Annotated in this window: 45 protein-coding genes, 1 tRNA gene and 1 other annotated feature (1 of these 47 cut by a window edge); of the genes, 13 read left to right on the top strand and 33 right to left on the bottom strand. The window is 47.1% G+C overall.

All coding sequences use genetic code 11. From position 1 onward, the window contains the following. Window positions 1–1,139, bottom strand: partial view of a molecular chaperone DnaK gene (gene dnaK, locus Q1A40_RS11205; protein ID WP_300000138.1) — the 5' portion only. It extends 775 nt beyond the left edge of the window; 1,139 of the gene's 1,914 nt are visible here — the first part of the coding sequence; the start codon lies at window positions 1,137–1,139; its stop codon lies off the left edge, out of view. A 296-nt stretch (window positions 1,140–1,435) separates the two neighbouring features. On the opposite strand from dnaK, the gene satP reads away from it, so the two are divergent. Continuing rightward, the gene (gene satP, locus Q1A40_RS11210) at window positions 1,436–2,002 is read left to right on the top strand and encodes an acetate uptake transporter (protein WP_300000139.1); all 567 of its coding nucleotides are present in this window, start codon (window positions 1,436–1,438) and stop codon (window positions 2,000–2,002) included. A gap of 44 nt (window positions 2,003–2,046) precedes the next feature. On the opposite strand, the gene Q1A40_RS11215 is transcribed toward satP, so the two are convergent. The 3 genes from Q1A40_RS11215 to tal all read right to left on the bottom strand — a co-directional run bounded on the left by Q1A40_RS11215 (window position 2,047) and on the right by tal (window position 5,145). Next, a complete protein-coding gene (locus Q1A40_RS11215; RefSeq protein ID WP_300000140.1) occupies window positions 2,047–3,366 on the bottom strand; it encodes an MFS transporter in 1,320 nt (439 codons plus the stop codon). 127 nt (window positions 3,367–3,493) lie between these two features. Further along, complete coding sequence (gene mog / locus Q1A40_RS11220; RefSeq protein ID WP_300000141.1) at window positions 3,494–4,078, bottom strand: molybdopterin adenylyltransferase; 585 nt, start codon at window positions 4,076–4,078, stop codon at window positions 3,494–3,496. A gap of 113 nt (window positions 4,079–4,191) precedes the next feature. Beyond that, on the bottom strand, window positions 4,192–5,145 hold the full coding sequence (tal, locus tag Q1A40_RS11225) for a transaldolase (RefSeq protein ID WP_300000142.1): 954 nt from the start codon (window positions 5,143–5,145) through the stop codon (window positions 4,192–4,194). Window positions 5,146–5,510: 365 nt separating this feature from the next. On the opposite strand from tal, the gene yaaA reads away from it, so the two are divergent. Next, window positions 5,511–6,284: a peroxide stress protein YaaA gene (yaaA, locus tag Q1A40_RS11230; RefSeq protein ID WP_300000143.1), complete on the top strand. Its 774-nt coding sequence runs from the start codon at window positions 5,511–5,513 to the stop codon at window positions 6,282–6,284. Between the two features lie 92 nt (window positions 6,285–6,376). Here yaaA and thrC read toward each other — a convergent pair whose 3' ends face one another. From thrC to Q1A40_RS11255, 5 genes are all read right to left on the bottom strand, one after another. Continuing rightward, window positions 6,377–7,660 carry a threonine synthase gene (gene thrC / locus Q1A40_RS11235; protein ID WP_300000144.1) on the bottom strand — a complete coding sequence of 428 codons (1,284 nt, stop codon included), beginning with the start codon at window positions 7,658–7,660 and terminating at the stop codon, window positions 6,377–6,379. A 3-nt stretch (window positions 7,661–7,663) separates the two neighbouring features. Further along, a complete protein-coding gene (gene thrB, locus Q1A40_RS11240) occupies window positions 7,664–8,593 on the bottom strand; it encodes a homoserine kinase (protein ID WP_300000145.1) in 930 nt (309 codons plus the stop codon). A gap of 1 nt (window position 8,594) precedes the next feature. Next, a complete protein-coding gene (thrA, locus tag Q1A40_RS11245) occupies window positions 8,595–11,060 on the bottom strand; it encodes a bifunctional aspartate kinase/homoserine dehydrogenase I (RefSeq protein ID WP_300000146.1) in 2,466 nt (821 codons plus the stop codon). Between the two features lie 25 nt (window positions 11,061–11,085). Beyond that, window positions 11,086–11,205, bottom strand: a sequence feature (Thr leader region). After that, on the bottom strand, window positions 11,142–11,210 hold the full coding sequence (gene thrL / locus Q1A40_RS11250; protein WP_259051547.1) for a thr operon leader peptide: 69 nt from the start codon (window positions 11,208–11,210) through the stop codon (window positions 11,142–11,144). (Overlaps the previous feature by 64 nt.) Before the next feature lie 205 nt (window positions 11,211–11,415). After that, entirely contained in the window at window positions 11,416–12,102 is a 687-nt protein-coding gene (locus tag Q1A40_RS11255; RefSeq protein ID WP_300000147.1) for a tRNA/rRNA methyltransferase, read from the bottom strand. A gap of 480 nt (window positions 12,103–12,582) precedes the next feature. Between Q1A40_RS11255 and arcA the strand changes: the two genes are divergently transcribed. Beyond that, on the top strand, window positions 12,583–13,299 hold the full coding sequence (arcA, locus tag Q1A40_RS11260) for a two-component system response regulator ArcA (RefSeq protein ID WP_300000148.1): 717 nt from the start codon (window positions 12,583–12,585) through the stop codon (window positions 13,297–13,299). Between the two features lie 66 nt (window positions 13,300–13,365). Here arcA and creA read toward each other — a convergent pair whose 3' ends face one another. Then, on the bottom strand, window positions 13,366–13,839 hold the full coding sequence (gene creA, locus Q1A40_RS11265) for a protein CreA (protein WP_300000149.1): 474 nt from the start codon (window positions 13,837–13,839) through the stop codon (window positions 13,366–13,368). Between the two features lie 205 nt (window positions 13,840–14,044). Between creA and robA the strand changes: the two genes are divergently transcribed. After that, window positions 14,045–14,914, top strand: a complete 870-nt coding sequence (gene robA, locus Q1A40_RS11270; protein WP_300000150.1) for an MDR efflux pump AcrAB transcriptional activator RobA — start codon at window positions 14,045–14,047, stop codon at window positions 14,912–14,914. Here the strand turns inward: robA and gpmB are convergent. Continuing rightward, on the bottom strand, window positions 14,911–15,558 hold the full coding sequence (gpmB, locus tag Q1A40_RS11275; RefSeq protein ID WP_300000151.1) for a 2,3-diphosphoglycerate-dependent phosphoglycerate mutase GpmB: 648 nt from the start codon (window positions 15,556–15,558) through the stop codon (window positions 14,911–14,913). The two genes, robA and gpmB, sit on opposite strands and share 4 nt — an antisense overlap. Before the next feature lie 51 nt (window positions 15,559–15,609). On the opposite strand from gpmB, the gene yjjX reads away from it, so the two are divergent. Then, the gene (yjjX, locus tag Q1A40_RS11280; protein WP_300000152.1) at window positions 15,610–16,146 is read left to right on the top strand and encodes an inosine/xanthosine triphosphatase; all 537 of its coding nucleotides are present in this window, start codon (window positions 15,610–15,612) and stop codon (window positions 16,144–16,146) included. A 169-nt stretch (window positions 16,147–16,315) separates the two neighbouring features. Here the strand turns inward: yjjX and Q1A40_RS11285 are convergent, their stop codons facing one another. The 3 genes from Q1A40_RS11285 to sltY form a co-directional block, all read right to left on the bottom strand. Continuing rightward, window positions 16,316–17,200: a LysR family transcriptional regulator gene (locus Q1A40_RS11285; RefSeq protein WP_300000153.1), complete on the bottom strand. Its 885-nt coding sequence runs from the start codon at window positions 17,198–17,200 to the stop codon at window positions 16,316–16,318. Window positions 17,201–17,834: 634 nt separating this feature from the next. Then, window positions 17,835–18,170, bottom strand: a complete 336-nt coding sequence (trpR, locus tag Q1A40_RS11290) for a trp operon repressor (RefSeq protein WP_300000154.1) — start codon at window positions 18,168–18,170, stop codon at window positions 17,835–17,837. A gap of 55 nt (window positions 18,171–18,225) precedes the next feature. Beyond that, window positions 18,226–20,184: a murein transglycosylase gene (gene sltY, locus Q1A40_RS11295; RefSeq protein ID WP_300000199.1), complete on the bottom strand. Its 1,959-nt coding sequence runs from the start codon at window positions 20,182–20,184 to the stop codon at window positions 18,226–18,228. Window positions 20,185–20,401: 217 nt separating this feature from the next. Here sltY and ettA point away from each other — a divergent pair, with 217 nt between their 5' ends. Then, window positions 20,402–22,069, top strand: a complete 1,668-nt coding sequence (gene ettA / locus Q1A40_RS11300; protein WP_300000155.1) for an energy-dependent translational throttle protein EttA — start codon at window positions 20,402–20,404, stop codon at window positions 22,067–22,069. Window positions 22,070–22,433: 364 nt separating this feature from the next. Here ettA and Q1A40_RS11305 read toward each other — a convergent pair whose 3' ends face one another. Together Q1A40_RS11305 and Q1A40_RS11310 are read right to left on the bottom strand one after the other, a co-directional pair. Further along, window positions 22,434–22,721, bottom strand: coding sequence for a hypothetical protein (locus Q1A40_RS11305; RefSeq protein WP_300000156.1), 288 nt, complete (start codon window positions 22,719–22,721; stop codon window positions 22,434–22,436). Window positions 22,722–23,062: 341 nt separating this feature from the next. Beyond that, the gene (locus tag Q1A40_RS11310) at window positions 23,063–23,329 is read right to left on the bottom strand and encodes a hypothetical protein (protein WP_300000157.1); all 267 of its coding nucleotides are present in this window, start codon (window positions 23,327–23,329) and stop codon (window positions 23,063–23,065) included. A gap of 734 nt (window positions 23,330–24,063) precedes the next feature. Here Q1A40_RS11310 and Q1A40_RS11315 point away from each other — a divergent pair. From Q1A40_RS11315 to Q1A40_RS11325, 3 genes are read left to right on the top strand one after another with little or no spacing between them, the layout of a single operon-like run. Beyond that, window positions 24,064–25,422 carry an MFS transporter gene (locus tag Q1A40_RS11315; protein WP_300000158.1) on the top strand — a complete coding sequence of 453 codons (1,359 nt, stop codon included), beginning with the start codon at window positions 24,064–24,066 and terminating at the stop codon, window positions 25,420–25,422. A gap of 44 nt (window positions 25,423–25,466) precedes the next feature. Continuing rightward, window positions 25,467–26,822, top strand: coding sequence for a Gfo/Idh/MocA family oxidoreductase (locus Q1A40_RS11320; RefSeq protein ID WP_300000159.1), 1,356 nt, complete (start codon window positions 25,467–25,469; stop codon window positions 26,820–26,822). A 54-nt stretch (window positions 26,823–26,876) separates the two neighbouring features. After that, window positions 26,877–27,761 carry an NAD(P)-dependent oxidoreductase gene (locus Q1A40_RS11325; RefSeq protein WP_300000160.1) on the top strand — a complete coding sequence of 295 codons (885 nt, stop codon included), beginning with the start codon at window positions 26,877–26,879 and terminating at the stop codon, window positions 27,759–27,761. Here the strand turns inward: Q1A40_RS11325 and Q1A40_RS11330 are convergent. The 4 genes from Q1A40_RS11330 to serB all read right to left on the bottom strand — a co-directional run bounded on the left by Q1A40_RS11330 (window position 27,754) and on the right by serB (window position 32,529). Continuing rightward, window positions 27,754–28,758 carry a LacI family DNA-binding transcriptional regulator gene (locus tag Q1A40_RS11330; protein WP_300000161.1) on the bottom strand — a complete coding sequence of 335 codons (1,005 nt, stop codon included), beginning with the start codon at window positions 28,756–28,758 and terminating at the stop codon, window positions 27,754–27,756. The two genes, Q1A40_RS11325 and Q1A40_RS11330, sit on opposite strands and share 8 nt — an antisense overlap. Before the next feature lie 71 nt (window positions 28,759–28,829). Next, complete coding sequence (nadR, locus tag Q1A40_RS11335) at window positions 28,830–30,059, bottom strand: multifunctional transcriptional regulator/nicotinamide-nucleotide adenylyltransferase/ribosylnicotinamide kinase NadR (RefSeq protein ID WP_300000162.1); 1,230 nt, start codon at window positions 30,057–30,059, stop codon at window positions 28,830–28,832. Window positions 30,060–30,157: 98 nt separating this feature from the next. Beyond that, the gene (radA, locus tag Q1A40_RS11340; RefSeq protein WP_300000163.1) at window positions 30,158–31,540 is read right to left on the bottom strand and encodes a DNA repair protein RadA; all 1,383 of its coding nucleotides are present in this window, start codon (window positions 31,538–31,540) and stop codon (window positions 30,158–30,160) included. 11 nt (window positions 31,541–31,551) lie between these two features. Further along, window positions 31,552–32,529, bottom strand: coding sequence for a phosphoserine phosphatase (gene serB, locus Q1A40_RS11345; RefSeq protein ID WP_300000164.1), 978 nt, complete (start codon window positions 32,527–32,529; stop codon window positions 31,552–31,554). A gap of 106 nt (window positions 32,530–32,635) precedes the next feature. Between serB and Q1A40_RS11350 the strand changes: the two genes are divergently transcribed. Continuing rightward, complete coding sequence (locus Q1A40_RS11350; protein WP_300000165.1) at window positions 32,636–33,274, top strand: YtjB family periplasmic protein; 639 nt, start codon at window positions 32,636–32,638, stop codon at window positions 33,272–33,274. Window positions 33,275–33,336: 62 nt separating this feature from the next. Then, window positions 33,337–34,353: a lipoate--protein ligase LplA gene (gene lplA, locus Q1A40_RS11355; protein WP_300000166.1), complete on the top strand. Its 1,017-nt coding sequence runs from the start codon at window positions 33,337–33,339 to the stop codon at window positions 34,351–34,353. Window positions 34,354–34,427: 74 nt separating this feature from the next. Here lplA and deoD read toward each other — a convergent pair whose 3' ends face one another. The 13 genes from deoD to Q1A40_RS11420 form a co-directional block, all read right to left on the bottom strand. After that, window positions 34,428–35,147, bottom strand: coding sequence for a purine-nucleoside phosphorylase (gene deoD, locus Q1A40_RS11360; RefSeq protein ID WP_300000167.1), 720 nt, complete (start codon window positions 35,145–35,147; stop codon window positions 34,428–34,430). A 54-nt stretch (window positions 35,148–35,201) separates the two neighbouring features. Further along, on the bottom strand, window positions 35,202–36,425 hold the full coding sequence (gene deoB, locus Q1A40_RS11365; RefSeq protein WP_300000169.1) for a phosphopentomutase: 1,224 nt from the start codon (window positions 36,423–36,425) through the stop codon (window positions 35,202–35,204). A gap of 102 nt (window positions 36,426–36,527) precedes the next feature. Beyond that, complete coding sequence (gene deoA, locus Q1A40_RS11370; RefSeq protein ID WP_300000170.1) at window positions 36,528–37,850, bottom strand: thymidine phosphorylase; 1,323 nt, start codon at window positions 37,848–37,850, stop codon at window positions 36,528–36,530. A gap of 59 nt (window positions 37,851–37,909) precedes the next feature. Beyond that, a complete protein-coding gene (gene deoC, locus Q1A40_RS11375) occupies window positions 37,910–38,689 on the bottom strand; it encodes a deoxyribose-phosphate aldolase (RefSeq protein ID WP_300000172.1) in 780 nt (259 codons plus the stop codon). A gap of 345 nt (window positions 38,690–39,034) precedes the next feature. Then, the gene (locus Q1A40_RS11380) at window positions 39,035–40,312 is read right to left on the bottom strand and encodes a NupC/NupG family nucleoside CNT transporter (protein ID WP_300000174.1); all 1,278 of its coding nucleotides are present in this window, start codon (window positions 40,310–40,312) and stop codon (window positions 39,035–39,037) included. A gap of 164 nt (window positions 40,313–40,476) precedes the next feature. Then, on the bottom strand, window positions 40,477–41,256 hold the full coding sequence (locus tag Q1A40_RS11385) for a TatD family hydrolase (protein ID WP_300000176.1): 780 nt from the start codon (window positions 41,254–41,256) through the stop codon (window positions 40,477–40,479). Continuing rightward, entirely contained in the window at window positions 41,253–42,341 is a 1,089-nt protein-coding gene (locus Q1A40_RS11390) for a patatin family protein (RefSeq protein ID WP_300000178.1), read from the bottom strand. Before Q1A40_RS11390 ends, Q1A40_RS11385 begins: the two co-directional genes overlap by 4 nt. A 150-nt stretch (window positions 42,342–42,491) precedes the next feature. Beyond that, window positions 42,492–42,653, bottom strand: a complete 162-nt coding sequence (locus Q1A40_RS11395; RefSeq protein ID WP_300000180.1) for a DUF1328 family protein — start codon at window positions 42,651–42,653, stop codon at window positions 42,492–42,494. Between the two features lie 168 nt (window positions 42,654–42,821). Then, a complete protein-coding gene (osmY, locus tag Q1A40_RS11400) occupies window positions 42,822–43,448 on the bottom strand; it encodes a molecular chaperone OsmY (protein ID WP_300000181.1) in 627 nt (208 codons plus the stop codon). Window positions 43,449–43,763: 315 nt separating this feature from the next. Continuing rightward, window positions 43,764–45,353 carry a peptide chain release factor 3 gene (prfC, locus tag Q1A40_RS11405; protein WP_300000182.1) on the bottom strand — a complete coding sequence of 530 codons (1,590 nt, stop codon included), beginning with the start codon at window positions 45,351–45,353 and terminating at the stop codon, window positions 43,764–43,766. A gap of 88 nt (window positions 45,354–45,441) precedes the next feature. Continuing rightward, complete coding sequence (gene yjjG / locus Q1A40_RS11410; protein ID WP_300000184.1) at window positions 45,442–46,125, bottom strand: pyrimidine 5'-nucleotidase; 684 nt, start codon at window positions 46,123–46,125, stop codon at window positions 45,442–45,444. Between the two features lie 18 nt (window positions 46,126–46,143). Further along, the gene (gene rimI, locus Q1A40_RS11415; RefSeq protein WP_300000186.1) at window positions 46,144–46,587 is read right to left on the bottom strand and encodes a ribosomal protein S18-alanine N-acetyltransferase; all 444 of its coding nucleotides are present in this window, start codon (window positions 46,585–46,587) and stop codon (window positions 46,144–46,146) included. Further along, window positions 46,556–46,975 (bottom strand): DNA polymerase III subunit psi, encoded by a 420-nt coding sequence (locus tag Q1A40_RS11420; RefSeq protein ID WP_300000188.1) that lies wholly within the window; start codon window positions 46,973–46,975, stop codon window positions 46,556–46,558. Before Q1A40_RS11420 ends, rimI begins: the two co-directional genes overlap by 32 nt. Window positions 46,976–47,207: 232 nt before the next feature. Here Q1A40_RS11420 and rsmC point away from each other — a divergent pair, with 232 nt between their 5' ends. Continuing rightward, the gene (gene rsmC, locus Q1A40_RS11425; protein ID WP_300000190.1) at window positions 47,208–48,239 is read left to right on the top strand and encodes a 16S rRNA (guanine(1207)-N(2))-methyltransferase RsmC; all 1,032 of its coding nucleotides are present in this window, start codon (window positions 47,208–47,210) and stop codon (window positions 48,237–48,239) included. Window positions 48,240–48,368: 129 nt separating this feature from the next. After that, window positions 48,369–48,437: transfer RNA gene (locus tag Q1A40_RS11430), tRNA-Leu, on the top strand.

The following is a 48,437-nucleotide window of genomic DNA, read 5'->3' on the forward strand; positions in this document are numbered from 1 at the left end:
CCACCCTGAACAGCAGCACCAACAGCAACAGCTTCGTCTGGGTTAACGTCTTTACGTGGCTCTTTACCAAAGAACTCAGCCACTTTCTTCTGAACCATTGGCATACGAGTCTGGCCACCGACCAGAATCACGTCGTTAATGTCAGAAACTGACAGACCCGCATCTTGCAGCGCAACTTTCAGTGGCGCAATAGAGCGGTTAACCAGATCTTCAACCAGTGATTCCAGTTTCGCACGGGTCACTTTGATGTTCATGTGCTTAGGACCGGTCGCATCCGCCGTGATATACGGCAGGTTAACGTCGGTCTGCTGAGCAGAAGACAGTTCAATCTTCGCTTTCTCAGCGGCTTCTTTCAGGCGTTGCATCGCCAGTGGGTCGTTACGCAGATCGATACCCTGATCTTTTTTGAACTCTTCCACCAGGTAATTGATCATACGGCTATCGAAGTCTTCACCACCCAGGTGGGTATCACCGTTGGTTGCCAGAACTTCAAAGGTTTTTTCGCCATCAACTTCGTCGATTTCGATAATAGAGATATCGAAAGTACCACCACCCAAGTCATAAACGGCGATAGTGCGGTTACCCACTTCTTTATCCAGGCCGTAAGCCAGAGCAGCAGCGGTTGGTTCGTTGATGATACGTTTTACTTCCAGACCTGCGATACGGCCAGCATCTTTTGTTGCCTGACGCTGTGCATCGTTAAAATACGCAGGAACTGTGATAACAGCTTCAGTTACTGGCTCACCCAGGTAATCTTCTGCTGTTTTCTTCATTTTTTTCAATACTTCAGCAGAAACCTGAGGTGGGGCCATTTTCTGACCTTTAACATCAATCCAGGCATCGCCGTTATCAGCGCCAATGATTGTGTACGGCATGATAGCTTCGTCACGCTGGACTTCTTCGTCCTGGAAACGACGGCCAATCAGACGCTTGATTGCAAAAAGTGTATTTTGCGGGTTAGTCACTGCCTGACGTTTTGCCGGTTGACCCACCAGAATTTCACCGTCCTGGGTGTAAGCAATAATAGAAGGAGTGGTGCGGTCACCCTCGGCATTCTCCAGAACGCGAGCAGTAGTCCCATCCATAATCGCGACACATGAGTTAGTTGTTCCCAGGTCGATACCAATAATTTTACCCATCTGAACGGTCTCCACTAAAATTCGTCATTATTAGGTTGTGAACCTGTTATGTGGGCAAATGTATTCATTTCAACTGCCCGAAGCGTTTTTTTTCAAGTCCGACAACACGGTTGCATAGAAGATGGGGTCACACTGCCCCTCATCAAGGGGTAAGATGAAAAAAATTTTATTCTTTCCCCTCTTTAGATCATAGACGGCAACCCTCTGCCTGCTTATTATGCCGCGCCCCGATCCCGGATAGTCGGGAAACGGCTAATCACTTATTATTGCATTTCAGATAACTTTTTAGAGGAATTATGGGTAACACTAAGTTGGCCAACCCCGCTCCCCTGGGCCTGATGGGCTTTGGGATGACCACAATTTTGCTCAATCTGCACAATGCCGGTTTTTTTGATCTTGATGTTCTGATTATGGCGATGGGTATTTTCTTTGGTGGCATCGCACAGATTTTTGCAGGTCTTCTGGAATATAAAAAAGGGAATACTTTCGGTTTAACCGCCTTTACCTCTTACGGTGCATTCTGGCTGACCTTGGTCGCCATCTGGCTGTTACCTAAAATGGGAGCGGGTGCACCAGCTGATACCTATTTCATGGGGGCCTATCTGGCCTTATGGGGTATCTTTACTCTGTTTATGTTCTTTGGCACGCTCAAAGGTCCACGCATGCTGCAATTCGTTTTCGGCAGCCTGACGGTGCTGTTCACTCTGCTCGCTATCGCTCACTTTGTCGGTAATGAAAGCATTACCCATATTGCAGGCTGGGTGGGAATCATCTGTGGCGCCAGCGCAATCTATCTGGCAATGGGAGAAGTGCTTAACGAACAGTTTGGTCGCACTGTCCTGCCAATAGGCGAAAAAAAGTAATAATGCATTAAAAAACGGGGGAAACATTTGTTTCCCCCGTTTTTTTAGGTCAAGGATGACTGCGAAGCAAGTTTATTCTGCGCAGTATTCTCGTGGTTTATATCTTTATGTAGCAAGATACCGATGACCAGCCCCACACATCCCAGAGCCAGTACATACCATGCGGGTGCCAGCGGAGAGACTTTCATCAACAGCGTCACCACTATTGGTGTCAGACCACCAAAAATAGCATAAGCGACGTTGTAGGAAAAAGAGAGCCCGGTAAAGCGGATTTCCGCAGGAAAAGCGCGCACCATAACGTAAGGCACGGCCCCAACAATTCCGACACTGAATCCCGCCATCCCGTAAAGAACAAACAGATGTTCCGGATATACAGAAACCAAGTGGTAAAACATCCAGCTACAAATACAAAGCAGTATACTGCCGACAATAAAGGTTTTACTGGCACCAAAACGATCGGCAGCCAGACCGTAGAGAATACATCCCACTGATAACAGAACAATGGCGATACTGTTCGCCTGCAGCGTAAGAGCCGGGGCTATTTTAAGTTGTGTTTGCAGCCATACCGGCGCCATCAGGATAACGACAACGATACCTGCGGATAGCAACCAAGTGAGAAACATCGATATTGCGATGGATTTTTTATGGTTAACGACAACAGATTTAAGCGGCAACTCTTCCGCCAATGCTTTTCTTTTCTGCATTTCAACAAAGACAGGTGTCTCTTCCAACCAACGACGCAGATACATAGCAAACAGCCCGAAAATCCCGCCAAGAAAGAACGGAATACGCCAACCGCCATCATGGATAGCTTCTTGGGTCATTGAGGTATTGATAATCGTCGCCACAATGGAGCCAATTAAAATACCAATGGTCAAACCCGCAGTCAGTGTGCCACACGCAATACCAATCCGCTTATAAGGTACATGCTCAGAAACAAAAACCCAGGCTCCAGGCACTTCACCGCCAATAGCTGCTCCCTGTAAGACACGCATTAAAAGCAGCAGTATTGGAGCCATAATGCCTATCGTTTCATAGGTAGGAAGCAAGCCAATCGCCAGCGTCGGCAAAGCCATTAGCAAGATACTTAAAGTAAACATTCTCTTACGGCCGAGCAGGTCACCAAAGTGTGCCATGATAATGCCACCCAGAGGACGCGCCAGATAACCAGCGGCAAAAATACCAAAGGTCTGTAGCTGGCGTAACCACTCAGGAATATCAGGCGGGAAAAAAAGCGCTCCCAGAACAGTGGTAAAAAAAACAAAAATAATAAAATCGTAAAACTCAAGCGCACCACCAAGGGCAGCAAGAGATAACGTTTTATAGTCCTGAGCGTTCAGAGACCTGGCGTGAATTTGAGACATAAGCAACCATGAATTGATGAGAGTATTAAAAAAAATACCTGATATCCGTAAAGAAAAAATTACTATATCAGCAAATCATCAACACTCCACATCAGCCATACTTTATGTTGCTTATTTATTACATTTACTATTTTATTTCACGAATCGCGCTTTTTGGGCGAAAAGAGGCGACAACTTGGTCATTTGTTTCAACATAAGGCCCATCAAGCAACTGTATACAATAAGGTACACTGGCAAAAATACCGGTCACCGTCACTTTACCCTGCTCATCTCTGACCCCTTCCAGGGTTTCTTTAATCGACTTTGGCTGGCCGGGTAAATTGAGGATCAGCGCCTGCTTGCGGATAACGCCCGTTTGTCTGGAAAGAATGGCAGTAGGCACAAAGTTTAGGCTTATCTGGCGCATCTGTTCGCCAAACCCCGGCATAATGCGGTCGGCAATCGCCAGAGTCGCCTCCGGTGTCACATCACGACGTGCAGGTCCGGTTCCTCCGGTCGTGAGCACTAAATGACAAGCCATCTCGTCGACCAGCTCACAAAGCGTTTGCTCAATAATGGATTGCTCATCGGGAATAAGGCGAGTTTCGACTTGAAACGGTGAGGTTAACGCTTGTGCCAACCATTCTTCAAGTGCCGGGATCCCTTTGTCCTGATAGGCACCGCTTGAAGCGCGATCGGAGACAGACACTAATCCAATACGGAGAGTATTCATATTATTTCCACACTATAAGAGAACAGTTAGCTGGAATAATACATCGGGAAAGGCGGGACAAACAGATTAAAACAGCAAAATCGTGACCAGCCTGAGCCGGTCACGTTAAATGATTACAGCAGATCGCCGATCATTTTTTCCAGTTTTTCCTGGTCGATAGCAAACTTACGGATACCGTCCGCCAGTTTGTCTACTGCCATAGGATCCTGGTTATGCTGCCACAGGAACTGGGCTTCAGTGATACGTGCAGGACGCGCTTTTACTTCGCCAGTGTAGCTCAGTTTACGCTCCAGAGTCCCTTCGCTTTCTGACAGCTCTTTCAGCAGTCCAGGTGCTATGGTCAGACGGTCACAGCCAGCCAGTTCGATGATTTCACCGACGTTACGGAAGCTTGCACCCATGACCACAGTCTCATAACCGTGTTCTTTGTAGTACTGGTAGATTTCGCTAACAGAAATCACGCCCGGATCTTCGTTTGCAGCGTACTCTTTCTTGTCGGTATTTGCTTTGTACCAGTCAAGAATACGGCCAACAAATGGAGAGATCAGGAATACGCCCGCTTCAGCACAAGCGCGAGCCTGAGCGAAGGAGAACAGCAGAGTCAGGTTACAGTTAATACCTTCTTTTTCCAGCTGCTCAGCAGCACGGATGCCCTGCCAGGTCGAAGCCAGTTTGATCAGGATACGGTCGTTGCTGATACCGGCATCGTTATACAGTTTGATCAGGTGTTTAGCTTTAGCAATACTGCCTTCAGTGTCATAGGACAGACGCGCGTCAACTTCAGTAGAGATACGACCCGGAACCAGTTTCAGAATTTCCAGACCAATATTCACTGCCAGCTTGTCAGTTGCGTCAATAACTTGTTGAGCACGTGAGCTGCTCTGGCTGCGAGCAAAAGCAATTGCGTCGTCAATCAGTGGGCGGTATTCAGGAATTTGTGCTGCGTTAAGGATAAGTGAAGGGTTAGTTGTTGCGTCTTGCGGTTTGTACAGTTTCATCGCCGCGATATCACCCGTGTCAGCAACCACGGTGGTGAGTTGACGCAGAGCAGTTAATTTATCCGTCATAGTCAGTATTTCTCTTTGAGTCTAGCAGTTAGGGATAGGTAACTAATTATCTATTGATAATATCATGCATTAAGCGAGGCGCAACCGCGATACACCACTCACAGGGCAAAGAGTATAATTCGCGTAGAAACCACGTGTCGCTCAGGCATAACTTCACTAAATGGCGCCGTATTCGCCACAGTCTGCTTAATAACTCTCTGCCAAAAGTCATATCGCTGAATGCTTCCAGCCAATTATCGCTTCAGAATCCCAAAATCATCAATGAAGGCACTAATAAGCAAATTCCCCCCCTGTCTTATCGCAGCGATTGGCCGCCAGAGAGCAAAAATTTGCTAAAGTAGTGGCCCACACAGCGAGGAACAAAGATGTTAATTCTGATTTCACCAGCCAAGACACTGGATTACCAAAGTGATTTAGCGACCCAGCGTTATACACAACCTGAACTGCTGGCGTATTCACAGCAATTAATTGACGTCGCTCGTACCCTCAGCGCGCCACAAATCTCATCGCTTATGGGTGTCAGTGACAAAATTGCTTCGTTAAATGCCTCCCGCTTTCATGACTGGCAGCCCGAATTTACCCCAGAAAATGCCCGTCAGGCGATCCTGGCATTTAAAGGCGATGTCTATACCGGTTTGCAAGCTGAAAGCTTCAGTGAAGCAGATTTTGACTTTGCTCAGCAGCATCTGCGCATGTTATCCGGCCTTTACGGCGTACTGCGTCCGCTGGATTTAATGCAGCCTTACCGTCTGGAAATGGGGATCCGCCTCAATAATCCTGGCGGCAAAGATCTGTATCAATTTTGGAATACGGTTATCACTGACAAGCTTAACCAGGCTCTGGCTGACCAGGGTGATAATATACTGATTAACCTTGCCTCCGATGAATACTTTAAATCCGTTAAGCCCCGCCAGCTGGATGCGGAGATAATCAAACCGGTGTTTCTTGATGAGAAGAACGGTACATTTAAGGTGATCAGTTTCTATGCGAAAAAAGCGCGAGGTCTGATGAGCCGCTATATCATTCAGAATCGCTTAACTCGCCCTGAGCAGCTTAAAGATTTTAATCTTGAAGGATACGCCTTCGATGAATCGGCTTCTCAGCAGAATGAGTGGGTGTTTAAACGCCCTGAGCAATAAAAAACGCCAGTCAGACTGGCGTTTGAGATTATGGACAGGCGGTCAGTTATCAATACTCTGACCGCCCTGTTTTATCCAGCTCTTCCTGATAATTACGCTTTACCCATCATCAGGTTACGCAATGCTGCGTAATCTGCCGGTAAATGATGTGACAGTAACGGCAGGTCGGCACGGGAAGCCAACTCTTCTGGCAGCGGCAGGGGTTGACCGAGGATCTCTTCCACACTTTCTTTAAATTTCGCCGGATGTGCGGTCCCCAGGAACAAACCGAATTCGCCTGTCTGTAACTGATCGCGCAATGCACGATAAGCGATCGCCGCATGTGGCTCAGAAATATAGCCTTTCGCTTGCAGCTCACGCATGGTTTCTTGCGTGGTTTCATCACTCACCGCTTCATAACCCAGCTCACTCAGAGGCCAGCCCTTACGACGGAACAACTCTTCAACACGCGGCCAGTTATTTGGCTGGCTGACATCCATCGCGTTAGACAGTGTTGCTACCGTGGCTTTTGGCTGCCATTGTCCTTCGGCGAGGAAACGTGGCACGGTATCATTGGCATTGGTGGCAGCAATAAAGCGCTTCACCGGCAGGCCTAATGACTTAGCCAGCAGGCCTGCGGTTAAATCACCAAAGTTGCCGCTAGGTACTGAAATCACCAGTTGGTCACGTACCTCTACAGGCAACTGAGCGACCGCTTCAAAATAGTAACTAATCTGTGCCAGTAACCGGCTGATATTGATAGAGTTAGCAGAGTTAAGGCCCAAGGCAACTTTTAACTCTTCGTCATCAAACGCCTGTTTAACCAGCGCCTGGCAGGCATCAAAGTCACCATCAATAGCCACAGTTTCAATGTTGCCACCCAAGGTGCAGAATAACTTCTCCTGCAACGGACTGATTTTTCCGTTTGGATACAAGATAACGACTTTTACGTTTGGTAACCCGTAGAAAGCATGAGCAACTGCAGCCCCGGTATCTCCTGAAGTCGCGGTTAAAATAGTAACCGGCTTATCGCTGATATGGGTCAGCATCTGTGCCATAAAACGACCACCGAAGTCTTTAAACGCCAGAGTCGGGCCATGGAACAGTTCCAGACAACCCACATCGGGTTCAACCATTTTCACCGGAGCCGGGAAAGCAAAAGCGGCAGCAACACGTGCAGCCAGAGCTTCTTGTGGGATTTCTTCGCCGATAAAAGCACCGAGTATTTTGCTACTACGACTGACAAAGTCCATTTCCAGCATGGCATCTATCTCGGAGCGAGAAAACTCGGGTAGAGCCTCCGGGAAAAACAGGCCTTGTAATCTGCCAAGCCCTTGTGTGATAGCTTGTGCGAAAGTGACCTGCTCGGTGTTATCTTTAAGGTTATACAGTTTCATTGATTATCCCAAAACTCGTGCGCCGGCCGTATCCAAACGGCAAATATGTACAAAACCTTCCTGGTTCTGCAAATAGTGTTGGCCAAGCCAGTCAGCCGTACGTTGTGCAGTCTCGATATTATCGCACAACGCAAATAAGGTCGGGCCGGAACCCGAAATGCCACTTGCCAGAGCGCCGATATCGGCGACGGCCTGACGGGCGTTATCGAAGCCGGGTAATAGTTTTGCCCGGTAAGGCTCAGCAATCACGTCCTGCATCAATTTTGCCGCCAGCAGTGGCTGGCGGGTATAGCAGGCGTGAATAAAGCCAGCCAGATGACGACCATGGCTGATACAGTCCTGACGACGGTACTGGGCCGGCAAAATCGCCCGCGCTTCAGCGGTAGAAACTTTGATCCCAGGATAAGCCAGTACCCACAACCAGTCATCAAAGCACGGTACTGACTGACTGATGATGTCATTTTCTTCAATCATCAGCTGCATGCCGCCAAGAAAACAGGGTGCAACATTGTCATAATGAACGCTGCCAGAAATGCGTCCTTCCAGCTCCCCCATTAGCGCAAGTAAGCGAGTCTCGCTGACGGGTTTACCGCAGAATTCATTCATCGCCACCAAACCAGCAACCACCGAGCAAGCACTTGATCCTAAACCGGAACCAATCGGCATATTTTTCTCAAGCGTCATGGCTACGGGTATCTCTTTACCGATTTCCCGGCAGAAAATTTCCCAGCACTGATAGACAATATTTTGATCGGGATCAGTCGGTAAGTTGCGCGCGAATTTCCCTAAATTAGTCAGGCTAAATTGATCAGCCTCTTCGACTGTTACATAGTCACCGAGATGAGAGCCATCTATCGGCGATACTGCCGCTCCCAAAACATCAAAACCAACACTCATATTGGCACTGGAAGCCGGGGCATAGACTTTAACCATTTTAGACTCCTAACTTCCATGACAAGGTGCGTAATAAATCTGCAAATACGCCCGCAGCGGTCACATCATTCCCGGCACCATAACCACGCAGAACCAGAGGGATCGGTTGATAATACTGGCTGTAGAATGCTAACGCATTCTCACCATTTTTTACTTTGAATAGCGGATCGTTACCATCAACGGCAGCAATTTTCACGGTACAGAGGCCGGTCTCTTCAATCAAACCGACGTAACGCAACACCTTACCTTGCTCACGCGCTTCAGCGGCACGTAGGGTAAAAGTGTCATCCAGCTGGCTAAGACGCTCCATAAAACTCTTAACATCACCACTACTATCAAAATCAGCAGGCAGGACGGGTTCGATAACGATATCGGAGAGTTCCAGCTCACGACCGGTTTCACGTGCCAAAATAAGCAGTTTACGCGCAACATCCACGCCAGAGAGATCATCACGCGGATCCGGTTCAGTAAATCCTATTTCACGGGCCAAACGGGTTGCCTCGGATAAAGACATGCCTTCATCGAGCTTACCAAAAATGAAAGAGAGCGAGCCGGACAAGATACCAGAGAAGTGTTGCAGCTCATCTCCGGCATTCAATAAGTTCTGTAAGTTCTCGATAACCGGCAAACCGGCACCCACGTTAGTGTCATACAGGAACTTACGACGCGATTTAGCTGCCGCATTACGCATCTGATGGTAATAATTCATACCCGAGGTGTTGGCCTTTTTATTCGGCGTCACCACGTGGAATCCTTCACTCAGGAAATCAGCATACTGATCGGCAACTGCCTGGCTGGAGGTACAGTCAACCACCACAGGGTTCAGCAAGTGGTACTCTTTCACCAGACGCGTCAGGCGTCCCAGATTCAGTGGCTCTTCTTTAGCCTGCTCCAACTGTTGCTGCCAGTTATCCAGATTCAGACCATGAACGCTGGTGAGCAACGCTTTTGAATTGGCAATACCACACACACGTAAATCAATATGTTTGCTCTTCAGACGCGCCTGCTGATGTTTAATTTGTTCTAACAGCGCGGTGCCTACGCCGCCCACGCCAATTAAGAAGACTTCAATCACTTGATCGGTGTTAAACAACATCTGGTGTACAACACGCACACCGGTGGTGGCATCATCGTTACTGACTACCACGGAAATCGAACGTTCAGAAGATCCCTGGGCAATAGCAACAATATTAATGTTTGCGCGGGCCAGGGCGGAGAAGAACTTCGCCGAGATACCGCGTACAGTACGCATGCCATCACCGACGACAGAGATAATCGCTTGACGTTCCATCACCGCAACAGGCTCCAGTAACTCTTCTTTGAGCTCCAGATAAAACTCTTCTTCCATAGCGCGGCGGGCACGAACGCAGTCACTTTGATGCACACAAAAACAGATACTGTATTCAGATGAAGACTGAGTAATCAGTACCACGGAGATATTCGCCCGTGACATGGCAGCAAAGACACGTGCCGCCATTCCTGGCATCCCTTTCATTCCAGGACCTGAGACGTTAAACATCGCCATATTATTGAGGTTGGTGATCCCTTTTACTGGCAAAGAGTCATCTTTGCTATCAGCGCCGATCAGCGTACCGGGGGCCTGCGGATTACCGGTGTTTTTGATTAAGCAAGGGATTTGGAACTGAGCGATGGGGGAGATAGTACGAGGGTGGAGAACTTTAGCGCCGAAGTAAGAAAGCTCCATTGCTTCTTGGTACGACATCGACTTCAGTAACCTGGCATCTGGCACTTGGCGTGGATCGCAGGTATAAACACCGTCAACATCAGTCCAGATCTCACAACAGTCTGCACGTAAACAAGCAGCCAGCACGGCGGCGGAGTAGTCAGACCCGTTACGGCCCAGTACCACCAGCTCACCTTTTTCATTTCCGGCAGTAAAGCCGGCCATCAAGACCATATGGTCATCAGGGATACGGCTGGCGGCAATGCGACGGGTGGACTCAGCAATATCGACTGTGGATTCAAGGTAGTGACCAACCGCAAGCAACTTCTCAACGGGATCAATAACGGTGACGCCATAACCGCGAGCACGCAGCACTGCGGCCATAATAGCAATAGAGAGTTTTTCGCCACGGCAGATAATAGCAGCATTGATACTATCTGGGCACTGACCTAACAGCTTGATCCCGTTTAATACATGCTTCAGTTGAGCAAATTCCACATCGACCAGCGCAGTTAACTCATCGACTGGAAAGCCCGGTTGCGCTTCGCCCAACCCTTTTATCAGGTCAGCGAAAATTTGCTCTGCCTCATTGATATTCGACGTGGCATCCTGACCACTGATGGTCTTTTCGATCATTGCCACCAGGTGGTTGGTAATTTTTGCCGGAGCAGACAGCACGGTCGCCACCTGCCCCTGTTTGGCATTACTTTCCAGGATATCGGCAACGCGGAGGAAACGATCCGCATTTGCCACTGAAGTACCGCCGAATTTCAACACTCGCATGCTTATTACCCCTTGATTTTTAATCGAAAAAAAAGCCCGCATCCTTTGGGTGCGGGCTTTTTTTATTTATTCTTGTACGCGTCAGCCCGCACCGTTACCTGTGGTAATAGTGATGGTAATAATCGTTGTGATCAGGCCTTGACGGTTCATAGTTACAGTACGCTCTTAAAAATTTTTATGTCTATTACCCTTACTGGTTAAAGTAATCCTGCCATTAAGTCAATTTTTTTTAGATTTTTGCGAATATTTAATTTTCGCAGCTTCTACTGACGAAACGACAAAAGAGCAGATAACGCTCTGAAAACCATTTGGGTGCTTCTACTTCTTATATCATAAAGATGATAAAAATGGCGTTTTATTCTGCAATTTTTTTTTCGATATCATGCAGCAAACGATGCAACATTGCCGTATCTCGCTGTTCAAATAAACCCAGACGCTGCTGTAGCCAGTCGATCATTTTTTGGTCATCTGTGACATTGAGTTGGGTGAGTAATGATGACACACGCTGACGCAGGGCGTTTAACTGTGAACCATCGGCTGCGGGAAGTACGGGGGCCGTTGGTATCATCAAGTCAGATAACTGATAACAGTAAACCATGACCGCCTGACCCAAATTTAACGACGGGTAGTCCGCTTTCATGGGTATACCGGTCAGTACATCTGCCAAGGCTAGCTCATCATTCGTTAACCCGGAGTCCTCTCTGCCAAAAATCAGCGCACTGTGCCCCACCCATTGCTGCTTTTCTTTCAGCAGGGGTAACAGCTGCTCCGGGGTCGCATAATAATGAAATTTGGCCCGGCTACGCGCCGTCGTCGCAACGGTAAAATTAATTCCCTCTAATGCTTCTTCAAGGGTGTCAAAATGACGAATATTATCGAGAATATCCCCGGCACCATGAGCCACCCAACGAGCGGGAGGTTCTAAATAGGCCTGGCTTGCAACAATTCTCAAGTCAGTAAAACCCATGGTTTTCATGGCGCGGGCAGCCGCCCCTATATTTTCTGCTCTGGCCGGTGAAACCAGAATAATAGACAACTGCATGTAAACTCTCTTTACTGCCTGTGACACAGGCTAATCAACAAAACCAATCGTTGCAGGGTAACAGGATCTAACACAAAAATATCCAAGTCTGAATGCAAGGTTTGCCTGATACACTTTTCTTTTCTACCATTAGTATTGTTAATTAGTTGTAATCGTTATCAGTATCACATAACAATCTCTTCATAAAAGGACTGGCGTGTTACAATTGAATTTGATATATGTCAACGATACGTAGCATTATAAAGAACCTGAAGCCGGATTTCTTGTTATGTCGCTGTTAAAATGGTTAGCATAAGCATATAACCTACTGGGTAGACAGGAATGGAGGCCAGCTACATCGCCAATATTGATGAGCAATGCATCAAAAAACAATTATCTACTTTAGTCATGTTAATTCTGGCGCATTAATTCAACACAGTTGCCAGATAGAGACTATAGTACTTCCTGTTTCGATTTAGTCAGATATTTTAGGTAGCAAACATGCAGACTCCGCACATCCTTATCGTCGAAGACGAATTAGTAACACGTAATACCTTAAAGAATATTTTTGAAGCGGAAGGATATGATGTTTCTGAGGCGACAGACGGCGCCGAGATGCATCAGATTTTAGCAGATAATGACATCAACTTGGTCATTATGGATATCAACCTTCCTGGCAAAAACGGTTTATTGCTTGCTCGCGAGCTCCGCGAACAGGCTAATGTTGCATTAATGTTTCTCACCGGGCGTGATAACGAAGTTGATAAAATTCTGGGTCTGGAAATTGGTGCTGATGACTACATTACTAAGCCATTCAACCCGCGTGAACTGACAATTCGTGCACGTAATCTGTTATCGCGCACTATGAATCTGCCGGTTATCAGTGAAGAGCGCCGTAGCGTAGAAAGCTACAGATTTAATGGCTGGGAACTGGATATTAATAGCCGTTCTCTTGTAAGCCCACAGGGCGATAACTACAAACTGCCGCGTAGTGAATTCCGCGCCATGCTGCATTTTTGTGAGAACCCAGGTAAAATTCAGTCACGTGCTGAGTTACTGAAAAAAATGACAGGGCGCGAACTTAAGCCACACGATCGTACTGTTGACGTGACTATCCGTCGTATTCGTAAACATTTCGAATCAACACCAGATACACCAGAAATTATTGCTACTATTCACGGTGAAGGTTATCGCTTCTGCGGTGATTTGCAGGATTAGCTTTCCGGATGAGAAAGGGAAAAAACAACGTTTTTTCCCTTTTTATTTATCATTCACTTCTTACAGTTAATTATTCCACGGCATGATTGGCACTGCGCTCAGCGCATTCTTCGGCGAACCATCAATGATTTTATCGGAATAACTCAGGTAAATAAGCGTGTTACGTTTAGCGTCGTAAAACCGCACCACTTGTAGTTTTTTAAAGATAAACGAAGTACGCTGCCGAAATACCACGTCGCCATCCGATTTACCCTTCTTAATTTTATCTGTTAGATCAATATGCCCTACCTGCTGGCAAGAAATAGCAGCATCTGAGGTATCTTCAGCCAGACCGAGTCCACCTTTGATCCCACCCGTTTTAGCCCGACTGATATAGCAAGTCACATTTTTGATATCAGGATCATCAAAGGCATCAATGACAATTTTATGATCGGGGCCTAATAACTTAAATGCCGTGTCCACTGAGCCAACCTGTTCGGCAAAAGCGAATGAACTGCACATCATCAAACCACCAAAAATAGCTAACACTTTAAAATTCATAGTCTTACCATAGTTTATTATTGTGCGATATGCGTTAGATATAGTAAAAAAATCTTTAATTAACAATAGTCCTTATCAGATTTTTATTGACCTAAAATAATAAGCACATCTTGTTAAACAAAAGTTGCCCCGAAAAAAGCAGAAAAAATGCTATCATCCAGCTCCCTTTAGTCGGGTCACTGTCAGGTAAGGATAAGAGGTTTTTATGGATCAAACAGGGATCATTCGTGATCTGCTCTCCTGGCTGGAAAGCCATCTGGATCAACCACTCTCGATTGATAATGTGGCAACCAGAGCCGGATACTCTAAATGGCATCTGCAGAGGATGTTTAAAGAGGTAACAGGCCAGGCGATTGGTGCTTATATTCGTGGTCGCCGTCTTTCCAAATCAGCCGTTGCTTTACGTCTAACGGCACGTCCTATTCTTGACATTGCCCTACAGTATCGCTTTGACTCACAGCAGACATTCACGCGAGCTTTTAAACGCCAGTTTGCTCAGACTCCTGCTTTCTATCGCCGTTCTGCTGACTGGAGTGCTTTTGGTATCTGTCCACCGCTACGTCTCGGTGAATTCACAGCTCCACAGGCTCAGTTTATCACTTTACCTGAACTCCATTTAACCGGTACGACTCGTAGTTACAACTGTACTCTTGAAGAAATCTCTAACTCCCGCCATGAGATGCGCCTTCAGTTCTGGACTAAGTTTCTGAGTCATTCGACCAAAATACCCAGAGCTCTCTATGGTCTGCATGAAACACGACCAAGCAGTGAAAAAGATGATGAACAGGAAATTTTTTATACCACGGCACTGAAAACCGAGAGTGTCACAACAGAGCTGCCTGACGCATATTCCGTTATCCTGGAAGGTGGGGACTATGTTCAGTTTGAATATCAAGGCCACTTCAGCGGGCTTCAAGATTTTATCCTGACACTCTATGGGACCTGTATGCCCATGCTTAACCTGACTCGCCGCCAAGGTCAGGATATCGAATGCTTCCTTCCGGATAAAGATGAGAGGGACGAGATACCACCAACGGAGATCCGCTGCCAGTACCTGATCCCTATACGCCGTTAGCGCTGAAGTTCATCCAGAGCAGGGGCATCCAGATGTGCAGTGTCGCCTGCGGTTTCAACGACCCAACCGGGCGCCAGCCATGAACTTTCCTGGTAATCTAAGCGGGAAATAGAACAGTTACGCAGACGTAGACGCCGTTCAGCCCATGCCGGCAGCCCAAGAATAGTGCTGATAAGACAGCCCAGCGCCATTCCATGACCAACCAGTAACGGACGGCTTCCGACCGGGAGCTCAAGGCAAGCATCCAGCGCACCGCGCATACGATTACCCAGCTCCAGCATACTCTCGCCTTCCGGAATTCGTCCGTCAGCAGAGCCATCAACCAGACTACGCCGCCAGCTCTCTTCTTCTGGAGTCAACGAGTCCAACAGGCGGCGTTCGAGCACCCCCATATCCAGCTCACGTAAACGAGGATCAAGAGCAACAGGCAGACCACAAGCTGCTGCAATAATTTCAGCCGTTTGCTGAGTTCTTCCTAAGTCACTGGAGATAATATGGGTAATATTAAGCTCTTTAGCTCGTCTGGCGACGAGCTGAGCCTGGTGCTCTCCATGCTCTGTCAATGCACTGTTTGACTGGCCTTGAAGACGACGCTCTGCATTCCAGAGCGTTTCACCGTGACGAACAAGGTATACCTGTGCCATGCGTTTTATCCGTTATACTACTGTGTAAAATATGTAAGGTTCCTATCTATTATGTACTATGTAGCCTGTGCGACAACCAATCCTGCCAAAATTCAGTCAGTTTTGCTGGCTTTCACTCATATTTATGGTGATGATTCTTGCCACGTAGAGTCTGTTGTGGTCGACAGTGATGTCCCGGAACAGCCTTTTGGCAGCCCGCAAACAAAAACGGGTGCACAAAATCGTGTTAATAATGCACGTAAATTAAAACCTGACGCTGATTTCTGGGTTGCTATTGAAGCCGGAATCGATGAAGGCAGTACCTTTAGCTGGGTGATTATCGAAAATGCTCACCAACACGGCGAGGCACGCTCAGCCACACTACCTCTCCCTGAAGTCATTCTGCAAAATGTCAATTCAGAGAATACTCTCGGGATGGTGATGTCTCAGTACAGTGGTATCGACAAAATTGGTCGTAAAGAAGGTGCTATCGGGATATTTACCGCAGGCCATCTCACACGCAGCAGTGTTTATTATCAGGCGGTAATGCTGGCGCTCAGCCCATTCCACAATGAGATTTACACTCAAAATAATTCGAGTTGCTTGTAGGCTCCCAGTTCAGCCCGTCGATGATCACAGATAAACTCTGTGATTCGGCGGGCTGGACGCAGGTAACACCCGGGCAACTTGAAGTATGACGGGCATATTACCGTTAACAGACTCAAAGGTATTGATATCCAGACAGGCAATGAACGCCTGTTTGAGCGCCAGTAATACATCAAGCGGCAACAAATAACTCTATGAAATTTTTCTCAATGATTGTTTTTTTCTCATTGAGAAAATACATATTAATATTTATTTTCATATCGCAATCATTTAGCTCAAAAGGAATAACCTTAATGTTATTGCGATTATTTTCAATGGGGTCTTTTACTGCGTTGCAAATAACCCCTATTGTCTCACCGCTCTCGATACTGGAACGATAATTCATGATATCATGAACAGTAATAACTTCTGTATTTTCATCAAGGTTATGCTTTTTTAATATCTCCTCGCACCAGTCTGATTTTATGTTACTTAAATAATTTGATAATAAACCAGATATGATTATTTTATTTACATTGTTATTTTTATCATGTTTTGCTTTCACGATATGGATATCCATACCTGTATAAGTGAAGCATGTCACCAGACTGTCATCAAATAACAGATAATTATTCGACAAGATAATATCAGTATGTGTCGTTAATAATTTAGCAGTAATATCACCATGGAAATAATTACACGTCAGAGTATCAATAGCATCAAGATTAAAAAAAGAGCATTCAGAAATGAAATCAACAGTGCCAAATTCAACAGCAATATTAAATATGTTTTTCTTACCGAGTTTTTTATTACTATTGCATTGAGTTAAATAAGTATTTTCCAAGGAAAGCATATCATTATAATAAGGCAGTATTGCGTTGTATATCGCCTCCCCTTCTTTCGTTAAACTGATACCATCCCTTCCTCTTATAAACAAACTACAGCCGAGCTTATCTTCGAGGATTTTGATCCTCCTGGACAAGGGGGATTCTGTAATAAAAAGCTGTCTGGCACTGTCTTTTATTGATTTATTATTTGCGGTGACGATAAATGAACGTAGCAGATTTGAAATAAACATAAGCATTCCTTTTTTGAAATACGCAATGATTCGTTATTTTCACTTCTGACGTGGATACACCATACATTTTTACATCAAGATAATAATACTTAGCTGCCGCAGATAACATCCCTATTAAATGAACATATTATTCATTATTAAAAATGTTGAATATCCGGAAAAATTATTCATCTTTTTATAAAAAAGGCAAACACATTAGTTCTTTAAGAAAAAAACAACACTGGGCAGTAAAATAAAAATACTGCTTTCACTTACACTCTAACCGTAGTTCCCGCATGTTTCTATAGCGAAAATCACAAATTATAATTTTTAACGAGAAACCAAACTCACTTATATCGGTGGTTTTTTTATATTCTCACTTGCGATTATGTCTGTATTAACCCGCAGCAATAATCGTATCACTGATACAACCAAACTCAGCCGATATAAAAAGTATTTATGTCTTGATTAATTTAGAACCTCATCTTAAATAGCATACGAAAAAAATCATGTCAAATAAATCCAAATGTTTTCTATAAGTATTGAGATAAAGGACTTGTATAAGCCAGGAATTACTCCCGGCAGAGCCAGCCATCAAGGATTGATACTGGCGCTGAGTCCATTCAGCAATGAGATTTCTCGTCGTTAATGCAACTTAAGGCGCTTTATCGTTTTTCAGTAAAACCTGCTCAAGCCAGGCACATAGCTCAGGAGGGGCGGATTTAAGGCTGTTTGAACCACGGGTAATGGTTGCGATACCCGCTCCGAGTTCATTTTTCAGTTCACGCTGGCTCAGGTTGCCCCGTAGTAATTCTTCAATAATACGGATACGCGTTCCCAGAGCAGTGCGTTCATCTGGCGTCAGGAACAAAGTCAAAAATGGCAGATGAAGCTGATTATCGAAACTTTGTTGCATCAGTTCAACGAAACGAAGCCACTCTTGGTTACTTTGTTCGGCCTGTTCCGCTGAATATTGAGAGAGCTGAGTCATATTAGGCCACCATACTATTTAACTAGTACGGTAGCATAACATAATCTTTTCACAATCAATAACGTCGTTGCCACTCATTCTCGGTCATTATCTGATAAGGCTGTCCGAGGAAGTAGCGATAGAATGCATCATAGGCGAGGACGTTTTTTACATAGCCGCGCGTCTCAGAAAACGGAATACTTTCAACGAAGGCGATAGCATCAATTTTTCCGCCGCTGTTACGCAACCAGGAATTGACTCGGCTGGGGCCGGCATTATAGGCAGCGGCGGCAAAAATACGGTTGTTTTCAAATCGCTCAAAAACATGCTGCAAATAAGAGGTACCGATATTGATATTCGTCAGCGGATCCAGTAACTGTGCCGGGTTATTATAGCCGACAATATTGAACCTTTTTACGGTTTCTTTCGCTGTTGCTGGCATCACCTGCATCAGCCCACTGGCACCAACAGGAGAACGAATTTTAGGATTCCATGCACTTTCCTGCCTCGCTATCGCCATCGCAAAACTTTGCGAAACTGTTTTGTCTTTTAGATAACCAGCGAAAAGATCTTTATAAGCCAGCGGAAAACGCTCTTCGAGATGATCCCATAACTTACCGGCGATCGTCGCCTGTACGCTGAGATCCCACCAGTCTTGATCGAAGGCATATCGTGCCAGTCCGGCTTGTTCCTGTGGAGGACGGCTGGTTATTAAATTTGCCCATTCGCTCCGGGCTGTATTGTCCAGGCCCCAGAACATTAACTCGCGTACTCTGGCCATCTCAGGGCCTTGCACTAATGCGGGTGCCGCTTGACCAGCATTATCAATCCGCAGACTGTACTTCTCGCCCAGCCGCTGGGCTGCAACCATTGGGTAAAAACCGCGTTGCTTCATCAGCGATGTTAAGATGCCTTTAGCATCCTCAGCGCGCCCGCGTTCCAGTAACAAATCGGCCTGCCAGTAACGCCACTCATCTTTCTCTTTGGCTTCCATTGGCAGGCGCGCAATCCAGGTATTAAGACCATTACGATCCCCTGAACCCAATGCCATGCGAACCCGACGTTCAATCAACGTAGTCGACGTCGATCGCATGATGACTTTATCTCGCCATTCTGCCTGCTCGGGTGTGACGTCATTTCCCATCAGTCGCCAGGCAATAATATCATTCAGTTCCTGCGCTTGTTCTTCAGTGAATTTCTGAGCCGCCTGTAGTGCCGGAACCATCAGACGTGCATTATCGACATCAAGCCGCACGAGCTGGCTGAAAGCGGTTATTACAGCCTGACGCGTAAAATCGGTAGGCGTGGTATTGCGTGCAAAATCCAGCACCGTAGTGGGCTTCTTTTGCAGATCAATGATGGCTGTCGTCAGTGAAAGATCGGTAGCAGGTAGCTGCTGTGCCAGTGTGGTAACCAGCGTACTGTTGTCAGCTTTCATTGCCAGCCGAATACGTTCCAGATAAACGTCAAGTGGCTGCTGGCCTGAAGCACGCCAGGCAGAGAAGAGTTGGTCACAACTTGCGGGCAGATTTCGGCCGGTGAGCCAGAGTGTTTTTGCCCCTTCCCAGGCGGCAACAGTATCCCCCGTATTCCACTTGGCATTGTAGTAATTACATTTTGCATTGACCGTGGTCGGTGGTTGTGGGCTGAACGCCAGGAGCCCTGACCAGTCCTGGCGGCGGGCCAGTTCATTCACAAAGCGCGGGACCAGATTACGGGCTGGCGGTAAGGTGGGATGCGTTTGAATAAACTGCGAAACCGCAATCGCCGTCTCATTCATTAAATTACCGGATAACTGGCGATATTCCAGATAAGGATACAGGGGATAGTCACGTAATGTCGGCAGTAGCTGTTCAACGACATTCAACTGTTTGTTGTCCCAGGCCTGTTTAATTTCTGCGTAGCGAATGCGTTGCTCCGCTAAAGAATCAGCACGCACAACGCCACTTAGCATAATAAAGCCGATGCCCGTAGCCAAACACTGCCATGCTATTTTTCTCGCTTTCAAGACAGATCTCCTTTTTTCTGACAACATCATGTTCGCGCATAAATAATATACCCTAAATCACTCGTATTGCCTGTAAACGCCAGGTAAAGCTTGTTAATCAAGACACTTTACCCTGTGATTTGCCATGTTTCGTGAAAGTGACCTCCATGCAAACGGGGAAGGCTGGGATTAATGCGTGAAAACAGCTACACTCCCCGATGATTATTTATCATCTTACTTCTTTATTAAGAGGCAAAGTCGCACTGTGGCTCAATTCGTTTATACCATGCATCGTGTCGGCAAAGTTGTCCCGCCGAAACGCCATATTTTAAAAAATATCTCACTCAGTTTTTTCCCGGGAGCCAAAATCGGCGTACTGGGCTTGAACGGTTCGGGTAAATCTACGCTCTTACGCATTATGGCGGGGATTGATACCGATATTGAAGGTGAAGCTCGTCCACAGCCGGGTATTAAAATTGGCTATCTTCCACAGGAACCTCAGCTGAATCATGATCATACCGTTCGTGAGTCAGTCGAAGAAGCGGTCTCTGAAGTGGTTAACGCGCTAAAGCGTTTGGATGAAGTCTATGCGCTATATGCTGCACCTGATGCTGACTTTGATAAGCTGGCTGCTGAGCAAGGCAAACTCGAAGAGATAATCCAGGCCCATGACGGCCACAATCTGAATGTTCAACTGGAACGTGCTGCTGATGCACTGCGTTTACCAGACTGGGATGCCAGCATTGCCACCTTATCAGGGGGTGAGCGTCGCCGTGTTGCACTGTGTCGCCTGCTGCTGGAAAAACCCGATATGCTGCTGCTGGACGAACCAACCAACCACCTGGATGCTGAATCCGTGGCATGGCTGGAACGCTTCCTGCATGACTTCGAAGGAACTGTGGTAGCAATTACCCACGACCGTTACTTCCTTGATAATGTCGCTGGTTGGATCCTCGAACTTGACCGCGGGGAAGGTATTCCGTGGGAAGGCAACTATTCTTCCTGGCTTGAGCAAAAAGATCAGCGCCTGGCACAGGAAGCTTCTCAGGAAGCGGCTCGTCGTAAGTCTATTGAGAAAGAGCTGGAGTGGGTACGTCAGGGGGCCAAAGGTCGCCAGTCTAAAGGTAAAGCGCGTCTTGCTCGTTTTGAAGAACTCAACAATAGCGACTACCAGAAACGTAACGAAACTAACGAACTGTTTATTCCACCGGGTCCACGCCTTGGGGATAAAGTGGTTGAAGTTAACAACCTGCGCAAATCTTATGGCGATCGTCTGCTGATTGACTCTCTGTCATTCGCCGTACCGAAAGGGGCAATTGTCGGTATCATCGGCCCGAACGGCGCCGGTAAATCTACCCTGTTCCGTATGATGTCAGGTCAGGAACAAGCAGATAGCGGCACGATCGAGCTGGGTGAAACCGTAAAACTGGCTTCAGTCGATCAGTTCCGTGATGCGATGGATAACAGCAAAACCGTCTGGGAAGAAGTTTCCGGTGGGCTGGATATCATGCGCGTCGGTAACACTGAAATGCCAAGCCGTGCCTATGTCGGACGCTTTAACTTCAAAGGTGTTGATCAGGGTAAACGTGTAGGTGAATTATCCGGTGGTGAGCGTGGTCGTCTGCATCTGGCGAAACTGCTGCAAGTTGGCGGTAATATGTTACTGCTCGATGAACCTACCAACGACCTGGATATCGAAACTTTGCGTGCGCTGGAAAACGCCTTGCTTGAGTTCCCTGGCTGCGCCATGGTTATCTCGCATGACCGTTGGTTCCTTGACCGTATCGCCACCCATATCCTCGACTACCAGGATGAAGGGAAAGTTGAATTCTTTGAAGGTAACTTTACCGAATACGAAGAATATAAGAAACGTACTTTGGGTGCCGATGCTCTGGAACCGAAGCGTATCAAATACAAACGTATTGCAAAATAAGCGTTAATATAAATCTAATGACTAAAAGCAGAAAAACACCCTCTGCTTTTAGTCATAAAAAATACGCAGCATTTAAATACAATAATAATTATTATCCCAATAAAATTCTTTCATCATTATAAAACCCCCGAACATTATCATTGGTATTCTTCAAAACATCAGCACCCGAATTTTTCTTTTCAATATACTTAACCTTTAGATTTTGAACAGGCTAATTTCACACGTACATTTTTATTCTTTGCAGAGATTTCTCCTCAGGTGAAATTAATATACTCATCACTATCAAGAACAAGCCTAAGTGCATCGTTGCCTGTCTCTGTGAAAAATTCATTTAAGAGTATTGCAACCAAACGTTTATCGCCTCTCAAAAAACACCATTATTGTCACATTCCGAAACAACTCTGTCTGAGTTTTTTATTTCAATACGATTAATCAGCAATAAATAACCACCGTATTTGTTAGCTTGCATTTGAGTGTAGTGGCAACTCATATCCTTAACTTTTAGTTTATCTAATTTATCATTTGCGCTTTTATTCTTTGCCGAAATGATTCTTTTCGCGAAATTAATATGCTCATGATTTTTAAGAGCAAGTTGGAATGCAGCGTCGCTACTATTGAATACCGATGCGCGAAAAAAACTCACTGAATCCATAATACTTCATCCTTATAACGTACGCTGTGTTTATACCCGTCATACTTCAAGTTGCCTGGGCGTTACCTTCGTCAATCCTGCCGAATCACATAGTTTATCTATGCTCATCGCCAGGATTGACTCTGCGCCTACAAGCAACTTGAATTATTTAGGGTATATAACAGAAAGAAGTGGAGGTAAATCGTAATCATTAACGGTATTTGAACTCCTTCAGCATTGGTAATACTGAAGCCAGAACGAATCAAAGTGAATTAAATGACTAAAAGCAGATGAAACATTTACTGCTTTTAGTCAGAATAGCCAATACTAAAAATTTATAATTAACATGTATCGAGTTCAGATTAACTCAAAGAGCATATATCCTTGCCAGTTTCCTGTATGTTTTTAACTCTATTTAATAAATTGTCATATTTTTGTGATTTTAACTTCATGATATCATACTCAGCACTGTCCTTTTTTAATTTACCTAATCGCTCATGTGCTCCCTTGCTTTTTACAGAAAGTATTTTATTGGCAAGGTTCAAATCATTCTGAGCGGCGCGTGCAAGTTTAAATGCAGAATAACTACTGTTAAATAGCGAGATACAAGCATTACTGATTATTTTCATATCGTATATCCTCACAACATAAAAAAGAGATAATATATTTTTAATAAAAACTCAGTTCTGTTCCTGCCATAAAAGACTAATTTATATGATAACAATAATCTATAACAAAACAGTAATACGATAACTAAGAGTGCTAATCTATGATGATTAATCAATTGCTGACTTATTATTAAGGCTTTATTGCATTATAGCCAATAAACCTCAAGGCGCAGATTTAATCATCTGAAAGCAATCGTTAATTCGGGATATAAGAGATCATGCTTTATCCGGTAGCATCTGGTTCATCATCCGATGTTTCTTTTAGTTCCTCATAATATTTAATGAAATGCTTCTTTTTCTCTTCACTGAATTTATCTTTTTAATATGTGTAAATATAACAAACCACTGTATCCTCGATTTATTTTTCAATTACAATAACTGAAAAAATATCAAGCTAAACATTTGATATTTTTTTACAGATATCTATTACGCCCCCCAATATCTGTTTCAGAACGGCATAATCCCATGAGAAACAGTAGGGACCTCTACCTACTCCCCCTAATTTAACCATCAGCATCTCTCACACGTTAACTAAGTCACATTTCATTAACATTACTCTTCCCCCCTCTTGACTAATCGTCGTTGTTTAATGAAACTCAAACAAAAGTAAAACGTTTTACTTTTAAAGCGAACGTCGCGGTATCTATGTATTTTCCGTGATATTTCAGGATGTTGTAACACTACTGGGATAGATCATGAAACACGTTGAAGAATACGATAACTCACTGGCTGGCACCAGTGTCACGCCGAAACATCCTGAGCCAGAAATTTCATCGCTGGCCAGTGGAGCAATAAAAAAAGCGCAAATGAGATTAATGCCACTGATCCTGATGATGTATCTGCTGGCATTTATCGACAGATCCAATATTGGCATGGCTGCATTAACCATGAATACCTATTTGGGCCTGACGCCGCAGCAGTTTGGTTTTGCTGTTGGGATCTTTTCTTTTGGCTATATCCTGTTTGAAATCCCCAGCAACGTCTTGCTGGAGCGCTATGGTGCTCGTTTCTGGCTAGCCCGAATAATGGTCACTTGGGGTCTGATTTCGATGGCCATGGCCTTTGCACAGGGTGTTGTCAGTTTAAGTATATTACGTTTTCTGTTAGGAGTAGCAGAAGCGGGACTCGCGCCCGGAATTGTGTTCTATCTTACCACCTGGTTCCCTAAGAAAGAGCTGGCTAAAGTCTTTTCTGTCTACTACCTGGGCGTACCTCTGGCCGCAATAATCGCCAACCCATTATCCGGTTTTATTCTCGATAACTTCCGTGATGTCGGCGGACTGCAAAGCTGGCAATGGTTATTCTTAATCGAAGGCTGTCCACCGGTTCTCTTAGCCATAGTTGTCTATCGCCATCTAACTGATAAACCAGCTAAAGCCTCCTGGCTTACGCCAGAAGAACGTCAGGCTTATCAGGATCTGATGGAAAAAGAGCAAAAAAATACCAAGTCTCTCGGACACTCTGGCCTTAAAGAGATGTTTAAAGACCGCCGCGTCTGGATTTTGGGTATGGCCTATTGCTTTACGGTGATTGGATTAACCGGCCTCGGTTTCTGGATGCCACAGTTCATCAAACGCTTTGAGTATTCAGATACCGTAGTCGGGTTGCTGGGTACGATCCCCTATATTTTCGGTGCCTTCGTCATGTGCTGGTGGTCCAAACACTCTGACAAAACGAATGAGCGAACCTGGCACTTTATTCTGCCTTCAATCGTCTTCTCCGCTGGATTCGTAATAGCCGCTATCAGCGATTCACCGATGATCTCGATGCTGGGATTAACTATCTCAACAGCCGGAATGCTGTCATGTGTTCCCGTGTTTTATACCTTACCAGCCTCCTTCCTGACCAATCAGGGTGCAGCAGGTGGCCTTGCACTGATTAATTCAATTGGCAACATTGGCGGATTTTTTGGTCCCTTCCTTGTGGGGATCACCATCTCTCTTACCGGTAAATCGCAGAACGGTCTTTACCTGTTATCGATTCTGGTACTGGTTTCACCTCTGATGATTTATCTGCTGAGCAGAAGCCGTAGCCAAGTGGCTGGCTGGCGTTAAATTCGACACATTAATCACACATTACATATAGTTAGGAGTTGTACATGAACTTAGCAGCATTGTTAGCTGAACGTGCCTGTGCCGTAAAATCAGGATCTGCCCAACCTGTTCGGGTTGGTATTATCGGCGCAGGAAAGTTTGGATCGATGGTTCTGGCACAATTGCGTCATCTTGATGGTGTTCAGGTCGTTGCCGTTGCTGACCTTGATAGCAGCAAAGCGCGTGCCGCACTTGCACGTGTCGGTTGGCCGGAGCATCAGTATCAGGCACAAAATATTGAAGCCGCTTTACGCAATGGCACTACCTGTGTGGTAGAAGATCCAGAGCTACTGTTCAAGGCAGATCAGATAGACTGTATTGTTGAAGCAACAGGTCATCCACTGGCGGGTACCCGCCATGCCCTCAGTGCCGTTGAGCACGGTAAACATGTCGTGATGGTAAACGTTGAAGCAGATGTATTGTGTGGCCCGTTAATTGCTGAGCGAGCACGGCAAAATGGTGTGATTTACAGTATGGCCTACGGCGATCAGCCCGCAATCATTTGTGAGCTTGTCGACTGGGCCCGCGCCTGTGGCTTTGAAATTACTGCTGCCGGTAAGGGGATGAATTTTGAACCACGCTATCGCTATTCAACACCGGATACCGTCTGGGGCTTTTTTGGCTGGAGCGATGAAGAGGTCAAAGCAGGCGACTTCAACCCGAAAATGTATAACTCCTTCACTGATGGGACCAAAGCAGCGATTGAAATGGCTGCCGTAGCGAATGCTACTGGGCTGGACTGCCCTGATAATGGTCTGGCCTTCCCACCAGCCGGCGTGCATGATCTGGCACGCGTTTTCTCACCACAGGCCGATGGCGGACGTCTAAGCCGAAGTGGTCTGGTCGATATTGCCGCCAGCCAAGAGCCTGATGGCCGCGAAGTGCTCAATAATATTCGTTACGGCGTCTTCGTGACCTTTAAAGCACGTGATGAGTACAGTCGCGCCTGTTTTAAACAGTATGGATTACTGACCGATCCAACTGGCTGGTATGCCTCTATGTGGAGACCTTTCCATCTTATCGGGCTGGAAACCAGTATCAGTATTCTCTCAGCAGTATTGCGCGGTGAAGCGACCGGCTCACCACTAAGTTTCCGCGGTGATGCGGTGGCTATCGCCAAGCGCGATCTTAAAGCGGGCGAGATGCTTGATGGTGAAGGCGGATTCACCGTCTGGGCTGATGCGCTCCCCGCCAGCATCAGTGTCGCCCAGGATCTGCTGCCGATGGGCCTCGCACATCATGTACGACTGGTTAAAGATGTCGCCAAAGATAAGCCCGTACGCTTCTCAGACGTACACTTTGATAATAATCTTGATATCGTTGAATTACGTAAGCAAATGGTTAGCCTGGCCGGCATCTAACCCCTTATCCCTCATTCGCTCTGAAATGCGGATGAGGGATATCAGGAGACTAAAATGATATCAAAACAACGTATTGGATTAGTGGGTACCGGGCTGATGGGTCAGCCTGTCGCTCGTCGTCTGGCCGCTGCGGGTTATGCGGTTGCCGTATGGAATCGCTCTGAGCATAAAGCCCGTGAGTTAGAAAAATATGGGGTTACTATCGCCACTTCTCCCGCCCGGCTGGTTGCGGAGACTGAGGTGATTATTTGCCTGTTGAGCGATGCAGAAGCCTGTAATGAGGTTCTGTTTAATGAATCAACCCTCAAGGCTGCTACACAGAACAGCATCATTATTATGATGAGTACCCTGTCGCCTGAAATTGTTATCGAACAACAGGAAAAAGCGTCCAGAAAACAATTAACTTATATTGATATGCCGGTATCAGGCGGGACTCACGGTGCTGAAAATGGCACGCTATCGTTGATGGCCGGAGGTAAAATTGAGCATATTGACGCGCTGCGACCTTTGTTATCACATCTTGGTAAAGTCACTCGTGTCGGAGAGGTTGGTGCCGGTCAGCTCACTAAACTTGCCAACCAGATCATTGTTGCCGGCACGCTGAGTCTGTTGTCAGAAGCCTTTACTTTAGCGCAAAAAGGAGGCGCCGACCCGGTACAGGTACGCGAAGCTCTGCTCGGTGGGCTTGCTGACTCAACCCTGCTACAACAGCAAGGCGAACGTATGGTTGAACAAGATTTTACCGCACGAGGACCGGCAAAGTGGCAGCTAAAAGATACACGTAGCACTGTAGCACTGGCGCAACAATTGGGCCTGAACTTACCTGTCACTGAAACCGTCAATACTCTGTTCAGTCAGATGATTGAAGCAGGCGATGGCGAACTCGATCACTGCGCCATTATCAGGCAAATCAAGCGTCTGAATAAGCTGGCTATTTGATACGGGCAACGCTCTCCCGCTTAATCAAAATACTGTTAAGTTCGCAGGGCGTTGAGCTTTCAGCAGAGAGACATTCCAGAGCTTTATCCGCCAGCTCAGCCAGAGGGTGTTTAATCACGCTAACAGACGGATTTAACAATCGGCTCCAGTGGCTGTCGTGATAAACAATCAGTGACAGATCCGCTGGAATGCTGAGTTTAAGTTCCCGAATTCGCGACACAATCATGGGAGCAATCGACGTATTGCCAATAATGATTGCTGTGGGAGGTTCTGGCAACGCGAGGAGCTCATCAAGTGCCTGGCTCGCCAGCGGATCGCGAAAGTTTTTTACCACCGCATATTGCGGATCCCAGTCGATACCTCGATCGTTTTGCCCTTGCTGGAATCCTTTTAGTCTCTGAGCCGAGGTTGAAGTATTTAGCGGACCGCTTATCCAGCCAATACGCTGATGCCCCTGTTCAATAAGATAAGTGGTGGCTTCACAGGCAGAAGCCTGATTATTAAAACCCACCACTCTGGCCTGCTTCACTTCTTCCAGATAGCGGTCAATAAAGACCACGGTAATACCCATGTCACCTATCGATTGCCACATATCGCTGTTTTTGCTGGTGGGCGTGGCGATAATAGCCTGCACCCGTTTCTGCATCAGCATTTCCAGACTTTCACGTTCCAGCAGAGGATCTTCCTGAGTGGTGACCAGAATCACGTTCATCGCCATTTCACTGGCTCGTCGGACGATAAGATCGGCAATTTCCGAAAAGAATTCATTGGCAATATCAGCAACAACCAAGCCAATGGTGTTATTCAGACGGCTTTTGAGCTCACGAGCTGCGCTCTGGGGACTGTAATTCAGAGTTTGAATCGCGTTCAGAATACGCTGGCGAGTCTGTTCAGATACCGAGCCGGTCCCCGGATTAAGCACGCGAGAAACAACGCCGATAGAGACTTCAGCCAAAGCTGCAACATCTTTAATCGTACTCTTCTTTTTAACAGTCAATCTGGCTCCCAGTATCATGAATAGATAACGCACTCAAAAATCGCGCACCTCTGCAAATGTCTCCTGCCCTCCTATTCAGCATTGAGCATCTTTTTTACCAGCTCAACACAACGCAGAAAACGGGAGTCATAATCAGGCTCTTCAACGTGAATATAATCGATATTGTTCTCTTTCAGCATTTCGATCAGCAAGCTCTGAAACTCTTTTCTGTCAATATCACTGCCCAGACTACGCAAACCGTCCGCTACCCAAGGCGTATTGTTTTCCAGTAAGATAACCAGATCAAAAGGATATTCGTCTATCATCGCCTGAACAAAGGGATGCTCACGACCTTCATATTTTTTGCAGAAAGCCTGGGTGGTGACAAAATCGGTATCGATAAAAGTCACTTTACTGGCATGCTTTACCGCAAAGTCGATATACTGCGCCTGACCAATAGCTATCTTGTCATAGTCAGAATACTGCAAGGCCATTTCATCACCACCCAAGTGAGAAAAAACATAGTCACGTCCATATTCCCAGGCACTGGTGGTATTAAATATATTGGCAAGTTTATTCACCATCCACGACTTCCCGCTCGACTCTCCGCCGAGAATAGCCACGGTGCGGACAAAGAAAGGTTTGACCTCAGTAGGAATATATTCCCAGTAGCGGAAAGGATCTTCACGGATCTGCGCACCGCTGATATTCATAAAGGTGCGTTTAGGATCAATCACAACCGTTTCAATACCCAGTTGTCTGGTGAACTGCGCGGCATCGCTTTCTTCCGAAGTATAGATACAATCGGGTACGATGCCTTTACTTTCCATAAAGGCTTTCACCCCATGACTCCAGACATCCCAGCCATAAGGATAAGGCTCCATCCCTTCTTCATTAAATGAGTGGATGCGAATGTTTTTTTGATATTTAAAAGTCTGGAGTAACCATCGCAAGCGATCGCCGGTAGTGGGTTGCTGTGACATCGCGCTGTCCTCAAACAACGCACGGTCACGCGTTTCGTCATAGCCCATGATGATATGGAGTTCGTCTACCTGGCTGCAGGCGCGCTGGATAAGATAAATATGCCCGGTATGCAGCGGATAAAACTTACCAAACACCACGCCAATTTTTTTATCACGGCGTGGAAACTCCAGTCCCAGAAAGCGGTGTAAAGCTTCAAGCTTTTGCGCACTCGGGCTTTTAATTTTCGCATTCAACAATTGGCTGAGGTAGCCTTTCGTCATCCCGCTAGCATCAGCCACCTGCTGTAGTGTACTGCCCTGTTGACGAATAGCTGTTTTGATATAGTCGAATGACGACATACGCTGCCTCCCAATGGCCCGGGTCCGGACAAACCTTTTCCGGATTTGCAAAATTCACAGAAATCAGAGCATTGATTTCATGAGCAGAGAAAATTTAATTATAAATCGTCAAACACCGAAAGTGCATCAGCCAGTTTTTTGACCGGGAATATTTGCATACCTTCAGGTGTTTTCTTTGGTACGTTGGCCTGAGGCACTATCGCCCGTTTAAAACCATGCTTCGCGGCTTCGGCTATCCGCTCCTGACCGCTCGGTACCGGGCGAATCTCCCCCGCCAATCCGACTTCACCAAATACCACTAAGTCATGTGGCAGCGCGCGGTTACGTAAACTGGAGACCATAGCCAGCAACAGGGCCAGGTCCGCACTGGTTTCCGAAACTTTTACCCCTCCCACCACATTCACAAAGACGTCCTGATCGGCCATCTGTAAACCACCGTGGCGGTGTAATACCGCGAGCAAAATAGCCAGACGGTTCTGCTCAAGCCCCACAGCCACACGCCGTGGATTGGACATCATCGACTGATCCACTAAGGCTTGAATCTCCACCAGCAAAGGGCGTGTACCTTCCCAGACCACCATGACGGAGCTACCAGGAGTCACTTCGTCTCCACGGCTGAGAAAAATAGCGGAGGGGTTGCTGACTTCCCGTAATCCCTGCTCTGTCATTGCAAAGACACCGAGTTCATTCACTGCACCGAAGCGATTTTTATGGCTGCGCAAGGTACGAAAACGTGAATCAGCATCACCGTCGAGCATCACGGAACAGTCAATACAGTGTTCCAGCACTTTCGGTCCGGCCAGCGAGCCGTCTTTGGTGACATGGCCGACCATAATAATCGCCACACCTTTGGTTTTCGCAAAACGTGTCAAATACGCTGCGGTTTCACGTACCTGTGCCACACTTCCGGGGGATGACTGAACATCGGCCATATGCATAACCTGAATGGAGTCAATCACCATCAGTTTCGGCTGCTCTTCTTCTGCAATCATGCAGATTTGTTCAATGCTGGTTTCTGACAGCATGTTCAGATGCCCGGTAGGCAAGCCAAGTCGATGGGCACGCATTGCCACCTGCTGCAATGACTCTTCGCCCGTGACATACAGCGTTTTCATCTGTTCACTGAGCTTACAGAGAGTCTGTAACAGCAAGGTCGATTTACCCGCTCCAGGACTGCCACCAATCAGAATTGCACTGCCGGGTACCACGCCACCGCCCAGTACCCGGTCAAACTCTTTAAATCCACTGCTAAAACGCGGCAGTTCTTCGAGACTTATCTCTGAAAGCTTTTGTACCCGGCTGATACCGGCATTGCCCGCATAGCCCGATAACCGCTCATTACGGGCGACTTGAGGAGAGGCAGCAATGCGCACTTCGGTAATGGTATTCCATGCCTGACAGGCGCTACACTGCCCCTGCCAGCGTGGATAGTCAGCACCACACTCGTTACAGACAAATGCGCGTTTTGGAGCTTTTGCCACCTGAATACCTCTTAACCTTCTTCCTGAATAAGACTACCTGTGAGAATGCAGAATACGCCGATAAGAGAAGCATGGCGAATAGTCACTTCCGTTTTCTCATTCACTTTAGGTTTCGCATGATAAGCAATACCCAGACCCGCCGCTTTAATCATCGGCAAGTCATTGGCTCCATCACCGACCGCAACGGTCTGAGTAACAGGAATACCGTATTCTTCGGCCAGTCGTTGCAAAGTTTCGGCTTTAAAATTGGCGTCGACAATTTGTCCCAGCACTTCACCAGTCAGCTTACCGTCACTGATCTCCAACTCATTTGCCACGACGGCATTTAACTGAAGCTCATCACGTAAATATTCAGCAAAGTAGGTGAAACCGCCGGAAGCAATAGCCACTTTCCAGCCTAGCTCCTGTAGTTTTGGCACTAAAGAGGTGAGGCCTGGCATCAATGGCAACTGATCCCGTACCTGACGTAAGATATCCGCATCTGCATCTTTGAGAGTACCGACGCGTTCGCGTAGACTGGCGGAAAAATCAAGTTCACCACGCATCGCACGCTCAGTAATATCAGAAACTTTTTCTCCGGTTCCGGCCAGTTTAGCGATTTCATCAATACACTCGATTTGAATCGCCGTGGAGTCCATATCCATTACCAGCAGACCCGGAGTACGTAAATGAGGAATTTTACCCAGCGGAGCAACATCCAGACCCATTTGATGTGCTAGCTTAGTCGAGCGAGGCGTTAAGGTTCCGGCCAGACGAATGACCTGGTAGTCTTCTACACGCCAGGCACTGACAATCACCATCGCAGCTCCTAACTTACTTTGGTATTTGGTCAGGCATTGCTTATCCAGGTTGTGTCCATAAAGCAACCAGCCAGTACGTCCGGCACGGTAGTCCAGTGGCATAACTTCATCACCACTCAGTGAAAGCGGCAATCCTGGCCACAGAGAAACATCGTCAGGTAGGTCGCACCAGGTCAAACTATTTAGCATTACGGCTCCAGTATCAGACAAGGGAGGGGTAAAAACACCGCATGAGGCTACCTTGTCCGCCCGGCTTCTGGCAACATTAATGTCAGCAATTTTCTAAAGGTGCATCATGTCACGATTGAAAGTTAAATTTCGCATACATAAAGCAGTGATTGTTTTATTCTGTCTGGCACTTTTAGTTGCGCTGATGCAAGGTGCCTCCTGGTTCAGTCGCGGGAGCCAACAAGCACGCACCATTCAGCTCGAAGAACTGGCCCGGACATTGGCTCGTCAAGTTTCTTTTAACCTTATTCCGGCCATGAAAACCGAGAGCCCGGATGAAAAACGCATCGAACAGGCGCTCAATACCCTGACTAAAGACAGTCGAATACTTGATGCCGCCGTTTATGATATCTCTGGCAATCAAATCGCCAGGGCGGGAGAGCCCATTAATGTGCGCGACAGACTGGCCTTGGACGGACCGAAAGCGGGCAGTTACTTCAATAAACAGATTGTCTCACCAATTGAAGATAGCAGCGGCCCGCTGGGCTATCTGCGTCTTACGCTTGATACCCATACGCTCGCCACAGAAGCCAAACAGGTTGATAACACCACCAATATTTTACGTCTGATGCTACTACTGGCGGTCGCTATCGGCATTATTCTGGCCCGTACCCTGCTCGGCGGCAAACGGACGCGCTGGCAGCAATCCCCCTTTTTGCTTACAGCCAATAACAAGGTGAAAGAAGAAGACGACGAAAAGCACTAATATGTCACCTGACATTCAAGCACTTCACCCAGTTCACTCTTTTTGAGAAAAGGATCTCTGTTATGCCCAGCTTGCGTTTACTGATTTCTGATTCATACGACCCTTGGTTTAATCTCGCCGTTGAAGAGACTATCTTTCGTCAGATGCCGACGACACAGCGGGTATTATTTTTGTGGCGTAACGCAGATACGGTGGTAATTGGTCGCGCGCAGAATCCGTGGAAAGAGTGTAATACCGCGCGAATGGAGCAAGATAATGTTCGTCTGGCACGACGCAGCAGCGGTGGAGGGGCCGTATTTCATGATTTGGGAAATACCTGCTTTACCTTTATGGCAGGCAAGCCGGAATACGATAAGAGCGTTTCGACAGCCTTAGTACTCAACGCTCTGCATCATCTGGGTATTCACGCGAAGGCTTCCGGGCGCAATGATTTAGAAGTCGAAACCGCTGATGGTATACGTAAAATTTCCGGTTCCGCTTATAAAGAAACCTCGGACCGCGGTTTTCATCATGGAACCCTGCTACTGAATGCTGACCTGAGCCGACTTGCGAACTACCTTAATCCGGATCCGAAAAAACTTCAGGCTAAAGGCATTACCTCAGTCAGAGCACGGGTAGCCAATCTCACCGATATATCCCCAGGGATCACCCACCAGCAAATATGCGATAGCATCAGTGAAGCTTTTTTTGCACTCTACGGTGAACGGGTTGAGGCGGAACATATCTCTCCCCAGGCATTGCCTGACTTACCCGGTTTTGTGGAAAATTTTGCACGTCAAAGTAGCTGGGAATGGAACTTCGGTCAGGCGCCGGCCTTTAGCCATCTGCTGGACAACCGCTTTAGCTGGGGTGGCATTGAGCTGCACTTTGATGTCGAAAAAGGGCATATCACGCGCACACAACTGTTCACTGACAGTCTGAACCCGGTGCCTCTGGAAGCGCTGGCAGAACGTCTACAAGGGATGCTTTATCGCAGCGATATCCTGCAGCAAGCATGCGAAGCGCTGCTCGTGGAGTATCCGGAGCAAGAGACAGAGTTAAGGGAAGTGGCAAGCTGGATTGCCGGAGCCGTTCGCTGATCTTTGAAGCTGACAAAAAAGGCGCTGAAAACCACGTTTTCGGCGCCTTTTTAGTTATTGCGAAGACAACAAAATTACGCTTTGTCGCCTAACAACACTGATTCCAGTGCTATCACAATCATATCATTGAAGGTGGTCTGACGTTCAGCCGCAGTGGTCTGCTCATGGGTACGGATATGGTCAGATACGGTACAGATAGTCAGGGCTTTCGCTCCAAATTCAGCAGCGACACCGTAGATACCTGCCGCTTCCATTTCCACTCCCAGGATGCCGTATTTTTCCATCACGTCAAACATGGTTGGATCGGGACTATAGAACAGGTCTGCTGAGAAGATGTTACCTACGCGGGCATCAACACCCAGTGTTTTCGCTGCGTCAACGGCATTACGTACCATATCGAAATCAGCGATCGCTGCAAAATCCTGGTCTTTAAAGCGCAGACGGTTAACTTTAGAGTCAGTACATGCCCCCATTCCGATAACCACGTCACGCAGTTTGACATCTGCACGTACTGCACCGCAGGAGCCGACACGGATAATCTTTTTCACGCCAAAATCAGTGATTAACTCTTTCGCATAGATAGAGCAGGATGGGATCCCCATACCATGACCCATCACAGAGATTTTGCGGCCTTTATAAGTACCGGTGAAACCCAGCATACCGCGAACATTGTTCACTTCACGAACATCTTCCAGGAAAGTTTCAGCGATATGTTTAGCACGCAGCGGGTCGCCAGGCATCAGTACGACGTCAGCAAAATCACCCATTTCAGCGTTAATATGTGGAGTAGCCATTATTCATTCCTTTTATAATCAGTTAGCTATCGGGTATCTTATAACCCAACCAAATCACAGTATGCTTTTGCCGTAATCCATATCGGAAAGGCCGAAGTATTGCGCAATTGTCTGGCCGATATCCGCGAAGGTTTCACGGTGTCCGCGTGAACCTGGCTTAACGTTTTTACCATAAATCAATACCGGGATATGTTCGCGAGTATGATCAGTACCGTGCCAGGTTGGATCACAACCATGGTCAGCAGTCAGAATGATAATGTCATCTTCTTTCAGCAATGCCAGCAGCTCAGGTAAGCGACGGTCAAACAGCTCAAGCCCCCCGGCATAACCCGCAACATCACGACGATGGCCCCAGGATGAGTCGAAATCAACAAAGTTGGTGAAGACAATAGTTTCATCACCCGCCACTTTCATTTCTTGAATAGTGGCGTCAAACAGCGCATCCAGACCGGTAGCTTTTACTTTTTTGGTGATACCACAATTCGCATAGATATCCGCAATTTTACCCACGGAAACCACTTGTCCGTGTTTTTCTTCTACCAGTTTTTGCAACACAGTTGGTGCAGGTGGTTCAACTGCCAAGTCATGGCGGTTACCTGTACGAGCAAAATTACCTGCTTTATCGCCGACAAACGGACGGGCAATAACACGGCCGATGTTGTAGCCGCCATTGGTCAGCTCTTCACGGGCGATTTCGCACAGCTCGTAGAGTTTATCCAGACCAAAGGTTTCTTCATGACAGGCAATCTGGAATACCGAGTCAGCAGAGGTATAGAAAATCGGTTTTCCGGTTTTCATATGCTCTTCACCAAGCTGATCCAAAATCACAGTACCTGAAGAGTGACAGTTGCCCAGATAACCCGGCAGATTAGCGCGTTTTACCAGCGTATCTAACAGTTCTTGTGGAAAACTATTTTCGTGATCAGCAAAGTAGCCCCAGTCAAATAACACAGGAACACCGGCAATTTCCCAGTGGCCTGACGGGGTATCTTTACCTGAGGATAGTTCATGAGCCCAGGCATAAGCGCCGGTCACTTCGGCGTTACCATCCATACCTGCAGCAATATGACCGGTAGAGCCTTCATGCGCCTTGACCAGACCCAGACGTGTCAGGTTAGGTAAATGTAGTGGTCCTTTACGACCAATATCCGCTTCGCCTTTGGCACAGGCCTCTGCAATATGACCTAGTGTATCCGCACCGACGTCACCAAATTTTACTGCATCTTCAGTCGCGCCAATACCAAAGGAGTCCAGCACCATAATAAATGCACGTTTCATAGTCTTCTCCGCATCTTGTGCTCGAAAAAATTCGATCAGAGTAGTATATCCTAAATCACTCAAGTTGCTTGTATGTTACTTGAAGTATAATGGATATACAGATTACTGACTGATCCTACGATATACCGTCGGTGTTGCTTCTGGCGCTTTATCGTCAAGTTTAATGGCCGCTTTCACCGCTTTGGCTGCTTCCTGCCAGCTGCTTTCATCTTTAGCATGAATCACCGCCAGTGGATGCGAAGTATCAACTTTATCGCCCAGCCGCGCCATATCAGTCAGACCTACACTATAGTCGATAATATCGGAAGCCTGACGACGACCACCGCCCATTGATACCACTGCAAGGCCCAAATCACGGGTATCCATCGCAGAAACAAATCCTGCTTTATCAGCATATACAGGTTTCTGGATCGCTGCTGTCGGCAAGTACTTCGCGTAGTTTTCGACGAAATCAGTTGGGCCGTCCTGAGCGGCAACCATACGACCAAAGACTTCAGCCGCTTTACCATTATCCAGTACCGCCTGCAATTTAGCGCGGGCTTCGGCATCGTTCGCTGCAAGATTACCGGAAAGGAGCATTTCGCTACATAACGCCATGGTGACATCAAACAGACGCGGATTGCGATACTCACCTGTCAGGAATTGTACTGACTCACGTACTTCAACGGCATTACCGGCGCTGGAAGCCAGAACCTGGTTCATATCTGTCAGTAGCGCTGTGGTACGGACACCCGCCCCATTTGCGACACCGACAATGGCTTCGGCCAGCAAACCAGACAACTCATAGGTTGGCATAAATGCGCCATTACCCACTTTGACATCCATCACCAGGGCATCCAGTCCTTCTGCCAGTTTTTTAGCCAGAATAGAACCAGTAATCAGTGGGATAGAGTCAACGGTCGCGGTAATATCGCGGGTCGCATAAAAACGTTTATCCGCAGGGGCCAGGGAGCTGGTTTGACCGATAATTGCCACCCCAACTTCTTTAATGATTTTCCGGAAACGGTTATCGTCCGGGAAAATATTAAAACCTGGAATAGCTTCAAGTTTATCCAGCGTACCACCGGTATGACCCAGCCCTCGCCCGGAAATCATTGGCACATAACCTCCACATGCAACGACCATTGGGCCAAGCATCAATGAAGTCACATCGCCTACCCCACCGGTTGAATGTTTATCAACAACGGGGCCATTGAGGTTCAGACTTTTCCAATCAAGCACAGTGCCTGAGTCACGCATCGCCATGGTCAGCGAGACTCTTTCCGGCATGCTCATATCGTTGAAAAAGATGGTCATTGCAAGTGCGGCAATCTGTCCTTCAGAGATAGTATTGTCGCGGATTCCATTGATAAAAAAGCGAATTTCCTCATCGCTTAAAACTTTGCCATCACGTTTTTTACGAATGATTTCTTGTGCGAGAAACATCTGAACCTCCTGCAAAAATTCGAGGTAAAAGACGGTGCCTGTGGCACCGTCTGATAAGATTAGTAGCTGCTGGCGCTTTTACCGTCGCCATGACCAAGTGTTTTTAGCAAACTGGCCAGTAAGCTGGATGCACCGAAGCGGTAGTGACGCGAGTCTGCCCAGTCAGCACCAAACAGGTTATCGGCAATAGCAAGGAATTGAGCTGCGTCTTCTGCGCTGCGAACGCCGCCCGCAGGTTTAAAGCCCACTGTTTTTTCTACGCCAAGGTCACGAATAACTTCGAGCATAATGCGCGCACTTTCTGGTGTCGCATTGACGGGAACTTTACCTGTAGAGGTTTTAATGAAATCAGCGCCTGCTTTAATAGAAATGGTCGATGCTTTACGAATAAGCTCTTCGGTTTTTAGCTCGCCGGTTTCAATAATCACTTTCAGCAGAACATTTGCGCTGGCACAAGCATCTTTACAGGCTTTAACCAAGTCAAAACCAACCTGTTCATTACCTGCTATCAAAGCACGATACGGAAATACAACATCCACTTCATCCGCACCGTAAGCAATTGCAGCGCGCGTTTCTGCCAGCGCGATATCAATATCATCATTACCATGAGGGAAGTTGGTGACAGTCGCGATACGAATATCAGGTGTGCCTTGCTCTTTCAGAGCCTTACGTGCAACCGGGATAAAACGAGGATAGATACAGATAGCTGCGGTGTTACCGACCGGCGTTTTCGCCTGGTGACACAAGGCGATGACTTTTTCATCCGTGTCATCGGTATTCAGGGTGGTCAGGTCCATCAGTTTCAGTGCACGCAGGCTACTGGTGTTTAAATCGGTCATAATTCTCTCCAACAAAAGGGCTAGATGTCTCCGGCCTGGAAACTCAACACGTTGGAGCGGACTTGGTTCCTTGAAGAAGAGAAGCCAGCAACACTTCTCACATAAGATCCTTCTTTCCGCTAATTCACTATCAGCTTCAATGTTAGAATCATAACATTCAAGTTGAAGTGTATTTGTGCGCTGAGTCACAAAAGACGAAGCATGAACTGCAAGATTGCATCAATTGTATGTGACATTAGCCGCAAAAAAGGCGGAGGAGTTCATGAACAGAACACGAAAATGGCGGGTGAGCCTCCCGCCATTCCGAAGTCACAATGTTATAATTATAACATTTATCACGAATTATTAAAGCGCCAAAAATATTCCTGCAATAGTGGCACTCATCAAGTTTGATAATGTCCCCGCGACAACGGCTTTCAAACCAAGCTGGGCAACATCATGACGACGCATCGGTGCCATACTGCCCAACCCACCAATGAGGATAGCTATAGATGAGAGGTTCGCAAATCCGCAGAGCGCAAAAGAGATGATTGCTTTGGTATTTGCCGATAATACTTGCAGTCCTGCCGCAGCCACTTCAGCCTCATCTTTCAGATAAGCACCAAAGTTCAGATAGGCAACAAACTCATTAATAATCAGTTTTTGACCAATAAAGGAACCAGCAACCTGCGCTTCAGCCCAGGGAACACCAATCAGCCAGGCCACAGGAGAGAACACCCAGCCCAGAATCAACTCCATGGTCAGTTGTGGATAGTTAAACCAGCCACCAATGCCAGAAAGAATACCGTTTAACAGGGCAATCAATGCCACAAAGGCCAGTAACATCGCTCCGACATTCAGCGCCAGCTGCATACCCGAGGCTGCACCAGAAGCGGCTGCATCAAGAATATTCGTTGGACGATCGGGGTCGTTTTCCATTGACTCAAGATGCGGAGCATCGTTCGGTTTTTCTGTCTCCGGCATCATCAGTTTTGAGAACAGCAGACCACCAGGAGCCGCCATAAAGGAAGCTGCTATCAGATATTCCAGCGGTACGCCCATCTGGGCGTATCCTGCCAGCACAGAACCGGCTACGGATGCCAGACCACCGCTCATGACAGTAAAGAGCTCTGAACGCGTCATGGTGGCAATATAAGGACGTACAACCAGAGGGGCTTCTGTCTGACCAACAAAGATATTGGCCGTCGCAGAAAGTGATTCAGTACGCGAGGTTTTCAGTAGCTTATGTAAGCCACCACCGAGGATACGAATCACCCACTGCATGATGCCGATATAGTAGAGCACGGCGATCAGTGATGAGAAAAAGACGATAACCGGTAAGACACGGAGGGCAAAGACAAAGCCACCGCCGCCGAAAACTTCGAACATTTTGTCTGATACCAGGCCGCCAAACAGGAAGGAGATCCCCGCGTTACCGTAACCGATAACGTTGGCAACACCTTCAGACATGGCAAGTAAAACAGCCCTCCCCGCCGGAACATAAAGGACTAACGCACCGATACCCACTTGAAGCGCCCAGGCGCCAATAACAGTGCGCAGATTGATCGCTTTACGATTGGTCGACAACAGCACGGCGACCAGTATCAAAGCGAGCATACCAACCAACCCAATAAGGATTTGCATACAGATTCCCTGTGTATTTTGATGAGGAAACGCGGCCGAATCAGCCAACGCTAAGTCAGACAAATTATAACGTTAGGTGACAATTTTATAGTTAACCTAATCACAGGGATTTAGTAATACATCGAAACATTTACGTCAAAAAGTGATATTAATCACACTTTTTTTCACGGGAGGGAGAATAGCTTTTCGGTGTTGTCTTTTAGCGCAGTGGCAATTTCTTCCGGAGACTCACGCCGTAACTCACACAATACCTGATAAACAAGAGCAGCTCGCTCCGGACGATTAGGCTGACCTTGCCAGCCATTAAGCGGCATATCCGGCGCATCCGTTTCCAGTACCAGCGAGGAGAGAGGCAAGGCAGCCATCACATCGCGCGTTTTGCTGGCGCGGGGATAAGTAATTGTGCCGCCAACGCCAATACAATAACCCAGTGAAATAAAGCGCTCGGCTTGCTGCAGACTCCCCGAAAAGCCATGAACCACTCCAGTGCGGGGAAGCTGATGGCGTTTTAAGTGACTCGCCAGCACATCATGCGTGCGGCGTGAATGAAGAATTACCGGAAGATCATAACGTTTTGCCAGTTTCAGCTGAGCATCCAGCAGTTGTTGTTGTTTCTCAAACTGTGGGATATCCATATACAGATCGAGACCAATCTCGCCTATAGCAATCAGTTTACTGGTCTTGTTTTGTAAATACTGTTCCAGTAAGTCGAGATCTGAAAAATCATGTTTATCAATAACGATCGGATGTAATCCTAAGGCAGCGTAAAGAGCGCTATAGTTTTCAGCAAGCTCTGATACCCGCTGAAAATACTGTGCCTCTACCGCAGGCACAATAATTTTCGTCACTCCCGCCTCTGCAGCAAGCGCGAGACTTTCACGCTCGTTGCCATAAAATGGCGGAAAATCAAAATGACAATGAGTATCGAAAAACATCACACTCACGCTAAATCCTTATCATCATGCAGAGCATCATTTGCTGGCTCTGTCCTGATAAGCGAAGCCATTTCCGGCTGAGCGACCGATGCATTTTCTTCTTGAGAGACTGGCGTTTCAATAGCGGCCCTCGCGACCGGGCTTGATGAAATATATCGCCTGATAGGAGGTTTATCCACCAGTAATCGCCCCACGGTGGCGAGAAAATAGCGGCCACACAGTCGCCCCATTTTATAGTCGATATTGAGCGCAGATAACCTGCTTCCCAGTGCATTGCTGAGTAACGCTTTTGGAGGGTGGATCTCAAAAATACGCACATTATCCGGAGGATTCTCAATAAAATGCTGGGTCTCGCTATAGCAAGTCTGGTGGTGCTGAGCCATCACTAATAATTGTTGTAAGTTTCCTTCACTCAACCAGTTTTCCATATGCTTTAACCAGCGGGCAGGATAAATAATCTGTGAAGGAACGGTACGAATAACGACTACCGTTTCAGCCCCGCGCCTGACCGCTTCATGTACAGGGATTGCATCGCTTATCCCACCATCAAGATAGTTAACCCCTTCAATTTCAACACCATTGCGATAAAAACCAGGGATCGCGCTGGATGCCTTAAGGATGTTAAGCCACGAGTCATGCGTCGGCGCAAAATACTCAGCCTTAAAATCATCACTACGACAAGCGCACATATAAAATTCTTTGCCCTTATCAAACAACGCTTTCGCATGTGACATAGCCAGCGGTGACTGGCTGGCAGTCGAATCCATCAGCCAGTCGAGATCGATTAAATTACCGCCACGTACAAAACGTAACGGATTAAAAAATTCTCGCCGAGTGGTATAGCGTGTAATGACATTGCGGGCATAGCCACGCTGATTACAGAGATAGGCTGAAAGGTTCTGAGCACCCGCAGATGTTCCCAGAAGTAAGTCAAAGGGGTTAAAACCTGCACGCATAAACTCGTCCAGTACACCCGCAGTAAAAATCCCCCGCTGACCTCCCCCTTCACAGACGAGGGCCACTTTACCGGTATGAAAAGGTATCAGTTCAAGCGGTGCAATATTGCCTAGAGTAACGGGTATTCGATGCCCCACGGTGACGTCCTCAACCATTTAATAAATATATCTCTGGATTTTTAGCATAAAGCGCGACGGGCAGGAAGACGTGGATTATGGCAGAATATGAAAATGGCTCAGCCAGTCAAAAAACTGGCTGAGAAAAAGGTGTTTGCTTGTCAGATTTTGTTATCGTCGACTGCGTCCGGTAAACAAGCTGACCAGGAACAGAACCAGACCAACAACAAAAACGACTTTTGCAGCCCAGGCAGCAGTACCTGCAAGACCACCGAAACCTAATGCTGCGGCAATAATTGCAATAATTAGAAAAATAATTCCCCAACGAAACATAAGACTCTCCTCACCATAGTTAAATTTATCACCTTATCAATAGACAGATAACGCTCTGTCCTACAGGCAACACTTCGTTATTATAAGGAGCTACGTATCACTCTACGGGACAGTAGCCGGAGCATACTTTTGTTTTCTATCCGCCATACCTCAGGTTGTACGATGTGATTATTGAACGACCTGCAGGTCATTCTTAACACTCTTAACGCCATCTACGGCTTTAGTAATGCTTTCGACCTGTGCCGCCTGAGCATTTGATTTAACATCTCCGGTTAACTGGACAACTCCGTCCGTCGTTTCGACTCCGATATGACGGGAAGCAATATCCCCTTCTGAGAGCAGTTTCGCTTTCACTTTACTGGTAATCAGCGCGTCGTCGGTATAATCACTGACCGTTTCTGATGCGGATTTACTCCCGTCCTCAGCAACGTGCAGTTTATCGCTTACCGAAGTGACACCTTCAACATTGCCTGCGACAATCACTGCCAGTTCTGCCTCATTCTGGCTTCCGACAAAACCGCTCAAGGTCACGACACCTTTCTCGGTATTCACAGAAATATCCGTACTCTTGATACTTTTCTGGTCGATAAGTCCCGCTTTCACTCGTGCAGTAATGGCGCTGTCATCCACAAAGTCACCGACCTGTCCCATTGAACTATCGATTTTTTTCCCGATGGATTCAATGCCAGACTCTGACTGTGAAGCCATGGTCTGTTGTGCAAAAGCACCCGCACTTATCAGTGAAGAACCCAACACAACCGCCAGCAGAGTTTTTGATATTGTTGTCTTAGTCATCGCCTTACTCCTGTAGGTTTGGTCATCGTTGAAGCTGTGTATTTCCGTTGAACGACAAAATCATTAGTGGTTCGTATCGTGGTAACAATCAAATAAAAAATAACACGCTACAATTGATACAATTTGCACTCTATTCATTCAACAAAATTGTCACCAACATGTTAAATATAGCAAACCATTGTGAAAAATCTCGGCCGGTCGCTCAAAAAAAGAGCAAAAAAGAGAAAGTAATGGGAAATTGAGAACATTCTGTATCAGGCGTTTCAGGCAGAAAACACAGAAGAGCGCGGCAGAAACCGCGCTCTGGAAGGGATATTAGTGTTCGCGAGTTTTACGGAAACTCACTTCAGGGTAACGTTCCTGCGTCAGGTTAAGATTAACCATTGTCGGCGCGATATAGGTCAGATTATCACCACCATCCAGCGCGAGCTGCATCTCGTTCTTACGCTGGAACTCATCAAACTTCTTCGCATTATCACTCTCAACCCAGCGTGCGGTTGCGACGTTAACCGACTCGTAAATCGCTTCGACGTTATATTCGCTTTTCAGGCGCGCCACGACGACATCAAACTGAAGCACACCGACCGCACCAACGATAAGATCGTTATTCGCAATCGGGCGGAACACCTGAACTGCACCTTCCTCAGATAACTGAACCAGACCTTTCAGCAACTGTTTTTGCTTCAGCGGATCGCGCAGGCGGATACGACGGAACAGCTCCGGCGCAAAGTTCGGGATACCGGTGAACTTCATCATTTCACCCTGGGTAAAAGTATCACCGATCTGAATGGTACCGTGGTTATGCAAACCAATGATATCACCCGGATAAGCTTCCTCTACGTGAGAACGATCGCCCGCCATAAAGGTTAGAGCATCGGAAATCACGACATCTTTACCGGTACGAACCTGGCGCAGCTTCATCCCTTTCTCATACTGACCCGACACCACGCGCATAAAGGCCACACGGTCACGGTGTTTAGGATCCATGTTCGCCTGAATCTTAAAAACAAAGCCGGTGAACTTCTCTTCTTCTGCATTAACGGTACGGGTATCAGTGTTACGCGGCATTGGCGCCGGAGCCCATTCCACCAGGCCGTCCAGCATATGGTCAACGCCAAAGTTACCCAAGGCAGTACCAAAGAATACTGGGGTAATTTCACCTGCCAGGAACAACTCGCAGTCAAATTCGTTGGAAGCGCCCTTTACCAGCTCCAGTTCGTCACGTAACTGGGCCGCCAGCTCTTCCCCCACAGCGCTGTCCAGCTCTGGGTTATTGAGCCCTTTAATAATACGTACTTCCTGAATGGTGTGACCTTTACCGGATTGATAAAGATAGGTTTCGTCTTTATAGAGGTGGTAGACACCTTTGAATAACTTGCCACAGCCAATCGGCCAGGTGATGGGTGAACAGGCAATTTTCAGCTCATGTTCCACTTCATCCAGCAATTCCATAGGGTCACGAATATCGCGGTCCAGCTTATTCATAAAAGTCAGGATCGGCGTATCACGCAGACGGGTAACTTCCATCAGCTTACGGGTACGATCTTCTACACCTTTAGCCGCATCGATAACCATCAGACAGCAGTCGACGGCAGTCAGAGTACGGTAAGTATCTTCAGAGAAGTCTTCGTGTCCCGGGGTATCGAGCAGGTTAACCAGGCTGTCATGGTATGGGAACTGCATCACAGAGGTGGTAATCGAGATACCACGCTGTTTTTCCATTTCCATCCAGTCAGACTTAGCATGCTGACTGGAACCACGGCCTTTGACCGTACCGGCGGTTTGAATAGCCTGTCCGAACAGCAACACTTTTTCAGTGATCGTTGTTTTACCGGCATCCGGGTGAGAGATTATCGCGAAGGTGCGACGTTTCGACACCTCTTGTAAAAAAGGAGACAAAGTCATGTTGATATCTTCTTTGATATACGCGCGGACATCCTCCACGCGTTGAGTAAAGGTTAACTGGGGTTATTTTACCCTTTAGGGCAAACAATCAACTATCTGTTTTACACAACAGTTGCTCCAATTCACTTAAAGTCGAGACTTGCCAGGTTGGATGAATACCTTCCGGCAAGCTGCGCCCGTGCATATTGAGCCAGCACGTGGCAATTCCGGCATTCATTCCCCCCAGAATATCTGACTCTGGGGTGTCTCCAACCATTAAAATACGAGAGAGTGGCGGATTTCCCATTCTGGCAAACGTATACTCGAAAATTCTGGGATCTGGCTTAGCAATGCCCACTTGTTCAGAAATAACCAGCAAGTCAAAATGGCCACTCAAACCAGTACGCTCCAGGCGAGTTTGCTGTAGTGCCGTAAATCCATTAGTAATGATACCTGTCTTTACTTTTCCCTGCAGGGCATCAAGTAAAGAAACAGCACCGGGTAATGGCGCACAAATCTCTGCCATTGCCGATAAGAATGCATCATTCAGTTCACTGGAAGAAACATCAAGACGCTGAGCCCAGCCTTCAAAGCGCTGAAGCTGAAGCTGCATCGCAGTGATAACACCATTCTGGTAGTCTACCCATAATGGTTTATTAACTAACTGATATTCCTGGAAATCATCCTCAGTAAAATTCACGTCATAGTTAACAAACATCCGCTGTAAACCCGCGAATGAGTCAAAGGTAAACAACGTTTCATCCGCATCAAATAAAATCCAATCCCAGTTCATCTAAATACCTTTTTCGAATTAACCTAAGGGCAGCGCCATAACAATGGCATCTTCCCGTCCATCTTTAGTCGGGTAGTAGTTACGACGGATTGTCGCTTCATTAAAGCCCAAACTTTCATACAGATTGATAGCCGCCCGGTTAGAGGCCCGAACCTCCAGCCAAAGCGTCGCGATGGCTCGCTTCTCAAGCTCGCTGATAATATGCTCAAGCAGAGCGCGCCCCAGTCCACGACGCTGATAATCAGGGCTTACAGCAATGTTGAATAAGGTGGCCTCGTCCAGCACCACTTGTGTCACCGCAAAAGCGGCCATGGAGCCGTCAACATCCAGTCGGAGATTGAAATAACGTTCACCCTGATTACTGGCAAATGTGTTTTCACTCCAGGGAAAAGCGTGACTGCGTTGCTCAATAGCATAGGCTGCCGCCAAGTCACTCGGCTGTAGGGAAGAAATCTGGTTCATAGGTGCAAATTTGTTGCCATAGCGCACGGCGTTCCGCGCTATTAAGATAAAGTTCATCTAAGTCTACAGAAAGTAACTTAGCCCCGGAAATCGCTAATGGCACATCCACTCCCAGACACCAGCTATTGCAGCGTTTGCCTGGCGGAAGCATCGCTGCACGTTCAGGTGTAACCTGAAGAACCTGGTTTTCATGCAATCCCAGGCTACGCAAAACATCCCCCACAAAGGGATCGTTTAACACACTACTGTTCTCGGTTACCAACACTAAACGCGTGTCAGGAAGCAGCGTAATCGCAATTTCACCTTGTAACACCGCCGGACGCCGCAACACCCACTGAGTGATGCCCAGTTGCTGTAATCGTAAGTCACGTCGGGAAGGGAGAGTCATGGCAAGCCCTGTCGAGAACAATAATCGGGGCGTAAATATAGCAAATTCATCGAATCCACGCTATTAAACCTCTATACCCGTGATACTTAAAATTGCCTGGATGTTACTTTCGTTTATTCAAACGATGAGCACAGTTTATCTATGCTCATCGTTTGAATAAACTCGGCGCCTGGGAGCAATTCGAATTCTTTTGGGTATATACTTGCGTTTCTGATTTTCCAGGAGCTATTTAATGAGTGCGTTAACCCCGGCGAGTGAAGTTCTGCTGCGCCACAGCGATGATTTTACCGAATGCCGCGTGTTGTTTGCCGGTGATCTACAAGACGACCTGCCAGCGCGTTTTGATACTGCCGTCAGTCGCGCCCATACCCAGCAATATCACCACTGGCAAGTATTAAGCGCGCTGATGGGTGACAATGCACAGTTCAGTTTGGTCGCCACTCCGGAGACTGTTGCCGACAGTAACACTCTGATTTATTACTGGCCAAAGAATAAACCGGAAGCCCAGTTTCAACTGATGAATATTCTTTCCATGATGCCAGTGGGAAGTGATATTTTCGTGGTGGGTGAAAACCGCAGTGGTGTTCGCAGCGCCGAGCAAATGCTCGCCGATATCTGCCCGATGAACAAAATTGACAGCGCTCGTCGCTGTGGTCTCTATCACGGCCGTCTGGAACAACAGCCCGCATTCGATGCAAATGATGGCTGGGGCGAATATGAAACCGATGGTCTGACAGTGAAAACCTTACCGGGCGTATTTAGTCGTGACGGCCTGGATGCTGGCAGTAAGTTGCTCCTCTCGACTCTGTCTGCTCACAGAAAAGGGAAAGTATTAGATGTCGGCTGTGGCGCAGGTATTCTTTCTGTCGCGCTTGCCACCCAGTCACCTAAAGTGCGTCTGACTCTGTGTGATGTCAGCGCAGCTGCTGTCGAGGCCAGCCGTGCAACACTGGCTGCCAATGGTCTCGAAGGTGAAGTGTTCGCCAGTAACGTCTACTCCGATGTTCAGGGACGCTTCGACATGATCCTCTCTAATCCGCCCTTCCATGATGGCCTACAAACCAGCCTCGATGCCGCCTCACAATTGATTCGGGGTGCAGTACGTCATTTGAATATTGGTGGGGAATTACGCATTGTCGCGAACGCATTCCTGCCTTATGCAGCAATCCTGGATGAAATGTTTGGTGAGCATGAAGTACTGGCTCAGACAGGACGTTTTAAAGTGTATCGTGCAGTTATGGGACGCGGTGCGAAAAAGCGTTAATTTGTCTCAGGTGCCGTTTTTTTCAGCGATTGGCAAAGCGGCACCAAATTAACTGTTGACGAAGTTCAGAAAACATCTAGAATTCGCCTCCTTGGTTGTGATGCTTCGGCATAACAGGTACGCGATGGTGGCGGAATTGGTAGACGCGCTAGCTTCAGGTGTTAGTGTTCTTACGGACGTGAGGGTTCAAGTCCCTCC

It is taken from the genome of uncultured Cedecea sp. (assembly GCF_947498825.1).
In the GTDB taxonomy this organism is placed as follows: domain Bacteria; phylum Pseudomonadota; class Gammaproteobacteria; order Enterobacterales; family Enterobacteriaceae; genus JGM124.

What these genes read in the sequence shown, in the direction of transcription:
- thrA (WP_300000146.1), bottom strand. Translation starts at nt 11,060, where the DNA reads ATGCGAGTGTTGAAATTCGGCGGTACTTCAGTGGCAAATGCGGATCGT.
- prfC (WP_300000182.1), bottom strand. Translation starts at nt 45,353, where the DNA reads ATGACTTTGTCTCCTTTTTTACAAGAGGTGTCGAAACGTCGCACCTTC.
- Q1A40_RS11310 (WP_300000157.1), bottom strand. Translation starts at nt 23,329, where the DNA reads ATGAAAATAATCAGTAATGCTTGTATCTCGCTATTTAACAGTAGTTAT.
- deoD (WP_300000167.1), bottom strand. Translation starts at nt 35,147, where the DNA reads ATGGCTACTCCACATATTAACGCTGAAATGGGTGATTTTGCTGACGTC.
- Q1A40_RS11315 (WP_300000158.1), top strand. Translation starts at nt 24,064, where the DNA reads ATGAAACACGTTGAAGAATACGATAACTCACTGGCTGGCACCAGTGTC.
- tal (WP_300000142.1), bottom strand. Translation starts at nt 5,145, where the DNA reads ATGACGGATAAATTAACTGCTCTGCGTCAACTCACCACCGTGGTTGCT.
- yjjG (WP_300000184.1), bottom strand. Translation starts at nt 46,125, where the DNA reads ATGAACTGGGATTGGATTTTATTTGATGCGGATGAAACGTTGTTTACC.
- creA (WP_300000149.1), bottom strand. Translation starts at nt 13,839, where the DNA reads ATGAATTTTAAAGTGTTAGCTATTTTTGGTGGTTTGATGATGTGCAGT.
- Q1A40_RS11420 (WP_300000188.1), bottom strand. Translation starts at nt 46,975, where the DNA reads ATGACTCTCCCTTCCCGACGTGACTTACGATTACAGCAACTGGGCATC.
- lplA (WP_300000166.1), top strand. Translation starts at nt 33,337, where the DNA reads ATGCCCAGCTTGCGTTTACTGATTTCTGATTCATACGACCCTTGGTTT.
- thrC (WP_300000144.1), bottom strand. Translation starts at nt 7,660, where the DNA reads ATGAAACTGTATAACCTTAAAGATAACACCGAGCAGGTCACTTTCGCA.
- arcA (WP_300000148.1), top strand. Translation starts at nt 12,583, where the DNA reads ATGCAGACTCCGCACATCCTTATCGTCGAAGACGAATTAGTAACACGT.
- rimI (WP_300000186.1), bottom strand. Translation starts at nt 46,587, where the DNA reads ATGAACCAGATTTCTTCCCTACAGCCGAGTGACTTGGCGGCAGCCTAT.
- Q1A40_RS11305 (WP_300000156.1), bottom strand. Translation starts at nt 22,721, where the DNA reads ATGGATTCAGTGAGTTTTTTTCGCGCATCGGTATTCAATAGTAGCGAC.
- trpR (WP_300000154.1), bottom strand. Translation starts at nt 18,170, where the DNA reads ATGACTCAGCTCTCTCAATATTCAGCGGAACAGGCCGAACAAAGTAAC.
- Q1A40_RS11215 (WP_300000140.1), bottom strand. Translation starts at nt 3,366, where the DNA reads ATGTCTCAAATTCACGCCAGGTCTCTGAACGCTCAGGACTATAAAACG.
- gpmB (WP_300000151.1), bottom strand. Translation starts at nt 15,558, where the DNA reads ATGGCACAGGTATACCTTGTTCGTCACGGTGAAACGCTCTGGAATGCA.
- yaaA (WP_300000143.1), top strand. Translation starts at nt 5,511, where the DNA reads ATGTTAATTCTGATTTCACCAGCCAAGACACTGGATTACCAAAGTGAT.
- Q1A40_RS11255 (WP_300000147.1), bottom strand. Translation starts at nt 12,102, where the DNA reads ATGCAGTTGTCTATTATTCTGGTTTCACCGGCCAGAGCAGAAAATATA.
- Q1A40_RS11350 (WP_300000165.1), top strand. Translation starts at nt 32,636, where the DNA reads ATGTCACGATTGAAAGTTAAATTTCGCATACATAAAGCAGTGATTGTT.
- sltY (WP_300000199.1), bottom strand. Translation starts at nt 20,184, where the DNA reads ATGTTGTCAGAAAAAAGGAGATCTGTCTTGAAAGCGAGAAAAATAGCA.
- Q1A40_RS11380 (WP_300000174.1), bottom strand. Translation starts at nt 40,312, where the DNA reads ATGCAAATCCTTATTGGGTTGGTTGGTATGCTCGCTTTGATACTGGTC.
- Q1A40_RS11325 (WP_300000160.1), top strand. Translation starts at nt 26,877, where the DNA reads ATGATATCAAAACAACGTATTGGATTAGTGGGTACCGGGCTGATGGGT.
- deoC (WP_300000172.1), bottom strand. Translation starts at nt 38,689, where the DNA reads ATGACCGATTTAAACACCAGTAGCCTGCGTGCACTGAAACTGATGGAC.
- osmY (WP_300000181.1), bottom strand. Translation starts at nt 43,448, where the DNA reads ATGACTAAGACAACAATATCAAAAACTCTGCTGGCGGTTGTGTTGGGT.
- rsmC (WP_300000190.1), top strand. Translation starts at nt 47,208, where the DNA reads ATGAGTGCGTTAACCCCGGCGAGTGAAGTTCTGCTGCGCCACAGCGAT.
- Q1A40_RS11285 (WP_300000153.1), bottom strand. Translation starts at nt 17,200, where the DNA reads ATGTTTATTTCAAATCTGCTACGTTCATTTATCGTCACCGCAAATAAT.
- thrB (WP_300000145.1), bottom strand. Translation starts at nt 8,593, where the DNA reads ATGGTTAAAGTCTATGCCCCGGCTTCCAGTGCCAATATGAGTGTTGGT.
- satP (WP_300000139.1), top strand. Translation starts at nt 1,436, where the DNA reads ATGGGTAACACTAAGTTGGCCAACCCCGCTCCCCTGGGCCTGATGGGC.
- nadR (WP_300000162.1), bottom strand. Translation starts at nt 30,059, where the DNA reads ATGTCGTCATTCGACTATATCAAAACAGCTATTCGTCAACAGGGCAGT.
- robA (WP_300000150.1), top strand. Translation starts at nt 14,045, where the DNA reads ATGGATCAAACAGGGATCATTCGTGATCTGCTCTCCTGGCTGGAAAGC.
- Q1A40_RS11395 (WP_300000180.1), bottom strand. Translation starts at nt 42,653, where the DNA reads ATGTTTCGTTGGGGAATTATTTTTCTAATTATTGCAATTATTGCCGCA.
- Q1A40_RS11320 (WP_300000159.1), top strand. Translation starts at nt 25,467, where the DNA reads ATGAACTTAGCAGCATTGTTAGCTGAACGTGCCTGTGCCGTAAAATCA.
- mog (WP_300000141.1), bottom strand. Translation starts at nt 4,078, where the DNA reads ATGAATACTCTCCGTATTGGATTAGTGTCTGTCTCCGATCGCGCTTCA.
- deoB (WP_300000169.1), bottom strand. Translation starts at nt 36,425, where the DNA reads ATGAAACGTGCATTTATTATGGTGCTGGACTCCTTTGGTATTGGCGCG.
- yjjX (WP_300000152.1), top strand. Translation starts at nt 15,610, where the DNA reads ATGTACTATGTAGCCTGTGCGACAACCAATCCTGCCAAAATTCAGTCA.
- serB (WP_300000164.1), bottom strand. Translation starts at nt 32,529, where the DNA reads ATGCTAAATAGTTTGACCTGGTGCGACCTACCTGACGATGTTTCTCTG.
- deoA (WP_300000170.1), bottom strand. Translation starts at nt 37,850, where the DNA reads ATGTTTCTCGCACAAGAAATCATTCGTAAAAAACGTGATGGCAAAGTT.